This is a genomic window from Microbaculum marinum (assembly GCF_037855135.1).
Classification (GTDB): domain Bacteria; phylum Pseudomonadota; class Alphaproteobacteria; order Rhizobiales; family Tepidamorphaceae; genus Microbaculum; species Microbaculum marinum.
In genome coordinates this window covers 1-56,257 of record NZ_JAZHOF010000007.1, presented here as the reverse complement: position 1 = coordinate 56,257, position 56,257 = coordinate 1, and the positions used below count along the sequence as shown (strand labels likewise).

Genomic DNA, 56,257 nt, shown 5'->3' with positions numbered 1-56,257 from the left:
CGGGACGACAGGGCGTGAATGGTTCGCGCGGCAAGCTCCTTGCCCGAGCCCGGAGCGCCGGAGATCAGCACGCGGCTGTTGGTCGGGGCGATCCGTTCGATCGCGTTGCGCAGATGGTTGGCCGCGCTCGAGTGGCCGACCAGACGGCTGGACTCCCCCGAACGCTGCCTGAGGTCCTTGACCTCGCGGCGCAGCTGCGAGGTTTCGAGCGCGCGGGCCGCGATCAGCACCAGCCGGTCGGCCTTGAACGGCTTCTCGATGTAGTCGTAGGCGCCGCTCTTGATGGCGGACACCGCCGTCTCGATGTTGCCGTGGCCACTGATCATCACGACGGGAAGGTCGGGATGATCGCGCTTGATCACCTCGAGCAGCTCGAGGCCGTCGAGACGGCTGCCCTGCAGCCAGATATCGAGGAACACGAGCGAGGGCCGGCGGGATTCGATTTCCGCGATTGCCGCGTCGCTGTCCGCCGCCGACCGGGCATTGTAGCCTTCGTCCTCGAGAATCCCGGCGACCAGGTCCCGGATGTCGGCCTCATCGTCGACAATCAGTATGTCTTTGGCCATTCACGCCTGCTCCAAACTAATATCAGGACACCTCGACGCCCTCGTCCGCGTCCGCCGGCGCGTCCGCGGCAGTGGCATCGATGACAGTGGCTTTCTGACCCGTGCTCTCGATCGGAAAGGTCAAGCGGATCCACGCCCCTCGCCCGCCTTCCGCGACCGCCGGCGCATCCGCCATTTCGATGCGGCCGCCGTGTTCCTCCATGATCCGGCTGACGATCGCGAGCCCCAGTCCGGTCCCCTTCTCGCGTGTGGTCATGTAAGGTTCCAGCAGCCGGTGACGGTTCTCGTTCGGCAGCCCTATGCCGTTGTCGACCACATCGACCACCGCCCAGCCCTCCGACTCGCGAACGGACACCGAGACGTTGCCGGGCGCCCCAACCTCGTCCTTGTCGACGCCGGAAATCGCCTCCACCGCGTTCTTGATGATGTTCGTCACCGCCTGCGAGATCAGGCGCCGGTCGAAGCGGGCGACGATCGGCGTCTCCGGCAGTTTGATGTCGAACACGATCTCCGGGTTGCCGACACGCATCAGGAACGTCGCCTGCTTGACGATCTCGACGACGTCTGCCGGCTCAATGACCGGTTTCGGCATGCGGGCGAAGGAGGAGAATTCGTCGACCATCCGGCCGATATCGCCGACCTGCCGGATGATCGTGTCGGTGCACTGATCGAAGATCTCGCGGTCGACGGTGATGGCCTTGCCGTACTTGCGCTTGAGACGCTCGGCGGACAGCTGGATCGGCGTGAGCGGGTTCTTGATTTCGTGGGCGATGCGGCGCGCGATGTCGGCCCAGGCGGAGGTCCGCTGCGCCGACACGAGTTCGGTGATGTCGTCCAGCGTCACCACGAACCCGTAATGCCCGCCGACCGAGATTTCGCTGGCGACCCGCACCGCGATGGTGCGCTCGCGTCCGCCGCGATGCACCGAGATCTGGTCCTGGATCAGCCGGGAAGGCTGCTGGCGCGCCTGCTCGATGCAGGGAATGAGCTCCGGGAGTTCCTCGGTCAGGGGTCGGCCCAGGAGCTGGTCCTGCGGCGTGCCGATCAGGACGGCGGCGGACCGGTTGGCAAGCGATACCCGCGCCGCCTCGTCGATCCCCAGAACGCCGGCGGGAACGCCCGCCAGGACGGTTTCGATGAACCGGCGGCGCTCGTCCAGTTCCTCGTTGGCCTGCAGCAGTTCGTCGCGCTGGGAACGGAGCTGCGTGGTCATCTTGTTGAACGTCGCCCCGAGGCTTGCCAGGTCACCCTCCTCGTTGCGTACCGGCACCTGGACGTAAAGATTGCCCTGGGCGACTTGGTCGGCGGCGCCGATCAGCCGGCGGATCGGCGACACGAGGCGGTTGGCGAAGCCGATCCCGACCCACACGGCGCAGAGCAGCAGGATGAAGGCGAAGCCGACATACATCAGGCCGAAGGCCACCTGGACGCCGAACTGGCGGCGCTCGAGGCTGGAGAACTCCGCGACGTTTGCCTGGGCGAGCCTCAGGTAGTTGATGACCAGCGGATCGACCGACCTGGCGACGTACAGATACATGTCGTCGTAGGCCTCGAGCTTCTTGATCGCCCCGACCTGGTTGGAGACGCCCGGCGCGATGACGATCACCTCGCCGCTGCTGGCCTGCTCAACAGCATTCGGCGGCGGCATCAGGAACTCGCGCTCGGTGTCGATGTCGGCGCGCAGCACCACGGACATGTCCTCGCGGATCAGGAACGCGGCGGGAAGCGAGCGGATCGCCGCCTGTGCGGTGAAGAACTGCTCGAAGCGTTCGCTGTCGTCGCTGAACATCGTCTGGGCGCGGTCGACGTCGGTCGCCATAGCCAGGAGGTCGGCCCGGATCACCTGTCCGTGTTCGCGCAGATAGGCGTCGGCCACCGACAGCGACGTCTGCATGATCGCCTGCGTGCGCTCGGAGAACCAAGTGTCCAGACCGCGGCTCAGCGTCAGTCCCGCGATGATCGCGACGATGACCGCCGGCACCACGGCGATCACCGCGAACAGGCTGAGGATGCGCAGGTGGAGCCGCGCGCCCGCGGTGCCGCGGCGCCGGGCCGCCCACAGGCGCCACAGTTCCACGGAGACGATGCCCGCAAGGCCGGCCACGAGAATCAGGTTCACCACCAGGGCAGCCGAGACGACATTCTCGTCCGGCTCGATCGGCGTGAGACCGGTCAGGACTGCGAACGTGGCCGAACCTGCCAGCAACGACAGGGCGACGAGCAGCGAGCCGACGATCCTCAGCGAACGGCTGCGCCGGGTCGCAAGGGCCGGGACAGTCGGCTGTCTGGGCTCCTGTAGTGTCACTGACGAAATTCCATCGAGCCGTGAACCGAGGCAGGCGGCCTCTCGCGAAAATTGCGCCCGCAGCCCCACGCCAACGCGGACGGCAGCGACCGATGCAGATCAAGCACAAATGTTGCAGAAATGAGACAAGTTCAAGGCGCTTCAGCGCCCGCCGCGAATAACCTGAATGTCGAGATCCCGAATTTTCTTGCGCAATGTGTTGCGATTCAGCCCCAGGAGTTCCGCCGCACGGATCTGATTGCCGCGCGTCGCCGCCAGCGCGGCGCCAATAAGCGGCTCCTCCACCTCCCGAAGGATGCGGTGATAAAGGCCCGGCGGCGGCAGATTGTCTCCGAAAACCTTGAAGTAATCCGACATGTGCCGCTCGACGGAGCCGCCCAGCGTCTCCTCCTCCCGCTCAGCATCCGCGGACGGCGACGGTGCATGCTCACCGAGTTCGGCCTCGATGGTGGAATCGGCGATGATTTCCTGTGGATAGAGTGCCGCGAGCCTGCGCACCAGGTTCTCCAGTTCGCGGACGTTGCCGGGCCATCGGTAGCGGCGCAGGCGGTCGAGCGCGGCCTGTTCGATCTGCTTGCTGGGAAGGCCCTCCTTCTCGGCTTGGGCAAAGAAGTGCCGGACGAGATCGGGAATATCCTCCGTGCGCTCGCGCAGCGGCGGCAGCCGGATCGGCACGACGTTGAGCCGGTAGTACAGGTCTTCGCGGAACAGGCCCTGGTTGATGAGCTGCCGGAGATCCTTGTTGGTCGCCGCGACGATGCGGACGTTCGCCTTGATCGGCGTGCGCCCGCCCACCGTCGTGTACTCGCCCTGCTGCAGCACGCGCAGCAGCCGCGTCTGCGCCTCCATCGGCATGTCGCCGATCTCGTCGAGGAACAGCGTGCCGCCTTCCGCCTGCTCGAAACGCCCGGTGTTGCGGGTCTGGGCGCCGGTGAAGGCGCCCTTCTCGTGCCCGAACAGCTCCGCCTCGATCAGGTCGCGCGGGATCGCCGCCATGTTGATCGCCACGAACGGCCCGTTGGCGCGCTTGCCGTAGTCATGCAGCGCCTTGGCGACGAGTTCCTTCCCTGTCCCCGACTCGCCGGCGATCATCACGGTGAGGTCGGTCTGCATGAGGCGGGCGAGCAGGCGGTAGATGTCCTGCATCGCCGGCGAGCGGCCGACCAGCGGAATGTTGTCGCCCTCGTCCTCCGGCAGCCCCTGCGCCGGCTTCGGCTTGGGTTCGGCCAGCGCCCGTCCGACGATCGTCACCAGTTCGTTCAGGTCGAACGGCTTAGGAAGGTACTCATAGGCGCCGCGCTCGGAGGCCTTGACGGCCGTGATGAACGTGTTCTGCGCGCTCATCACGATGATCGGGATCTCGGGGCGAAGCTTCTTGATGCGCGGCAGCAGGTCGAACGCGTTCTCGTCGGGCATCACCACGTCGGTGATGACCAGATCGCCGTCCCCTTGGGCGACCCAGCGCCACAGCGTCGCGGCGTTGCCGGTGACGCGGACATCGTAGCCCACCCGCGACAGCGCCTGGTTCAGCACCGTCCGGATTGCGGCATCGTCGTCGGCCACCAGGATGTTTCCGCTTGGCATGACTGTCAGTCCTCGGTGGTCTGGTCGGTATCCGGATCGAACTTGTACATGGGCATGAGCACCCGGAAGACGGTGCGGCGGGGCTGCGACTGGCACTCGATGACGCCACCGTGGTCGCCGACGATCTTGGCCACCAGTGCCAGGCCGAGCCCGGATCCGGACATCTTGGTCGTCACGAAGGGGTCGAACAGGTGCTGGAGCAGGTCCTCGGGGACGCCGGGACCGTTGTCGCGGACGCAGAACTCCAGCGGCAGGCTGACCTTCTCGGTGTTGCCCGGCACAGAGAGACGGACGCCCGGCCGGAACGCGGTAGTCAGGGCGATCTCGCCGTCCGAGGCATTCGGACCGATCGCCTCGGCGGCGTTCTTGACGAGGTTGAGGAAGACCTGGACGAGCTGGTCGCGGTTGCCGAGCACCGGCGGCAGCGACGGATCGTATTCTTCGACGAAGCGGATATGCCGGGCAAAGCCGTTGACGGCGATCTGCTTCACCCGGTCGAGGACGACGTGGATGTTGACCGGCTCGCGCTCGATCGGCCGCTGGTCGGAGAACACCTCCATGCGGTCGACCAGCTTGACGATCCGGTCGGTCTCCTCGCGGATCAGCCGGGCCAGCGCCCGGTCGCCATCCTCGACGGTGGATTCCAGCAGCTGCGCGGCGCCGCGGATGCCCGACAGCGGGTTCTTGATCTCGTGCGCCAGCATGCTGGCGAGCCCGGTGACGCTGCGCACGGCGGCGCGGTGGGTGAACTGGCGGTCGAACTGTTCGGCGATGGTCCGCTCGTGGATCATCGCAACGACACCGTTTCGCTCCTCGGCGACGGGCGCCACGTAGATGTCCACGAACCGCTCGCCGCCGGTGCGCGGCGTCCCGATCGCGACCCGGTATTCGCTGACCGGCGCGTCGCGTTCCCTGACCTGGGCGAGCAGGTCCAGCAGCGGCGAATCGTGCGGCACCAGGTCGTAGACCGTGAAACGGCGCAGCACTGAGGAGCTTGCCTGGAAGAAGGACTCCGCCGCCGCGTTGGCCGCCGAGATGATGTTGTCGGCGCCGATGGCGATGACCGGGTGCGGCAGGGCGTTGAACACCACCTCCGGCGCCGGGGCTTGGGATCCGGTACGGGCCGACAGGGTACTCAGCAACTCGCCGATCATCACGCGGCATCCATCAGTTCGGCGCCGGCGAACGCGGCCGGCAGCAGTGCTGCGACAATTTCGGGGTCGTCCTCGGTGAGGAGGCGCGCGCGCCAGGCGGAAGGATTGCTGCCGCCGGCGCAGCTGGCCGGGGCATGGTCGAGGTACCATCCCAGGTGCTTGCGCGCGACGCGCACGCCGAGGCCCGTGCCGTAGTGCGACAGGATCTCGTCGTAGTGCCTGGCGACGAGGCCGCCGAGGTCGACTGGCGGCCTCTCGTCGGCCTCCCCGCCCGACTCTAGCGCGGCGGCGATCGCCCCGACGATCCAGGGCCGGCCGCAGGCGCCGCGCCCGATCATCACCGCATCGGCGCCCGACCGCGCCAGCGCGGTCCTTGCCTCCTCGAGGCCCCGGATGTCGCCGTTGACGACGACGGGGACGTCGACCGCATCGACGACGTGGCGCACGGCGTCCCAGTCGACCGGGCCCTTGTAGAAGTCGCACCGGGTCCGGGCGTGAACGGTGACCATCCGCACGCCGAGGCCGACCGCCCGCGTCGCCAGTTCCGGCGCGTTCAGGCTGGCGCGATCCCAGCCAAGCCGCATCTTCAGGGTCACCGGCACGTCGACGGCGGTCACCGTCGCCTCGATCAGCCGGCAGGCATTGTCGAGGTCGCGCATCAGTGCCGAGCCGGACCAGCCGTTGGTGACGCGGCGCGAGGGACAGCCCATGTTGATGTCGACGATGTCGGCTCCGGCATCGACCGCCCGCCGCGCACCCTCGCGCATCCATTTGGCTTCGCAGCCCGCCAGTTGTATGACGTTCGGCGAGACGCCATGCCCGACGGTGCGAAGCACCGCCTCCGGCCTGTCGTGAACGAGTTCCTCGCTCGCCACCATTTCGGAGACGACCAGCGTGGCCCCGAAGTCGTGGACGAGCCGGCGGAACGGTGCGTCGGTGATGCCGGACATCGGCGCAAGTATGGCCCGCCCGGCGAGCAGGTGCCCGCCGACCGTCACCCCTGACCGTGCGCTGCCCATTTCATGTGCGTTGTTCATTCTGCCTGCATTTTAGACAAACCATTTCGCAGTGCAACAAAAACCGGAATTACGATTTTGTCATGATATTCGGGGAAGACAGATCGGATTGCCCGGCGTCGAGGGTGTCGCGGAGTGCCAGATAATATGAAAACCGTGGCGGTGATCGTTGCCGGAGGATTGGGCGTCCGCGCTGCCAACATATCAGGCACGACCGGGGGCAGCGAGCCGAAACAGTTTCGCGTGCTCGCCGGCCGCACGGTCATCGACCGGGCCATCGCGCCTTTCCTCGACCATCCGCGCGTCGACGCGGTGCTGGCGGTCGTCCGGACCGGGTGGGAAGACCGGTTCCGGCAGGCATTCGCCGGCAGCGAGCGCCTGCTCGAGCCCATGCCGGGCGGGGAGACGCGCCAGGCGTCCGTTCGCCGCGGCCTCGAAGCCCTGAGCGTGGCCCCGCCGGACCGCGTCCTGATCCACGATGCGGCACGTCCCTTCGTCGACGCGCAGACGATCGGCCGTGTGCTCGACGCGCTTGACGACCACAGCGCCGCGATCCCGGCTCTGCCGGTGACGGACACGCTGAAGCGGGGTGACAAGTTCGTTGAGGAAACGGTTGACCGAAAAGGACTATACGCGGTCCAGACCCCGCAGGGATTTGCCTTCACGCCGATCCTTGCGGCCCATCGCGCCGCCTGCGAGGTCGACCGGGAGTTCACCGACGATGCGGCGGTCGCCGAATGGGCCGGTCTCGACGTGGCCCTGGTGGCGGGCGACGGGCGCAACCGCAAGCTCACGACTCCGGAGGATTTCGACATGGCCGAACTGCTGCTTGCCGCCGAGGCCGCCCCGCCGCCCGTGGAGACCCGCACCGGAACGGGCTACGACGTGCATCGTTTCGGGCCCGGCGAGGCCGTCGTCCTGTGCGGCGTTCCGGTGCGCCACGACCACGGCCTGCTTGGCCATTCGGACGCCGACGTCGGCCTGCATGCCCTCACCGATGCCTTGCTGGGCGCGATCGCTGACGGCGATATCGGCAGCCATTTCCCGCCGTCCGATCCGCAGTGGAAGGCGGCCGACTCCGCGCTGTTCCTGCGCCATGCGGCCAGCCTGGTGCGCCGGCGCGGCGGCAGGATCGTCAACCTGGACGTGACGCTGATCTGCGAACAGCCGAAGGTCGGCCCGCACCGCGATGCGATGCGCCGGCGGATAGCGGAGTTTCTCGACCTCGACGTCGGCCGGATCGCGGTCAAGGCGACCACGACCGAGGGCCTCGGCTTCACCGGCCGCGGCGAAGGGATTGCCGCCCAGGCGACCGCCTCGGTGGAGTTGCCGCTGGAGCGGTCGCCATGACGCCGGAACACGAGCTGTCGACCCGCGCCGAGGGGCTCCTGGAGCGGATGCGCGCAGCCGGCCTGACGGTCGCCACCGCCGAATCCTGCACCGGCGGCCTCGTCGCCGCCTTCCTGACCGAAATCGCAGGGTCGTCCGACGTGTTCGAACGCGGCTTCGTCACCTACTCCAATGAAGCGAAAGCCGAACTGCTCGGCGTTCCCGCGAAGCTGATAGCGAGCCACGGCGCCGTCAGCGAACCGGTGGCCCGGGCGATGGCGGAGGGCGCCATTCGCAACTCGCCCGCAGACCTTTCCGTCGCCGTCACCGGAATTGCCGGCCCCGGCGGTGGATCTGCCGGCAAGCCGGTCGGCCTCGTGCATTTCGGTGCGGCGCGACGCAGCGGCGCCGTCCTTCACGTCGAGAAGCGCTTCGGCGACATCGGCCGGCGCCAGGTGCGGCTCGCAAGCGTGGCCGTCGCGTTCGACCTGCTCGAGGCCCTGGCCTCGTAGGCGTCTAAGAGGCGGAGGCCCGCGACCGCCTGCCGCCTCCTCCGGCCCGACGGCCGTAGACGACGTCGGCGCGCTTCTCGAAGGCGTCCGCGAAGCGGGAAAAGGCCGCGTCGAACATCGCGCCCATCAGCAACTGCAGGCTGCGGCGGCGGAACTCGTACTCCAGGTAGAAGTCGATCTCGGAGGTCTCTTCGCTCAGCGATTCGAACCGCCAGCGGTTTTCCAGGTGCTTGAAGGGACCGTCGAGATACTCGACCAGGATTTCCAGATTGGCGGGATCCAGCGTCACGCGGCTGGTGAAGGTCTCCCGGAACATTTTGTAGGAGGCGGTCATGTCGGCGACCAGAACCTCCCGCCCGTCCTTCTCCGAGCGGCTGCGAACCTTCAGTGCCTCGCACAGCGGCACGAATTCCGGGTAGCGCTCGACATCGGCGACCAGAGCGAACATGTCCTCGGCGCTGTGCGCTACGGTGCGGCGGGTCTTGAAGGTGCGCATGGGCTCAGGCGCCGAGTCCGAGCTTCTGCCGGCGCGCCGCGCGCAGCGCCTCGAAATCGTCGCCGGCATGGTAGGAGGATCGGGTAAGTGGCGTCGACGCCATCAGCAGGAAACCCTTCGACTTGCCGATCGTCTCGAAGGCCTTGAACTCCTCCGGCGTCACGAAGCGCGCGATCGGATGATGCCTGCGGGTCGGCTGCAAATACTGGCCGATCGTCATGAAGTCGACGTCGGCGCTCCTGAGGTCGTCCATCAGCTGGACAACCTCGTTCCGCTCCTCGCCCAGGCCCACCATGATGCCCGACTTGGTGAAGATCTCCGGGTCGAGCTCCTTCACCTTCTGGAGGATCCGGATCGAATGGAAGTAACGCGCGCCGGGGCGCACCGTGAGGTACAGCGACGGCACCGTCTCGAGGTTGTGGTTGAAGACGTCGGGCCGCGCTTCGACGACGATCTCCAGAGCCCCCTCCTTGCGCAGGAAGTCCGGCGTCAGCACCTCGATCGTCGTTCCCGGCGCCCGGTCGCGGATCGCGCGGATGGTGTCGGCGATGTGCATCGCGCCGCCGTCGGTGAGATCGTCGCGGTCCACCGAAGTGACGACGACGTGCTCGAGCCCGAGGGTGGCGACCGCGTCGGCGACCTTGCCTGGCTCGGCGGCATCGAGGGCCTCGGGCAGGCCGGTGCGCACGTTGCAGAAGGCGCAGGCGCGCGTGCACGTGTCACCCATGATCATGAAGGTCGCGTGCTTCTTCGACCAGCACTCGCCGATGTTCGGGCAGCCGGCCTCCTCGCAGACGGTGACGAGGCCGTTCTGGCGGACCACTTCGGCGGTCTCCCGGTAGACCGGCGACCCGGGAGCCTTGACCCGGATCCAGGCCGGCTTGCGCAGCACCTCCGACTCCGGCCGGCGGGCCTTCTCCGGATGGCGCGGTCGGGCCTTGCGATCGGTGACGTTGTCCAGGACGGTGACCATGCTCAGGGCTTCGCTCAAACTTTCAGGTGCGTCAAGCGCAGCGCGGTGCGCTCGACCTGCAAATAGGCCACCGGCGGCCCGATTTCGAGGCCGTGGCCGCTCTCGTTCCGCTCGCCGGCGTCAGGCCAGAATGCGCGCCACCAGCACCACGATGATGGCGCCGACCGCCGCGACGATCACCTGCTCCAGGAAGCGGTTGCCGAGTTTCAGGTTGATGTCGAACTTCTGCGCCAGAAACCCGCCGACCAGCGATCCGGCAAGCCCGGTCAGGATATAGCGCAGCAATCCGCCGCCGCCGACGATGAAGCTCGCCAGCCACCCGGCGATCAGCCCGATCAGGATCCAGACCAGAATGGCTTTCGTCTGTTCGCTCATGACAGGTCCCGCTTGCCTGGAAGTCTCGACCTAGATGTGTATCGCCCGCCCGTAGGCCGACATCACGCTCTCGTGCATCATCTCCGACAGCGTCGGATGTGGGAAGACCGAGTGGATCAGTTCTTCCTCGGTGGTCTCAAGATTCATCGCGATGACGAATCCCTGGATAAGTTCGGTGACTTCGGCGCCGACCATGTGGGCGCCGAGCAGTTGGCCGGTCTTCGCGTCGAAGATCGTCTTGACGAGGCCGTCGGGCTCGCCGAGCGCGATCGCCTTGCCGTTGCCGATGAAGGGGAACCGGCCGACCTTCACCTCGTGGCCGGCCTCCTTCGCCTTCTTCTCCGTCAATCCGACGGAGGCGACCTGCGGGTTGCAGTAGGTGCAGCCGGGGATCATCAGCTTGTCCATCGGATGCGTGTCGAGGCCGGCGATCGTCTCGACGCAGATCACCCCTTCGTGCTCGGCCTTGTGGGCGAGCATTGGCGGCCCGGCGACGTCGCCGATCGCGTAGATGCCCTCGACGCTGGTGCGGCCGTAGCCGTCGATGACGACCGTTCCCCTGTCGGTCTTCACGCCGAGTTTTTCGAGCCCGAGGTTCTCGATGTTGCCGACCACGCCAACGGCGGAAATGACGCGATCGACCGTCAGGCTCTCGGACTTGCCCTTTTCGTCCTCGATCGTCGCGGTCACCGAATCCGACTTCTTGTCGAGCTTCGTGACCTTCGCCGAGGTCAGGATCCTGATGCCCTGCTTCTCGAAGCGCTTGCGGGCATGTGCGGCGATATCCTCGTCCTCGACCGGCAGGATCTGCGGCAGCACCTCGACGACGGTCACCTCGGCGCCCATCGTTCGGTAGAAGCTGGCAAACTCGATACCGATCGCGCCCGAACCGATCACCAGCAGCGACTTCGGCATCTTTTCCGGCGCCATCGCCTCGAAATAGGTCCAGACCAGCTTCTTGTCCGGCTCCAGCCCGGGCAGCGCCCGCGGCCGGGCGCCGGTCGCGACGATGATGTGCTTGGCCGAGTAGTCGCCGCCGCCCAGCGCCCCCTTCGGCGGCCCCTCGGCAGCCTTCACCGAGACCTTGCCCTTGCCGGCGAGCGTGGCGGTTCCCCAGATCACGTCGACCTTGTTCTTCTTCAGGAGGAACTGCACGCCGTTCGAGAGCTGGGCTGCGACGCCGCGCGAGCGCTTCACGACCGCGGCGGGGTCGTAGGAGACGTTGCTTGCCGACAGCCCGTAGTCGCCGGGGTGCTGCATGTAGTGGTAGATCTCGGCGGAGCGCAGCAGCGCCTTGGTCGGAATGCAGCCCCAGTTCAGGCAGATGCCGCCGAGATACTTGTTCTCGACGACGGCCGTCTTCAGGCCGAGTTGCGCCGAGCGAATCGCGGTGACGTAGCCTCCCGGCCCCGATCCGATGACGATGACGTCGTATGTGTCGGCCATGTTACCTCCGCTACGAATTCAGGTCGGCCGAAGCGGGCCGACTGTAAGGTGAATGCCGGATAGCCGGCCAGCCGGCGGCCGCCGGACCGCACTCGCTTCTGGGCCACGCGTCGCGGCCGGTGACGACCTTCGTTCACACGCTCACTCGCACTCGACCGTCCCCGGCGCCGGGTCGTAGTCGGTTGCCCCGACCATCCCGTCCTTCGGCGGGACCGGCGCCAGCGTGACGAGGACGAAGCAGTTCTGCGACCAGACCTTGTAGGTCAGGTCCTCCATCCACTCGATCCTGTCGATCAGGCCATGGTCGGCCAGCGCCGCGGCGACGTCGCCGTCCTCGGCGACCGCGGCGAACTGGCGGGCGCGGTCGTATTCGGGGGCGAGTGCCGCCGACGCGTTGCACATGGGGATCGTCACGCCGGCCAGCGTGGCGAGGACGATGCCAGTAGAACGGATCGGCACGGTCATTCCTCCGCTTTGCGAGTTACCGGTCGCACCAGCAGGACCCAGTCGCCGTCGACACGGTCTCCCGGCAGGGCGAGTATCCTGCGGCGCGCCCGCTCCCGGTACCCGGACCGGCGATAGAGTTCTGCGGCACGCGCGTTCTTGCTGTCGACGATGATGCTCAGCAGCGTTGCGCCCGTATTGGCGGCAACTTGCTCGGCAATATCGAGCAGCATCGCCCCGTACCCCCGCCCCTGGTGCTCGGGCAGCGTCGCAAGGGCGTTGACGTACCAGCTTCCCGGCGCCTCCGCCTCCAGCTCCACCATCGGCCGGATGAATGGCGGAAATTCCTCCAGGTCGCCGGCCGCAAACGTGTCGGGCTGCCGGTAGCCGAGCAGCATGGAGACGGGCCGTCCGTCCACCTCGACCACGTAAGCATTCCGGTACGAAAACGCACCTTGCTCCCGCTCCGCCCGCCTGCTGCCGACATCCAGGGCCGTCTCGCCGAACTCCGCCGCCTGGCCCCAGAGATAGGAGGGAATGCCCTCGCCCGCGAGATCGATCAGGTACGCCAGAACGAGCGCGTCCGACTTTCTGGCGGGACGGATTTCCGGCAAAGGTGGCCTCCCGGACGGACTCGTCGGCGCTCGCCGGCCTAGACCAGCATCGACATCGGCTTCTCGATGTAGCGCTTGAACGCGTTGATGAGCTGGGCGCCCAGTGCCCCGTCGACGGCGCGATGATCGGTGGACAGCGTGCAGCTCATGATCGTCGCGATCGCCACTGCGTCATCCTTGACCACGGCGCGTTTCTCGCCGGCGCCGACGGCCAGGATCGTCGCATGCGGCGGGTTGATGACGGCCGCGAAATCCTTGATGCCGTACATGCCGAGGTTGGAGACCGCCGAGCTTCCGCCCTGATACTCCTCGGGCTTCAGCCTGCGCTCGCGGGCGCGACCGGCCATGTCCTTCATCTCGTTGGAGATGACCGACAGCGTCTTCTGCTCGGCATTGCGCACGACCGGTGTGATCAGCCCTCCGGGAATGGACACGGCCACGCCGACATCGGACTTGCTGTGCTTCAGCATGCCGCTCTCGGTCCAGGTGACGTTCGCCTCCGGCACCGCCTTCAGCGCCAGCGCCAGCGCCTTGATGACGAAGTCGTTGACCGACAGCTTGTAGGCCGGCTTGCCGTCGAGCTGCGGCGCGGCGGCGTTGAGCTCGCTCCTGAGCTTCAGCAGCGCGTCGAGCTCGACGTCCAGCGTCAGGTAGAAGTGCGGGATCGTCGTCTTGGCCTCGGTCAGCCGCCTGGCGATGACCTTGCGCATGTTGTCGTGCGGCACGACCTCGTAGGTGCCGTCCTCGAACATCGCGCGGATCTTGTCGTCGGACGGCGGCTGCACCGCTGCCGGAGCGGCCGCGGATGCCTGCGCGGCAGGCGCGCCGGACGGTGCCGCCTCGGTCTTCTGCGCCCTGGCGGGCGCGGCTTTCGCCGCACCGCTCTCGGCTGCCTCCTCGATGTCCCGCTTGACGATCCGGCCGTGCGGACCGGAGCCGGAAATCGCCGAAAGCTCCAGCCCCTGCTCCTTGGCAAGCCGCCGGGCCAGCGGCGAGGCGAAGATCCGCTCGCCGTCGGAAGCGTCGCCGTTGGCGCGGGCACTCTCAGTCGCCTCGGCCCCCTCACCCGCCGCGCTGCGCGCGCCGACCTCTCCCCCCTGGGGCGAGGTGGCCGCCGATGCATCGGTTTTCTGGTCAGGGGATTTCGAAACGGCACTGCCCTCCACCTCTCCCTTGGGGGGAGAGGTCGGCGCTTCCTCGGAAGCGCCGGGTGAGGGGGTGCCGGCGCCGGACGTCTTCTCCACGCCTTCCAGCGCGCTCTCGTCCTCGCCCTCTTCGAGCAGCACGGCGATCTTCTGGTTGACCGGCACGTCCTCGGTGCCCTCGGACACCAGGATCCGGCCCATCGTCCCCTCGTCGACCGCCTCGACCTCCATGGTCGCCTTGTCGGTCTCGATCTCCGCGATGATGTCGCCGGGGGCGACGGAATCGCCTTCCTTGACGAGCCATTTGGCAAGCGTGCCGACCTCCATGGTCGGCGACAGCGCGGGCATCAGGATGTCGATGGGCATGACCGATTACCTAGCTTTTCTGTGCCCCCTGCGGGGCATCCGAGACTGCGATGCGCGATGGTGTCCAGTTCGCGCGGCGTCGAGCAATTCGTGACGCGGCGGTTTCATCGTCGTAGAAGACTTCCTGAGGCCGGCGCCCGCTGAACGCCGTGATTCCGACGCCGGCGACGTTCACCAGCGACCGATACCCTTCGTCCGCTTCGATGACCGCGCCGACATAGACCCCGCAGTGCTTGCAGGTCAGGAACTCAGCCGTTCTGGCGCCGAAGGTATATCGGTTCAGGTCGTCCGGACTGCGCACCTGAAACACGGTCTCCCCTTCAGGGTCGGAAACGGCAACCGAACCGTGCCGCCGGCAGAAGCCGCACTGGCAGGCATGTACGCGCAGGTCATCGGGCGGCCTGCTCAGTCGCATCGCCACCCGAACCGCGCCACAATGGCACCGGCCGCTGAGCTCCACTGCCATCTCCTCAATCGGCGTAACTCACCGCCTTCACCGCCTCGATGACCTCCTTGACGGAGGGCAGCGCCAGTTTCTCCAGGTTTGCCGCATACGGCATCGGCACGTCCTTGCCGGTGACCCGAAGGACCGGCGCGTCGAGCCAGTCGAAGGCCTTCTCCATCAGTTCGGCGGCGATCTGGGAGGACACCGAACACTGCGGCCAGGCCTCCTCGACCGTGACGCAGCGGCCGGTCTTCCTGACCGACTTTATGACCGTGTCCATGTCCATCGGCCGGATGGTCCTGAGGTCGATCACCTCCGCGTCGATGCCCTCGCCCTTCAGTTCCTCGGCGGCCTTCAGCGCATAGGTCATGCCGATGCCCCAGGAGACGATCGTCGCGTCCTTGCCGGTCTTGGCGACCTTCGCCTTGCCGATCGGCAGCACGAAGTCGTCGATGCGCGGCACCGGGAAGGTGTGGCCGTAGAGGATCTCGTTCTCCAGGAACACCACCGGGTTGGGATTGCGGATCGCGGCCTTCAGCAGGCCTTTGGCGTCGGCTGCCGTATACGGCTGCACGACGATCAGGCCGGGCACCTGGCCGTACCAGGCGGCGTAGTCCTGGCTGTGCTGGGCGGCGACGCGCGACGCCGCGCCGTTCGGTCCGCGGAACACGATCGAGCAGGTGATCTGGCCGCCGGACATGTAGTGGGTCTTGGCGGCCGAGTTGATGATCTGGTCCATCGCCTGCATGGCGAAGTTGAAGGTCATGAACTCGACGATCGGCTTCAGGCCGGCCATCGCCGCGCCGACGCCAAGACCGGTAAAGCCGTGTTCGGTGATCGGGGTATCGACGACCCGGCGCGGGCCGAACTCGTCGAGCAGCCCCTGCGAGATCTTGTAGGCGCCCTGGTATTCGGCGACTTCCTCGCCCATCAGGAAGACGTTCTCGTCCTTGCGCATCTCCTCGGCCATCGCGTCGCGCAAGGCTTCCCGGACGGTGATCTCGTCGGTCTCGGTGCCGGCGGGAAACTCGGGCTCCTCCTCCGGCTGCATCTTGGGCTGCTGGCCGACGACGCTGGCCGAGCTCTTGGCGTCCGCCTCCGGCGCCTTCTCGGCCTTCTCGACCTTGCGGTCCTCTGCCTTCGGCTTCTCTGCCGTCTCTTCGGCCGCCGGCTCCTGTGCCTGCGGCGCCTCGGCCTCGGCACCGTCGAGCGCGCTTTCGTCCTCGCCCTCCGACAGGATCATCGCGATCGGCGTGTTGACCTTGACGCCCTCGGTGCCCTCGGCGACGAGGATCTTGCCGAGCGTGCCCTCGTCGACCGCCTCGACCTCCATGGTCGCCTTGTCGGTTTCGATCTCGGCGATCACGTCGCCGCTCTCGACCGTGTCGCCCTCCTTCTTCAGCCACTTGGCGAGCGTGCCCTCTTCCATCGTGGGAGAGAGCGCGGGCATGAGTACCTGTACCGGCATCGTCTCGTCCCCTAGCGAAGTACGTCGGTCCAGAGCTCGGAGGCATCCGGCTCGGGATCGGTCTGGGCGAATTCGGCGGCTTCGTTGATGATCGCGCGGACCTCCTTGTCGATCGCCTTCAGGTCGTCCTCGGTCGCCTCGTGGTCGCCGATCAGGCGTGCCTTGACCTGCTCGATCGGGTCGTGCTCCTGGCGCATCTTCTGCACCTCGTCCTTGGTGCGGTACTTGGCGGGATCGGACATCGAGTGGCCGCGATAGCGGTAGGTCAGCATTTCCAGGATGAACGGACCGTTGCCGTCGCGGCACCAGGCGGCCGCCTTCTCGCCGGCAGCGTGGACCGCACGCACGTCCATGCCGTCGACCTGCTCGCCGGGAATGTCGAACGATGCGCCGCGGTGCGACAGGTCGGTTGTCGCGGACGCGCGGCTGACGCTGGTGCCCATGCCGTACTTGTTGTTCTCGATGATGTAGATGATCGGCAGGTGCCAGAGCTTGGCCATGTTGAAGCTCTCGTAGACCTGCCCCTGGTTGGCGGCGCCGTCACCGAAATAGGTGAAGCTGACATTGTCGTTGCCGCGATACTTGTTGGCGAAGGCGAGGCCCGTGCCCAGAGACACCTGTCCGCCGACGATGCCGTGTCCGCCGAAGAATCCCTTCTCGACGGAGAACATGTGCATCGAGCCGCCCTTGCCCTTGGAATAGCCGCCGCGGCGTCCGGTCAGCTCGGCCATGACGCCCTTGGGGTCCATGCCGCAGGCCAGCATGTGGCCGTGGTCGCGGTAGCCGGTGATCACCTGGTCGCCTTCCTTGGCGACCATCTGCATGCCGGTGACGACCGCTTCCTGGCCGATGTAGAGATGGCAGAACCCGCCGATCAGGCCCATCCCGTACATCTGTCCGGCCTTTTCCTCGAAACGCCGGATCAGCAGCATCTCGCGATAGGCCTCGAACTCCTGTTCGGTGGTGAAGTCCGTCGCCGGACTGCCGGCGAGCGACTTCTTCGTGGGTTTTCGACCCTTCGACGAGGCCGATCTGGATTTCGATGGGGATTTCGCCGCCGCGGTGCGGCGGGAGCCGGATTTGGCACTGGACGTCATGCCATCCTCCCTGTGAGCCCGGATTGTTGCTCAACAGGTAGCGCACCCCGCCCCGAAAGGCCAGCACGAACCGCTTTTCCCGGAGGGAAACAATCTCTTGAAAGATTTGAGGAAATTAACTTCGAACCGGAATTCGGTTAAACTCCGATTGTGGAATTTCCAGCGATCTCAGCGCTCCGCGCGCATGATCACGATGTCGTTGGGGTGGGCGACATTGAGGAGAACGCGTGCGCGCTCCTCCAGCATGTCCGGATCGAGGCTCTCCGGCCTCAGCAGCGCGACGTGCTGTTCCAGAATGTCGCGCTCCTTGCGCAGGTCGGCCAGTTCCTTCTCCAGCACCGCGACCTCGGCCTCGCGCTGTTGCGACGCCCAGAATCCACGGGCCCCGTTGAGCCCGTGATAGACGAAATAGCCGATGACGGCGATGCCGATGATCGGGATCAGGATCCCCGCCGTCGAATAGCGGACGGTACGCCGCGCCATGACAAGTTACTCCGCGCCAAGCCGATGCGTATCATCGCCCACAGGCGTTAAGTGCGGATTAACCGTCACGCACCCGGCCGATCGGCCCCGGGTGCCATCGATCAGGGTTGCTATCGGCGAAGCGCGGCCTTCCCGGCATATTTCGCCGTGGGGCCGAGTTCCTCCTCGATCCGCAGGAGCTGGTTGTATTTCGACAGCCGGTCGGAGCGCGCCAGCGAGCCGGTCTTGATCTGTCCGCAATTGGTCGCGACCGCGAGGTCGGCGATGGTCGAGTCCTCGGTCTCGCCGGACCGGTGCGACATCACCGCCCGGTAGCCGGCCCGGTGCGCCATGTCGACGGCGTCGAGCGTCTCGGTCAGCGAGCCGATCTGGTTGACCTTGACCAGGATCGCGTTGCCGACCCCCTTGTCGATGCCGGTGGACAGGCGCTCGGTGTTGGTGACGAACAGGTCGTCGCCGACGAGCTGGCAGCGGTCGCCGATCCTGTCGGTCAGCATCTTCCAGCCGTCCCAGTCATCCTCGCCCATGCCGTCCTCGATCGAGACGATCGGATAGGCGTCGACGAGGCCGGCGAGGTAGTCGACCATCTGCGCCGGGTCGAGGCTCCGGCCCTCGCCTTCCAGTTCGTACTTGCCGTTCTTGAAGAACTCGGTCGAGGCGGCATCGAGGGCAAGCATCACGTCTTCGCCGGGCTTCAGTCCGGCCGCCTCGATCGAGGAGACGATGAAGTCGAGCGCCTCCTGAGCTGATTTCAGTCCCGGCGCGAAGCCACCCTCGTCGCCGACATTGGTGTTGTGGCCGGCCTTCTTGAGGGCGCCCTTCAGCGTGTGGAACACCTCGGCGCCCATCCGGAGCCCCTCCGCGAAGGTGTCGGCGCCGACCGGCATGATCATGAATTCCTGGATGTCGATCGGATTGTCGGCATGGGCGCCGCCGTTGACGATGTTCATCATCGGCACGGGCAGCACGCGGGCGCCGACGCCGCCGACATAGCGGTAGAGCGGAAGGCCGGTCGCGTCGGCCGCGGCTCGCGCCGTCGCGAGCGACACGCCGAGGATCGCGTTGGCGCCGAGGCGGCCCTTGTTGGGAGTCCCGTCGAGCGCGATCATCGTGTGGTCGATGTGGACCTGTTCCTCTGCGTCCATGCCCGACAGCGCATCGAAGATATCTCCGTTGACCGCGTCGACGGCCTGTTGCACGCCCTTGCCGAGGTACCGTCCGCCGCCGTCGCGCAGCTCGACGGCCTCGTGCGCGCCCGTCGACGCACCCGAAGGCACCGCTGCCCTGCCGACGGTCCCGTCCTCCAGGACGACGTCGACCTCGACGGTGGGATTGCCACGGCTGTCGAGAATCTCGCGGCCGATGATGTCGATGATGGCGGTCATGGTGCCCCTTCCGGATTGGCGGATTTCTCCGATGGGCTAATAAAGGAGCCGCTGGCGACAGAAAAGGCCAATCGGCGCATAAAGCCGCAGCATCGGCGCGCCGGCTTGCATTCCGGTCTGCCTTTCGGCAGCTATGCCGGCGGAGATCGCACCATGACCGAAGACATGCAGCTCGGGCGCCCCGTCCCGGTTCCCGCTTCCCCCGACGAGGCCGTGCTCGACCGGGTCCCGAACCCGCATCCCGGCACCGATTACGTCACCCGCTTCACCTGCCCGGAATTCACCTCGCTGTGCCCGGTCACCGGGCAGCCGGACTTCGCCCACATCGTCATCGACTATGTGCCCGGCGACTGGCTGGTCGAATCGAAATCGCTGAAGCTGTTCATGGTGTCGTTCAGGAACCACGCCGCGTTCCACGAGGACTGCACGGTCGGCATCGGCAAGCGCCTCGTCGCGCGGCTGGAACCGCGCTGGCTCAGGATCGGCGGCTACTGGTTTCCGCGCGGCGGCATCCCGATCGACGTCTTCTGGCAGACCGGGAATCCGCCCGAGGGCCTCTGGATACCCGACCAGGGCGTGTCGCCGTACCGCGGACGAGGTTAGGCAAGCGTCGAGAGGACTGCGTCGACTGTCGCAATCGTCGCGAACTCGCCGCTCAGGATCGCCAGTTCCACGTCGTGAACCGTTTGCGCCGGAACGGTCGGCCCGTCGGGCGATCGCCGGTCGTTGGCGAAACAGGCATCTGCGGCAAGTGTGACGCGGAACCCGAGGTTGGCGGCCATGCGCACCGGCGTCGAGACGCAGTGATCCGTCGTCGCCCCGGCGACGATCAGGTGCCGGATCCCGGCGGTTCGCAATGCGGCTTCCAGCCCCGTGCCGATGAATGCGCTGTTGATGGTCTTGGCGAAGACCGGCTCGCCGGCGTCGGGCGCCGCGCAATCCATCACGTCATGGCCGGGCTGGCCGGCCCGCAACGGCGATCCCGGTGTGAGCGAGTCGTGGCGGACGTGGAACACGGGCAGACGGGCATCTCGACAGCCGGCCAGAAGTCTGCCGACGTTGTCCTCCGCATCCGGATTGTTGCGCCGACCCATGTCGGGGCCTGCGAATGCCTTCTGAAGGTCGATCAGTACAAGGGCCGCGTCAGGCATCGATGGACTTGGCCACCCGGTCGAACTGCATCAGCCGCTCGACGAGCGCCGGCAGGTCCTTCATTGCGATCATGTTCGGTCCGTCGGAGGGCGCGTTGTCGGGATCGGGATGCGTCTCGATGAAGACGCCGGCCACTCCGACCGCCACGGCGGCGCGGGCCAGCACCGGCACGAACTCGCGCTGGCCGCCCGATGACGTCCCCTGCCCGCCCGGCTGCTGTACCGAATGGGTCGCATCGAAGATCACCGGCGCGCCGAAGCCGGCCAGGATCGGCAGCGCCCGCATGTCGGTAACGAGCGTGTTGTAGCCGAAGCTCGCGCCGCGCTCGGTGACGAGCACGTTCGGATTGCCGAAGCCCGTCACCTTGTCGACGACATTCTTCATGTCCCATGGCGCCAGGAACTGGCCCTTCTTGACGTTGACGGCCCGGCCGGTCTCGGCGGCGGCCTTCAGCAGGTCGGTCTGACGGCACAGGAAGGCGGGGATCTGCAGGATGTCGACCACCTCTGCGACCCGGGCGCATTGCCAGGTCTCGTGTACGTCGGTGAGCACCGGCAGGCCGGTAGTCTCCCTTATCTCAGCGAAGATCGGCAGCGACGCCTCGAGCCCGATGCCCCTGGCGCCCGCGGCGCTGGTCCGGTTCGCCTTGTCGTAGGAGGACTTGTAGACGAGCCCGATGCCGAGCCTGCCGGCCAGCTCCTTCAGCGCCTGCGCCGTCTCGAGCGCGTGCTGGCGGCCTTCCATCTGGCACGGCCCCGCGATCAGGCAGAGCGGCCTGTCGTTGCCGAAGGTCGCCGACCCGACGCTGACGGTTGAATTGGTACGGGACATGCTGTCTCCCGGGGTTTCCGCCTAGGCCGTCCTATGGCGCGCGGAGGCTGTGTACGTCAATCCGCGGGAAGTCGCGAGACCAGTTGCGCGACGGCCTCGTCCAGCCCGCGGCCGGCCGTATCGATCACCAGGTCGGCGCTCTCCCACGGCTCGTAGCGTCGCGCCAGCACGTCATCCCACGTCGGCAGCCGGAGTCCCGGCACGTCGGGCCGCCGCGTCTCTATGCGGCGGCGATGTTCGTCGGCGTCGGAACAGACGATCTCGACCTCGATGCCGCGAACCCCGGCCCGCTCCGCCACCGCCCGCCACGCCGCCCGGGTGAGCTCGATCGGATTGACGGAATCGGCGATGACCATGCGCCCGATCGCCAGGTTGTCCCCGCTGACACCATAGCCAACCCGGTAGCCGCTATCCGCCATCGACTGCCTGGCCGCCGCGCCGGTGTCGCGTATCGCCTGTTCGATCGTATCGATCCGGATGTGGACGGCGCCGAGGCGCAGCGCCAGTTGCCGGGCGACGGAGGTCTTTCCGGTGCCCGGCAGACCGCCCAGGATGATCAGCACCGCAGGATCGGCACGTCAGCCGCCGACCGGCTCGAACGCGATCGCGGCACCGAATGCCTGCTGGTCCGGAACGACGAGGCGATCGCCGATCGAGAAATGCTCGATGCCGCCGCCTTCCAGCGCCGCGCCCGCCTTCTCCATGTCGCCGACGCCGATCACGTAGCCGGCGAAACGCGGCGTGTCGTACTGCTTGACGTCGATGGCGGTGCCCCAGCTCTCGGCGACCGCGCCCGGTTCGTCTACGCGGATCGCGCCGCGGCCGGTGTCGATCAGGATGCCGGTGTCGGTCTCCTTGACGTCGTCGGTGCCGACGAAGGCCTCGAAGAACGCCCAGTGCGCGTTCGGCTTTTCGGCGACCATCATCACCTCGCGGATCGTACCGGCGGTGTTCGCGTGCTCCCGGTATTCGTCCTTCCAGAACAGGTCAGGAGCGAGATGCTGGCAGGTGAAGAAGGCTTCCCCGGGGATCTCCGGGGCGCTGGTGAAGGTGAGCTTGAAGCCGACGCGGCCGGTCGAGCCGTCCGGCTGTCTCGCGTCGCGGCCGAACTCGAAGGGCCGATAGGTCCGCAGGTTCGCCTCGGCGAAGGCCGCCCGGTCGTCGGCGGCGTCCTCGCTCTCCAGCGCCAGCATGCTGATGCCTTCGTGGCGATCGAGGAAACCGGCATTGAAGCCCGGAAAACTGAATGCGCCGGCTTCCTCTTCCGGAAAGGCTCCGGTGTCTGCAATCGCCAGCAGTTCCAGGAAGCAGCCGTCGAGCTGGACCAGGCTGTTCTTGGTCCCGAACGGGTGCCGCGCCTCCGGCGTCAGCGTGAAGCCGAGCCTCTCGTAGACGGCCCGCGCCTTGTCGAGATCGTGGACGGCGTGGACGAGGTGGTCGAGTCCGCGTGGCATCGGCGCGCGTCGGCCTAGACGAGCCGGCTCTGCACGACGGCCGCCTCGATGAACGAGCTGAACAGCGGGTGCGGCTCGAAGGGACGCGATTTCAGTTCGGGATGGTACTGAACGCCGAGGAACCAGGGATGGTCGGCGAACTCGACCGTCTCCGGCAGGATCCCGTCCGGCGACATGCCGGCGAAGCGCAGGCCGTGCTGCTCGAGCCGGTCGCGATACTCGACGTTGACCTCGTAGCGGTGGCGATGGCGCTCGGAGATCTCCGTCGTTCCGTAGATCTCCGCGATCTTGCTGCCCGGGGTCAGGGTCGCGGGATAGGCGCCGAGCCGCATCGTGCCGCCGAGATCGCCGGCCGCCGCACGCTTCTCCAGCATGTTCCCCTTCAGCCATTCGGTCATCAGTCCGACCACCGGCTCCTGCGTCGGGCCGAATTCGGACGACCCGGCGTCCTCGACCCCGACGAGGTTGCGGGTCGCCTCGATGACGGCCATCTGCATGCCGAAGCAGATGCCGAAATAGGGCACGTCGCGTTCGCGCGCGAAGCCGGCCGCGGCGATCTTGCCTTCCGCGCCGCGCTCCCCGAAGCCGCCGGGGACGAGGATGCCGTTGACCTGCTCCAGGAACGGCGCGGGGTCCTCCCGCTCGAACACCTCCGATTCGATCCAGTCGATGTTGACGCGCACCCGGTTGGCGATGCCGCCGTGCATCAGCGCCTCGTTGAGCGACTTGTAGGCGTCCTTCAGGCCGGTGTACTTGCCGACGATTGCGATCGTCACCTCGCCCTCGGGATTGCGCACCCGCTCGACGATCTCGACCCATTTCGACAGATCCGGCTCGCCGCCGGGCTCGATGCCGAACGCCCTGAGGACCTCGTCGTCGAGGCCTTCCTCGTGATAGGCGAGCGGCACCGCATAGATGGTGTCGACGTCCATCGCCTGGATGACGGCGGTTTCGCGCACGTTGCAGAACAGCGCCAGCTTGCGCCGCTCGTCGTGCGGGACCGGCCGGTCGCAGCGGCACAGCAGGATGTCCGGCTGGATGCCGATCGACCGCAGTTCCTTGACCGAGTGCTGGGTCGGCTTGGTCTTCATCTCGCCGGCGCTCGGGATGAACGGCAGCAGGGTCAGGTGGATGAACACCGCGTCGCCGCGCGGCAGCTCCTGGCCGAGCTGGCGGATCGCCTCGAAGAACGGCAGCCCCTCGATGTCGCCGACCGTGCCGCCGATCTCGACGAGGACGAAGTCGATGCCCTCGTTGCCGCGGCGCACGAACTCCTTGATCGCGTCGGTGACGTGCGGGATGACCTGGATGGTGGCGCCGAGATAGTCGCCGCGCCGCTCCTTGGCGATGATGTCCTGGTAGATCCGGCCGGTGGTGATGTTGTCGTCCTGCGAGCACGGCACGCCGGTGAAGCGCTCGTAGTGTCCAAGATCCAGGTCGGTCTCGGCGCCGTCGTCGGTGACGAACACCTCACCGTGCTGGTAGGGGCTCATGGTCCCGGGATCGACGTTCAGATACGGGTCGAGCTTCTTCAGCCGGACCTTGTATCCGCGCGCCTGGAGGAGCGCGCCGAGTGCCGCAGAAGCGAGACCCTTGCCGAGGGATGAGACCACGCCGCCGGTGATGAAGACGTACCGCGCCATGGGCCCCGACGATACCTCCGTAGCAAACGATTCGGGGAGTCGAAAACGCGACTCCCCGCGACTTTATGGACGGCGAGTTCCGCCGCGGCGACCGCTACTGCGACTGCGGCGCCTGCGGGCCGCTCTGCTCCTGCTCCTCGAGCCGCTGGATCTGGTCGAGGACGTTGCCGCCCGTGCCCTGATCCGACGTCTCGCCGGCCGGCGCTCCGGTCGTCGCGGGTGGGGCGGAGTCGAAGATAGACGGGACGACGCCGCCGCCGCGCGCCAGCAGCGTCAGCGTGATCGAGGTGACGAAGAACAGCGCCGCCAGGATGGTCGTTGCGCGCGTCAGCACGTTGGCGGAGCCCCGGCCGGTCATGAACCCGCCGCCACCGCCGCCGCCGATGCCCAGCGCACCGCCTTCGGATTTCTGCAAAAGCACAGTAGTTACAAGCGCCACGACCACCATGAGGTGGATGACGATGATGACTGTTTCCATCTTCGATCAAACCCAGAATGTCGGGAAGTTGCCGGCCTTTTACACGGCAGCGGCGCGTCGCGCCACCCCTCCCTCTCGCTTCGCCCTGCCTCTTCCTTCGCCTGCCGATCTCAGCGCCCGGCTTCGGTCAGGATGAACGACGTGATTGCCGGTATCACCCCGTCTGCCAGCGGAAGGTCGGGCCGCGAATAGGTCGCCAGGTTCGCCGTCATCTCCGCCGGGGCTTCGCGCAGGATATGGTTCGTCCCCTCCAGGATTGCCAGTTCCGCGGTCTCGTTTGCAGCTGCCAGCCGCCGCGCGTCGGCGACCGGAACCTGCAGGTCCGTGGTCCCGTGCAACACGAGGACGGGGACATCGAGACCCGCGAGTCGCTCTGCGGGGTCGATCGCGAACCAGGAGATCAGGTAGGCCTGCACGCTTTCGCGAAACAGTGCCGCCAGCGCGGCGGGCGGATCGGCCACGGTGCGGCCGACCTCCAGTTCGACGAGGATCCGTTCCGCCTCCGTCCGCAGCGGATCGCCGATGCCCCGTTCGTCGAGTTGCCAGCGGATCAGCTCCGCGGCGGGCCGGCCGGTACCCGACGCCAGCACGACGCCGGCCGTCGGCTCGGTCTCGGCAACCAGTATGGCGTAAAGAGCACCCTCGCTGTGGCCGAGCAGGAACACGTCCGAAAACCGCTCGTCGGCGGCCATCATCCGCGTCCAGGCGCGGGCGTCGTCCAGATAGGTGTCGATCGTCACGCCGGCCTCGGAGTCGAGGGCAGCCGCGCTGGCGCCGACGCCGCGCTTGTCGATGCGCAGGCTGGCGATTCCCGCATCCGCGAGTCCGTCTGCGAGATGGCGATAGACGTCCTGCTCCAGACCGGGCTGATTGCCGTCCCGGTCCGTCGGCCCCGACCCGGGCATTATGAACGCCACCGGTACCGGACCGCCCGTGTCCGGCACCGTCAGCGTGCCGTGCAGCGCGCCCCCGTCCGTCTCGACGACGACCTCCGATCCGCCGAACGCCTGCGCGGGAGGATTGGACATAAGAATTGCGGCCAGCGCCGCCAGTACCCGACCGTTCACGTGAACACCCCCGAACCGCTACACTGGCCGAACCGCTACACTGGCCAATCCGCTATGCTGGATGGTCCACATCTGCCAGCGGGGCCGGCTGCATGGACCGCCTGCTGCACCTATCTGTCGAAGCGCTGGCCGTAGATGTTGAATCCGCCGAAATCCTGACCATCGGATTCCCATGTCACGACGAAGTCGCGGCCCCTGGAGAGGCCCGCGACGGAAGGATAGCGCTGGCGACCGGCGAGGAATGTCGGCGCCTGGAATTCCTTGCCGGCCCGCTTGCCGCTCGCCTTGAAGCGCTGGCCGTAGACGCCTCTCAGGTCGAAGTTCTGATCGTCGACAACGTCCTGATTCTCGGACTCCCAGGTGACCACGTAGTCGCCCTTGGCGAGCGCGGCGACGGCGGGGGCTCCCTGATAGAGCTTCTTGTAGGTGTTGACCGTGGTCTCCTTGCCCTTCGGCCTGCCCCTTGCGTTGTAGCGCCGGGCGGCAACCCCGGTCTCGGAGCCGTCGAGGTTCACGGAATCCCACGCGACCACGAAACCGCCCTTGGCGAGACCCGCGACGGAAGGATCGCTCTGCTCGCCGGCAGTGGTATTGTTGACGCGGAATTCTCCGCCCTTCCGCCGGGCCTTGGCATTGAAGCGCTGACCGAAGATGCCGTAGGCATCCTGGTCGTAGGACGCCCACGTAACGACGAAGCCCCCATCCTTCAGAGCCGCCACCGATGCCAGCCATTGATCGGACCGCGTCGTTCTGTTGACCCTGAACTCCCTGCCTCTCGCCTTGCCCCTGGCGTTGAAGCGCTGGCCGTAGATGCCGTAACCATCGCCGTCCTGCCCGTGGGACTGCCAGATCACCACGAAGCTGCCCTTTGCAAGACCGGCGACGCTCGACTTTTGCTGGTGCCCTCGCTTGCGGGTGTTGACCCGGAACTCCTTGCCGGCAGGCTGGCCGTTCGACTTGAAACGCTGGGCAAACACTTCCGTGAGCTTGTTCGCCTGGTGTTCCGACGTCCACGTCGCCACGAATCCGCCGTCGGCCAGGCCGGCGACGGCGGTGTCGTACTGGTCCTCCTTCACCGTGGCGTTGACCCGGAATTCCGCACTCGCCGGCTTGCCCTTGGAATTGTAGAGCTGGCCGAACACGCCACTCCCGAAACCGTCGTAACCCGAGGTCCACGTCACGACGAAGCGCCCCTTGGACAGTCCCGCGGACGAGGGATTCGTCTGATGCCCGGCCTCCGAGGTGTTCACCTGGAATTCTGGTCCGACCTTCCCGGCCAGTGCCGGCGAAATAAAGCCGAGGGAAGTCGCCACGACAGGAATCGCAACCAGGGTCCGCCACATTGAAATGCTCCCAACTGAAAACTTGTGATCGAAATTATCGACAAACAGTAAGTTGAGCAGATTGTCGGATCAATAGCGGGATCCACCGCTACAGGTTGGAAAACCCGCGCGTCGGGGCAGACTCCGAACTGCAACTATGCTGTTGCGGTCTGCAACTAAGCTTTCAGCGTCCGGTAGGTCATCGCGATCCCCAGGAGATCCTCCGCCTTCAGGCTCGCCCCGCCGACGAGGGCGCCGTCGACATTGTCGACCCCCAGCAGTTCCTCGGCGTTCGACGGCTTCACCGAACCGCCGTAGAGGATGCGGATCCTGCCGCCCTCCTCCGCCCCGAACCGCTCTCTCAGCCTGGTGCGAATGAAACGATGGACCTCCGCGACATCGGTGGCGGTCGGCGTGTTGCCGGTGCCGATCGCCCAGACCGGCTCGTAGGCGACGACGAGGTTGTCGGCCGTCGCGCCGTCCGGAATAGAACCGGCGAGCTGGTTGCCGACACGGTCCAGCGTCTCGCCTTCCTGGCGCTCGTATTCCGTCTCGCCGACGCAGACGATGGCGGTCAGTCCGGCGCGCCAGGCCGCCGACGCCTTCGCGTGGACCTCCTCGTCGCCTTCATTGTGGTTCTGCCGCCTTTCCGAATGCCCGACGATCACCGCCACCGCACCCGAATCCGCCAGCATCTCCGCGGACAGGTCGCCCGTATGGGCGCCGGAAGGTTCCGCATGGCAGTCCTGGGCTCCGACGCTCAGCCGGGAGTCCTGCGACATCTGGGCGAAGGCGAGGACGAGCGTCGCCGGCGGACAGACCATCAGGCCGGTCAGGTCGGCAAGATCCTCGCCATATCCGTCGAGCATGCTCCTGAACTCGGACGCGGACGCCTTCAGCCCATTCATCTTCCAATTTCCGGCAACCAGCGGCCGAACTCCGGGTGTCATTCGTGCACTCCTCGCCTGTCACGAAAAAGTCGGAAACGTGAATAGCAGAGACGGCTGAGGAAAAGAAACCTGTCACGCGCGCGGGGCGAGCCCGAATAGGCCGGACCGCGACAGTTTCGGCGACATGGCGCAGCTTTCCAGCAGTTCGACCGGCAGCGGCGCATCGCCGAACACCGCAAACAGCGCCGGCTGCTCCTCCAGCCCCCACACCGCGCGTTCCTCGCCGGCCTTGTAGTCGTAGCCCGGGCCCAACCGGTAGGTCACCGACAGGCCGTCGGGCTTCGCTTCCTCGCCAAGGTGAGCCGCGAGATGCCGGGTCGCCTTCTCGACGCATAGCCAGCCGGCGCATTCCAGGAACAGCGCGTCCACCGGTTCGGATGCCGTGAAGCGTTCGGCGACCGCCGTCTCGAGACCCGGGCCGAGCGTCAGTACGAACACGACCACCTCGGTCGCATTGCCGAGCAGCCGTTCGAACGCGACGCACGAGAACCGGTGCCCGCCCTCGATCTCGAGGGTGCCGCCGGAGACGGACCGGATCGCCCGCCTGAGGTATCGCGCCTCAGGGCGTGCGATGTCGGCGATGTCGGCGGCCGCGCGTTCGGCGATCTTGCGGATCCGCGGTCGGATGCGGGCAGGATCGCGATACCCCTGGACCCGCAGGATTCGCTCGGCGTCGACGGCGAAACCGTCCATCCGCCACGCCCGCACGCTCACCCCTGGAGGCCAGCAAGGGCTGCGGCGCGGATCTCGTCGTAGCGCGTCTCGATCTCCGCGGCGAGCGACTGCGCTGCCTCGGCGGCGCTGCCCTCGCGCTCGGCCGGCCTGCTCTTGCGCCAGGCTTCGAGATATTCGTCTGTCCCGGCAAGCCCGCGGCGCATCGCCACCATGTCGATCAGTTCCTGGAACCGGTCGCTGAGCTGGATCTTGTGCGTGCCCGACGCGTCACGCGCCTCGACGAGAGAGGGGATGTCCTGCCAACTCAAAACGCTGCATCTCGCCACGACTGTTCGCCTCCAGAAGGTAGCGATCCCGACGGCTCGCCCATTCGGCCCGATTTTGGGACCGCAAACGCCCCGGCGATGTCTCAGTTGCGTCGCACTTTGGCCAACTACGCCCCCGTAAAATCCGTTACCGGATCGACATACGGCCAACTTGCCGGACAGGCTTTCGTACCGCTGCACATGGACCACGCCGAATCTATCGAGGAACCTGCCGGTCGCAGCGTTCCGTTATGGCTTTTTCTGCTTTGCATGCTCGTCGTGATCCTCTGTGCCGTGCTGTTCGGCTGGATCGTCAAGACCGCCCTCCAGGGATACCGCGAGCCTGGCCCGACCGCGAAACTGGCCCTCGCCGTGGCCGGAGCCCCCTCCGAGGTCGAGGCGGTCCTGTCCGACTTGTGGCAATACGCGAACGGGTCGTACGAGGACAACGCGCTGCGGACCCCGCGCCAGGACCGCGACTTCTCGGGCTTCCGCCCGATTTCGGGTTCGGAGGCGTTCGGCATCGAAGGGCTGATGATCGGCCAGGTGTCGAACAGTGCCCGGTACGGCTGGCGCATCGTCCTGGGGGCGTTCTCCATGAATGGCCGGGTGGAGAATGCAGCCCTTGTCCTGTCTCCCGACATGGCGATTGAACGGGTCTGGGTACTCGACGAACCCTCCACGGTCGGACTGATCCCGGCCCAGCCCGCCTATCGCAAGTTCATTCACGGCTTCCAGTATCTGAGCGACGGATCCTTCATCTTCACCCTCGACGGAGGGGTTTCGCTGCAGCGGTTCGACGCCTGCGGAAAGCGGATGTGGGCGTCCCCTGGCTACTACAGCCACTCGGTCAACCTGGCCGACGATGAACAGTCGGTCTGGACGGTCGGCACCGACGAGATCGTGCAGATCGCCGTCGCCGACGGCGCGGTCATCCGCACCATCGGGATGCAGGAGATCGTCGACGCGAACCCGGAGATCGACGTGTTCCAGATCCGCCGCCTCGCCGACAACGACCTTGGTGGAAACTCGCGGAACACCGACGGCAACTGGCTTCCCGATCCCCACCACATCAACGATGTCGAGCCCCTGCCCGCCCGGCTGGCCGACAGCTATCGGGAACTGGGCTTCGCTGCCGGCGATCTCCTGATGAGCGCGCGCTCGTCCAATCTCGTCTTCGTGCTCGATCCGCAGACCCTGAGGGTCAAGTGGTGGCGGATCGGCGCCACCCAGCGCCAGCACGATCCGGACTGGGAGGAGGACGGAACGTTCTCGATCTTCAACAACCGGATGAGCCGGGACTACAGCGAGATCGTCAAGCTCGATCCGCGAACGATGCAGCGGCAGGTTCTCGTCGACGGCCGCAACCTCGACTTCTACTCGCGCATTCGCGGCAAGCACCAGGTGCTCCCCGACGGCAACGTCATCGTGACCAGCGCCCAGCAGGGCCGCGCCTTCGAGATCACTCCGGAGGGCGAGATGGCCTTCGAGATCGTCAATTTCCGGCCTGGTGACGAGGCGGTGAACTACGTGCTTTCGGAAGTCCTCTGGCTTCCGCCCGACCGACTGGACCCCACTCAAACGGAGACTGCGCCATGTTCAGATTGATCGTGCCTGCCCTGCTGACCCTTATGTCGCTCACCTCCGTCGCGCACGCCTATATCGGCCCCGGCGCGGGTGCGGGAACCATCGCCGTGGTCCTCGGCGTGCTGGCCTCCATCGCGATGGCCTTCGCCGCGATCGTCTGGTACCCGATCAAGCGGCTCGTCAGGAAGCGCAAGGTCGCCTCCGCGGACCCTCGGTGACCGGCGGCCGATGATCGCCGACATCGCCGCGCTGGTGGTGGTGTGCGCCATCGCCGTCGAGTGCATCGTGCGGCTTCCGTTCATTGCGCTGGTCAGGGCCGTGGTCGACGCCAGCGGCAAGGCGCTGCGCGTCGTCCGCTCGCGGCGAATCTCGGACCACTGGAAAGAGAAGGTCATGCTCGCCTATTCCGGCGAGACGCTGGCCGCCACGCTGAAGCTGCTCGTCCTGCTGGTGCTGGTCGGCGCGGCGCTGGTCGCCGTTTCGCTCGGCGTCGACCGGATCACCGGCAACTTCCTCGAATTCATCGCAAGCCCGCTCGGCATTGCCGGGTCGCTCGTCGCCGCCGGCGCCTACGCGAAAGCGCGAACCCTTGTCGCTCCCCGCATCGCCCGCCTTTAGGTCGAACTATTCGGCCCTCGACCGGCTGCTGCATCGGCTCGCCCTGAACGTCGCGCCGGTCGCCGAACTCAGCTTCGACATCGATCAGGCGGCCTACGGGCGGAAGAAGCCGGACTTCGGGGTGGAGACGAAGCGCCACGTGTTCGTTTCCGGCCTCGCCCGCGCCGGCACGACCGTCCTCATGCGGCGCTTCCACGAAACCGGCGCGTTCCGCTCGCTGACCTACCGCGACATGCCCTTCGTGCTCGCCCCGAACATGTGGAAGTCCATGTCGGCCGCCTCCCGCAGTCCGGCCGTGTCGGGCGAGCGCGCCCACGACGATCGCCTGCAGGTCGACGTCGACAGCCCGGAGAGCCTCGACGAGGTGTTCTGGCGGATCTTCACCGGCGACGACTACATCCGGGACGGCTGCCTCGTCCCCTACATGCCGGACGACGAGGCGGTCGCCCGCTTCCGGCGCTACGTCGCCGCCATCCTGCCCGCGGACCGGCCGGACAGCCGCTACCTGTCGAAGAACAACAACAACGTCCTGCGGCTCGACGGGATCCGCAAGGCCTTCCCGGAGGCCCTCATTCTCGTTCCCTTCCGCGATCCCGTGCAGCAGGCGGCGTCCCTGCGCGCCCAGCACGCCCGGTTCATCGGGCTGCAGCGCGACGATCGCTTCGTGCGCTCCTACATGACCTGGCTCGGCCATCACGAGTTCGGCAGCGATCACAGGCCGTTCCATCTCCGCGAAGGCGACAGGGAGCGTCTGGCGGCGCATTCGCCGGACACGCTCGACTACTGGCTGGTGAATTGGACCAACGTCTATGGCTGCCTCCTGGAGTCGGCCCCCGGATCGGCCGTCTTCGTCTGCTACGAGGACCTGTGCCGCGACCCGGCGGTCTGGGCATTGCTCCGTACCCAAGCTGCCCTCGACGAAGACCCCGTCCACATGCAGCCCTTCGAACTCGCCGCCCGCGAGGTCGCGCTGCCACGTACCGGCGCCATCGAGGATGCCGCGCGGCAGGTCTATGCGCGCCTTCGCGAGCGATCCGGCGCCGTTGCGTCCGGCCGGTTGAAACCGGACCGCATTCCCGCGTAAACCTCCCCCCGCAAAGCCGGTCGTCGTCGTTCCCGCGGGCGCTTGCCGCAGCGGCCGGGGATTCCTAATATGCGCGCCCCGAGCAGCCGGCGCCGCGCAGCGATCCGGCTCCATTCCGATCGAGCCGATCGAACAACTGGATTAGTGTCGTCATGTTGGATGCCCTGCGTAAGAGCGCGAGCGGAATAGTTGCCAAGATCCTTATCGGCCTGCTGGTCCTCAGCTTCGCCGTGTGGGGCGTCGCCGACATCTTCACCGGATATCGCGGCGACGACGTCGCCGAGGTCGGCGAGACGCCGATCACCATCCAGGAGTATCAGGCGGCGCTGCAGCGCGAGATCCAGCAGACCTCCCGGCAGGTCGGCACCTACCTGACAATGGACCAGGCCCGCGCCATCGGCCTCGACCAGCGCGTGCTCGGGCGGATGATGGCGGAAGCCGCGCTCGACGACGAGGCGCGCGCCCGCGGCCTCGGAGTCTCCGACGCGGTCGTCGCCGAGAGCATTCGCCAGGACCCCGCCTTCCAGACGCCGGGCGGCCAGTTCGACCGCACCTATTTCGAGCAGGTCCTGCGCTCCACCGGCTACAACGAGGCCTATTTCGTCGCCCAGCAGCGCAAGACCCTGATGCGCCAGATGATCGCCGAGGCCGTCGGCGGCGGCATCGAGCCGCCCCTGGTGCTCGAGAAGGCCGTCGACCGCTACCGCAACGAGACGCGCTCGGCGGAATACCTGGTCATCACGCCGGCCATGGTGGACGCGGTCGCCGAGCCGACGGAGGAAGAGCTCCGCGCCTATTTCAACGACAACAAGTCGGAGTTCCGCGCGCCGGAATACCGCAAGGTCGCGATGCTCGCGGTGAACCCGGCCGACCTGGCGGAGTCGCTTGAGATCGCAGAGGACGATCTGCGGGCCTCCTTCGATGCCGATCCGGACCGGTTCGGCACGCCCGAGCGCCGTGCCATCGAACGCATCACCTTCGACACGATCGACGCCGCCGGACAGGCCCGCCGGGAGATCGAGGACGGCAGCACCTTCGAGGAGGTCGCCGAAGCCCGCGGCTTGTCCGAGGACGACCGCAAGCTCGGCACGCTGACGCAGGACGGCATCCTCGATCCGGCGATCGCCGAGGCCGCCTTCGACCTCGACATCGGCGAGGTCAGCGATCCCGTCCAGGGCAGCTTCGGCCCGGTCCTGGTCCGGGTCACGGAAATCGTTCCCGGCGTCACCAGGACGTTCGAGGACGTCCGCGAGCAGATCCGCTCGGAGATGGCGCTGCGCAACGCCCATGACGCCGTCCTCGACACCTACGACGCGGTGGAGGACGACCGCGCCGGCGGCATGACGCTGTCCGAGATCGGCCAGAAGCAGGGCCTGACCTACCGCGAGATCGAGGGCATCGACCGCGACGGCCGGGGCATGGACGGCAAGCGTATCCGCAATCTGCCCGACGCGCCGCGCCTGACCACGGAGATCTTCTCCACGGACATCGGCATCGAGGCCGATCCCCTGCAGACGGCCGACGACGGCTGGGTCTGGTTCGACGTGCTCGACATCGTCCCGGGCCGCGACAAGACCTTCGAGGAAGCCCGCGAGGACGTCGCCAAGGCCTGGACCGGCGAGCAGACCCGCGATGCGGTCGCCGCAAAGGCGAAGGAGGTCGCCGACCAGATTCGCGCCGGCACCACCTTCTTCGAAATGGCCGAGGAGCTCGGCACCACCTCCGGCCTGGCCGGTCCGCTGAAGCGGTCGGGCTCCGACAGCGATTTCGGCGCCTCGGCCGTGCAGCTGATGTTCACCACGCCGGAGGGCGAGGTCGCCACCACCATCGCCGGCGATTCCGGCAACCGCCGCCTCGTCTTCAAAGTCACCGAGATCGACGTGCCGGAGTTCCGCCCCGAACAGGCTGAAGCCTACGCCGACGAGCTGACCAACGGCATCTCCAACGACATTCTCGGCCAGTACCTGACCCAGCTCGAGAACCGCATCGGATCCACCGTCAATCAGCAGGCGCTTCGCATGGCGCTCGGCGAAAGCGAGATCCAGTGACGCACGCAGCCCCCTTCCGCAAGCGGAGACCGCCGCTGATCCGGCGGGCGGCGCCGTCATGGGGCTGATCGAGCCGGCATTCGACGCCTTCGAGGAACGGTATCGGCTCGGCGCGCCGCAGGTGGTCTGGACCCGGCTGGTCGCCGACCTGGAAACGCCGGTCTCGGCGATGCTCAAGGTCGCCGGGTCGCGGCCGAACAGCTTTCTGCTCGAATCCGTCGAGGGCGGGGCCGTGCGCGGGCGCTATTCCATCATCGGAATGGCCCCCGACCTGGTTTTCCGCGCCTTCGGCAATGCAGCGGAGATCAATGCCTCGCCCGACAGCGACCCGGACGGGTTCGCCCCCTGCCCCGAGCCGACGCTGGCGGCGCTGCGCCGTCTGATCAACGAGGCCCGCGTCGATCTGCCGGAGGGCCTGCCGCCGATGTCGGCCGGCGTGTTCGGCTACATGGGCTACGACACCGTCCGGCTGATGGAGGAACTCGCCGAGCCGAACCCCGACCCGTTCGGCCTGCCCGACGCGATGTTCATCCGGCCGACCGTCATCATGGTCTTCGACACCGTCAAGGACGAGGTCACCGTCGTCACGCCGGTGCGCCCGTCCGCCGCGCTGAGCGCCAAGGCCGCCCACTCGCGCGCCATCGACCGGATCGCCGAAGTTATCGAGGCCCTCGACCGGCCTGTCGAGAAGGCGCCGATGGCCGATGCCGACGACATCATCGGACGCGCCCCGGTCTCCAACACGACACCGGCCGAATACAAGGAAATGGTTGCGCAGGCGAAGGAGTACATCGCCGCCGGCGACGTCTTCCAGGTGGTGCTGAGCCAGCGCTTCGAGGCGCCGTTCTCGCTGCCGCCGTTTGCGCTCTACCGGGCGCTGCGCCGGGTCAATCCGGCGCCGTTCCTCTACTTCCTGAACTTCCGGGACTTCGCCGTCGTCGGGTCCAGCCCGGAAATCCTGGTCAGGCTGCGCGACGATACGGTCACGATCCGGCCGATTGCCGGCACCCGGCCGCGCGGCGCGACGCCGGGCGAGGACAAGGCCTATGCCGACGAACTGCTGGCCGATCCGAAGGAGCGCGCCGAGCACCTGATGCTGCTCGACCTCGGCCGCAACGACGTCGGCCGTGTCGCGAAGATCGGCACGGTCAGCGTCACCGACCGCTTCTTCCTGGAATTCTACAGCCAGGTCATGCACATCGTTTCGAACGTCGAGGGCCGGATCGACCCTTCGCGGGACTCGATCGACGCTCTGATCGCCGGCTTCCCGGCCGGCACAGTCTCGGGTGCCCCGAAGGTGCGGGCGATGCAGATCATCGACGAACTGGAGAAGGAGAAGCGCGGCATCTATGCAGGCTGCGTCGGCTACTTCTCCGCCGACGGCGACATGGATACCTGCATCGTGCTAAGGACCGCCATCGTCAGGGACGGCACCATGTACGTTCAGGCTGGCGCCGGCATCGTCGCGGATTCGGTTCCCGAGAACGAGCAGCGCGAGTGCATCAACAAGGCACGCGCGCTGTTCCGGGCCGCCGACGAGGCCGTCCGCTTCGCCTCCGCGGCGACCCGCGGGCAGTAGCAACCGGCAATAGGAGTTGGGCTGAGGCTTGGCGATGTTCGTGCTGATCGACAACTACGACAGCTTCACCTGGAACCTCGTCCACTACCTGGGCGAGCTCGGTACGCGGGTGCGCGTCCATCGCAACGACAGGATCTCCGCCGAAGCGGTGCTCGCGATGGATCCCACCGGCATCGTGCTGTCGCCCGGCCCCTGCACGCCGAACGAGGCCGGCATCTGCCTCGATCTGATCGCGCGGGCCGCCGGCGCCGTGCCGATCCTCGGCGTCTGCCTCGGCCATCAGGCGATCTGCCAGGCCTATGGCGGCGAGATCGTCCGCGCGCCGGTGCTCATGCACGGCAAGCTGAGCCAGATCAGCCACACCGGCCAGGGCGTATTCCAGGGCATCGACGGTCCGTTCGAGGCGACACGCTATCACTCCCTGATCGCCCGCCGCGACAGCCTGCCGGCCGACCTCTCGGTGACCGCCGAGACCGCCGACGGGACCGTCATGGGCGTCATGCATTCCAGCCATCCCGTCCATGGCGTCCAGTTCCATCCCGAAAGCATCGCGTCCGAGCACGGACACCTCATCCTGCGCAATTTCCTGGAAGCCGCCGGCGAGTGGCGACGCCGCGCCGCCTGAGCGCCGAAGCCTCTTCGCAGCGCTTGCAACCACCGCCGCTTTGCGGCACGACAGGTCCGCACGGGAACAGCCAATGTCGAAAAACAGCCTCAAGGATTTCATCGGACTGGTGGCGGGCGGTGCGCCGCTGAGCCGCGCCGACGCAACGCGCGCCTTCGACATCATCATGTCGGGCGAGGCGACTCCCTCGCAGATCGGCGGGTTCCTCATGGCGCTGCGGGTGCGCGGCGAGACGGTCGACGAGATCGCCGGCGCCGTCACCACCATGCGCGCCAAGATGCTGCCGGTGCGCGCCCCCGCCGACGCCATCGACATCGTCGGCACCGGCGGCGACAATTCCGGCACCTACAACGTCTCGACCGGCTCGGCGATCGTGGTGGCGGCCTGCGGCGTTCCGGTCGCGAAGCACGGCAACCGCGCGCTCTCCTCTAAATCGGGCGCCGCCGACGTGCTCGCCGCTCTCGGCGTCAACATCGACCTCGGCCCCGACGGGATCGCCGACTGCATCCGCCGGGCCGGCGTCGGCTTCATGTTCGCTCCCGCCCACCATGCGGCGATGAAGCATGTCGGCCCGAGCCGCGTCGAGCTCGGCACCCGAACGATCTTCAACATCCTCGGCCCGCTCTCCAATCCGGCGGGCACGAAGCGGCAGCTCATCGGCGTCTTCTCGCGCGACTGGATCGTGCCGATGGCCGAGGTTCTGTCGGCGCTTGGCTCCGATCGTGTTTGGGTGATGCACGGTTCGGACGGGCTCGACGAGATCACCACCACCGGGCCGACATACGTCGCCGAGCTGAAGGACGGTGAGGTCACCACCTTCGAGATCTCGCCCGAGGACGTCGGTCTGCCGCTCGCACGGCTCGAGGACCTCAAGGGCGGCGACGCGGCGACCAACGCGGCCGCGATGCGTGCGATGCTTGGCGGCGAGCACGGGCCGTTCCGCGATATCGTCCTGTTCAACTCCGCCGCCGCCCTGCTCGTCGCAGGGCGCGCATCGACGCTCGCAGACGGCGCGCGGATCGCCGCGGAGGCCCTCGATACCGGCGCCGCCCTGAAGTGTCTGGAAACTCTCGTGGCAACCTCGAACGGCTGAGCGATGGCCGACGTCCTGAAGAAGATCGAGGCCTACAAGCGCGACGAGATCGCAGCCGCCAAGGCCTCGCGTCCGCGCCCGGAGGTGCAGGCGGCGGCGCGCGACGCATCGCCCGTCCGCGGCTTCCGCGATGCCCTCGACCGCCGGATCGCGAATGGCGAGACGGCGCTTATCGCCGAGATCAAGAAGGCAAGCCCCTCCAAGGGCCTGATCCGCGCCGACTTCGACCCGCCCGCCCTCGCCCGCGCCTACGAGGCCGGCGGCGCCGCCTGTCTCTCGGTGCTGACCGACACCCCGTCCTTCATGGGTCATCCGGACTACCTGGTGGCCGCACGCCAGGCCGTCGGCCTTCCCGCGTTGCGGAAGGACTTCCTGTTCGACCCCTATCAGGTCGACGAGGCCCGGGCGCTCGGCGCCGACTGCATCCTGATCATCATGGCAGCCGTCGGCGACGACGAGGCCGCTGCCCTGGAGGACGCGGCCGAAGGCTGGAACATGGACGTGCTGGTCGAGGTACACGACCGCGCCGAGCTCGACCGCGCCCTGAAGATGCGCTCCACGCTCATCGGCATAAACAACAGAAACCTCAGGACGTTCGAGACGAGCCTTGAGACGTCAATCGAATTGTCCGCACATGTCCCCGCGGGCTATACGCTGGTTGGCGAGAGCGGCATCTTCACGTCATCCGACGTGGCACGCCTCGCCACGGCAGGGATGCGCGCCATCCTCGTCGGCGAGAGCCTGATGCGGCAGGACGACGTCACGGCGGCGACGCGTTCGCTGCTGGCCCGGACGGGCGATGCCGGCACCGGCGCCGCGGCCGCGGCCGAATAGGATGGCGATGACAGCGGACGGCAAGACTCTCACCCATCTCGACGAGACCGGTGCCGCGAGCATGGTCGACGTGTCGGACAAGGACGCGACCACCCGTGAGGCGACCGCCGAAGGCTGGGTGCGGATGCAGCCGGAAACCCTCGACCTGATCGTCCGCGGCGAGGCGAAGAAGGGCGACGTGCTGGGCACCGCCCGCATCGCCGGCATCATGGCCGCCAAGCGGACCCACGACCTCATTCCGCTGTGCCATCCCCTGGCGCTCTCCAGGGTCACCGTCGACCTCGAGCCGCTCGCCGGCAAGGCCGCGGTGCGGGTCACCGCCACCGCCAAGGTCACCGGCCGCACCGGCGTCGAGATGGAGGCGCTGACCGCCGTCAGCGTCGCCTGCCTGACCGTCTACGACATGGTGAAGGCGGTCGACCGTGGCATCGAGATCACCGGCATTCGCCTGACCGCCAAGTCGGGAGGCCGGTCCGGCGACTGGCGCTCGGAGCCGCGTCCGTAGATGGCGATGCTGTCGGTCGAAGAAGCCCTGGCTCGCGTCCTCGACGGCGCGACGGCCCTTCCCGCCGAATCCGTCGCGCTCAAGGATGCGCTCGACCGGACGCTGGCCGACGACATCGCCTCCAGGCGCACCCAGCCGCCCTGGGATACGTCCGCGATGGACGGCTATGCGGTCCGCGCCGGCGATGTCGAGACGGTTCCGGTCGAGCTGCGGGTCGTGGGATCCGCCCCCGCCGGTCACTCCTTCAACGGCAGGGTCGGACTCAACGAGGCCGTACGCATCTTTACCGGCGCGCCGCTACCGGACGGCACGGATACGGTCGTCATCCAGGAGGACACCGAACGCGAGGGCGACGTCGTCAGGGTCCTCGAATCCTCCGGCGTCGGCCGTTACGTGCGCAAGCGGGGCCTGGATTTTCGCCGCGGCGACGTCCTGCTGAACGCCGGCAGCCGGCTGGGGCCCCGCCATATCGCGCTCGCCGCCGCGATGAACCACGCCGTCCTTCCGGTCAGATGCCGTCCGCGGGTGGCGGTCCTTGCGACCGGCGACGAACTCGTCCCGCCCGGCAAGGACCCCGGTCCCGACAGCATCATCGCCTCGAACGGCTACGGGATGGCAGGCCTCGTGCGTCGGGCCGGCGGTACGCCGATCGATCTCGGCATTGCGCGCGACACCCGCAACTCCCTGTCGACGGCCTTCACCGAGGCGGTCGAGTCGCGGGCCGACGTGCTCGTGACCCTGGGCGGCGCCTCCGTCGGCGAGCACGACATCGTCCAGGACGTCCTGCAGGCGCACGGTCTGGAGCTCGGCTTCTGGAAGATCGCCATGCGTCCGGGCAAGCCGCTGATCTTCGGGCGCCTGGGCAACATGCGGGTGCTCGGCATGCCGGGCAACCCGGTGTCCTCGATGGTCTGCGGCCGCCTCTTCATGGTGCCGCTGATCCATGCCCTGCTCGGCCGCAGGGATCCGCAGACCGGCGAGACCGTGGCCAGGCTCGGCGGCGACGTCGGCGCCAACGACCAGCGCCAGGACTACCTGCGCGCCCGGCTGTCGCGCGACGAGGCCGGCGGCCTGGTCGCCACGCCGTTCGCCCGTCAGGACAGCTCCATGCTGGCCACGCTGGTCAGGGCGGACGCCTTCGTCATCCGTCCGCCGCACGCCCCGCCCGCGCAGGCGGGCGACCCCTGCCGCGTGCTGATAATGGACTTCTGAAGCGCCGCGATCGCGCCTAGCGGATGTGCGACAGCACGTTGAGCAGCTTGCCGGTCGGATCGGTGATGAAGAATCTCCGCACGCCCCAGGGTTCGTCGGTAAGCTCGTGGACGACGGCGCAGCCCATGCCGACGGCGCGGCGGTAGACCTCGTCGACGTCGTCGACCTCGATCGACAGGTCCGGCACCGGCGCCCCCGACCCGCCCTCGCTCATGACGCTCATCTGGGAGGTCATCGTCTCTCCCGAGGTCAGGGTCACGATCCAGCCGAGATCCATCGCCACGTCGAGATCGAAGAGATCCGAATAGAAGCTCCGGACCTCGGCAACGCCCTCGGCCGCAATGTTGGCAACGATGCGCCGGACGGTCACGACGCCAATTCCTGGCTCAGGACCCACAGGTGGCCGAACGGATCGCGCAGCCGACCCTCGCGTTTTCCGTAAGGCCTGTCCGCGATTGGAACGACGGCTTCGGCCCCGCCCGCGATCATCTGCCCGGCCGTCTCGTCGCAGTCGCCGAGCTCGAGCTGGATCAGGACCGCTGAGCCGCCGAGCGTCATGGGCGACAGCCACCCCCAGTCGGGCATTTCCTCGCTGAGCGCCAGCGGCTGCCCGTTCAGCGCCAGCTGCGCATACCCTACGAGCCCGTCCGGTTCGGCGTGCCGTTCGACGAGGTCGGCGCCGATTGCGGACCGGTAATATTCGATGGCTGCGTCGGCGTTCCGGACGATCAGCCTGGGAAACGCCACCCTCGGAACGGTGTTGGCTGACATCACCATATCTCCTTTGCGCGATAGCTGGGCGATTGTGCCGCCGATCCTAAGGCGGTCGATCGAGGCCGTATTGAACGAAAGCTAAAGCACGTGCCCCATGTAGGGCCTCTCGCTGGCCCGCAGCCGCCCGGGCGGCACCGACGCAAAGCGCAACACCTCGCGCGTCATGTGCGCCTGGTCAGAATAATCCGCCGCGGATGCCAGGTCCGCGAGCGAAGCGAACTCGTCCAGACCGGCGATGGCCGCGCGGAATCGCTCGATCCCGAGATACCGTTTCGGCGTCAGACCGGCGGTTCGGAGAAACAGCCGGCGGAAGACGTGCACCGGCATGCCGAGTTGCTCCGCCACCTCCCCGACGCCTGCTCCGCTCCTCATGAGCTCAAGGCCGAGGCCGACCCGCCTGACGTCGGCGACGTCCCCGCACCGCCTTGCGACCTCGTCTTCGAGCAGGTCGAGCCGGGCATCGTGCGTGGGAAGCGACCTTAGTCGGTCGGTGAGCGTGGCGGCGTCGATGTCCCAGAACTGCGAGAGCGGCACGACTTTGTCCGCGGTTTTGTGCAGGTCGGCGAACAGGGCACCGGCACCGCCCGGACGGAAGCTGATCCCGCACGCCGACCTCTGGGGCCACCGCGAGACCCGCCGCGGAACGGTCGAGGGCCCCTGCAGCACGCAATGCGCGCCTGCTTCGCGCCCGGTGCCGTCGCCGCAGTCCAGCTCGATGGGGGTCTCCGACAGGCTGAAGATGAGCTGCGCCCGCCCGGACGGCAGTATCGTCTCCTGCCCGTCCGCGGCCGCGTCGCAGACGCACCAGAGCCGGTCCGCGACAAGTTGCGCGGCTTGGGTTCTGGGGTCTCGGGCAGTCAGCATCGAAGGCTCCCGGCTGGCGGATCTTGCACCGGCCCGAGTCTACACGCCGCGTCGCGATCGCCAACCGCCCCGTCACCAACCGCCGGCCAGCCTGCCGGGTCCTACAGCAGCCGGTCCAGATAAACCTGGTAGCTCTGCGGCTTCGGCTTGTCCTTGTCTTCCTCGCGTTCGTAGCGGATCGAGCTCTGTCCCTTCAGCTCCGCCGGCAGGATCATGACGCGGGCGAATGCGGTCGGTTCGGTCTCCGATGCCGCCGCGAAGACCGGCGCCGGGCCGCTCTCGTACCAGGCCTGCAGCGGCTCGTAGTGGTGGCTGGCGCCGTCGGTGTCGATGCGGATTGATCCCGACAGCAGAACGCGCGTGCCGGGGCCGCGGTGGGTGTGCAGGTAGGCGACCCCGCCCGGCGGGAACGCGACCCGGTCGCAGCGCAGCAGGTAGATGACGTTCGGATCGATATCGAGCGCCGACGACAGCAGCAGCTTGGCGGTCACGCCCTCGCGCTCGCTTGCCTCGACGGGATCGGGTAGCGCCGACAGGTCCCAGCGGATCACCGTCGCCCCGTCGCGCGACAGCAGTTCGGTGTCCTCGCCGAGGAACGCCGCGCTGTTGGCGGCCAGCGAGGCGCTCATCAGCGAGCCGTCGCAGCGCACCGCGCCGTCGACCACGTACAGCGCCTTGGCGTTGCCGCGCGGCAGCATCATCCGGCCGCCCTTCTCGAATGTCTCCAGCGAGGCGATCAGGTGAAGTTTCGACATGATGGACCGGCTTCCGGCTTCAGTGGAAATAGGCGCCGCCGTCGACGACGAGTGTCTGGCCGGTAATAAAGGCAGAGTCGGGCCCGACAAGGAAGGCGGCGGCGCCGACGATGTCCTCCGGCACCTGGTCGCGCGGGATGGTGCGCGCCTTCAGCGACACCTCCTGCAGCTTCTCCATCTGCACCGGGTTGGCCTTGACGCCCTCCGACAGGGTGAAGCCGGGCGCCACGGCGTTGACCAGCACGTTGGCGCCGCCCAGTTCCTTGGCCAGCGCCTTGGTCATGGCGACGATCGCGCCCTTGCTGGTGACGTAGTGCAGCAGGTACGGCACGCCCTTGAACGGCGTCCCCGAGGCGACGTTGAGGATCCGCCCGCCGCCGCGCTCGCGCATCGCCTTGACCGCCTCGCGGGCGCACAGGAACGAGCCGAGCACGTTGACGTCCATCACCCGCTTCCACTCCTCCACCGAGATGTCGTCGAAGGGGCCGGGCACCAGCGTCGAGTAGATGCCGGCATTGTTGACCAGGATGTCGACGCCGCCGAAGGCGTCCTTCGCAGCGCGTACCATCGCCTTCACGTCGGTCTCGTAGGCGACGTTGCAGCGCACCGCGATCGCGCCGCGCCCGATCGCCCGGGCCGCGTCCTCGTGGCCCTTCAGGTCGGCGACGACGACGCTCGCGCCTTCCTCGGCCAGCCTTCCGGCGATCGCCCGGCCGATGCCCATGGCGCCGCCCGTGACGATCGCCACCTTGTTCTTCAGTTTCATGGCGCTGCCTCCCAGAGAGCCGGCCGGAAGGCCGGAGATAGGTCCTATTTCAGCGGCGAGAACGATGTCGGGATCAGGATCCGGTTCTCCTGCCGCTCGATGAAGTCGCCGGCCTTCGCCAGGTAGGCCTGCCAGTCGGGATCGGCGACCAGTTCGGCGCGCCTGCGGTCGCGCTCGGCGAGATCCTCGTAGGCCCACATGTGCACGACCGTGTGCAGCGGCCCGATCTCGGTGGTGAAGTAGCCGACCATGCGCGGCAGGATGCGCGTCTGGACCGGCAGGCCGTACTTCTCGTACGTCTCCAGGTACGGCTTCAGCTTGCCGATCCTGATCGTGTAGATGCGTTCTTCGACGATCATTACTGAACACCCCCGATGCAGCGGTACTTGATTTCCAAGAACTCCTCGATCCCGTACTTGGAGCCCTCGCGGCCGATGCCGCTTTCCTTGATGCCGCCGAACGGGGCGATCTCGGTCGATATGAACCCGGTATTGGTCGCCACGATGCCGCTCTCCAGCCGGTCCCCGACGCGCCAGGTGCGGGCGAGGTCGCGGGTGAAGAAATAGGACGCAAGTCCGTACGGCGTGTCGTTGGCGATGGCGATCGCCTCGTCCTCGGTATCGAACCTGATCAGGCCGGCGACCGGCCCGAACGTCTCCTCGCAGCTCATCGCCATGCCCGGGTCGACGCCGGTCAGCACGGTCGGCTCGTAGAAGGTGTGGCCGAGCCGGTGCCGCCGCCCGCCGACGGCGACCCTGGCGCCGCGGAACTGCGCGTCGGAGACGTGCCGCTCGACCTTCTCGACCGCGGCGCGCTCGATCAGCGGCCCCTGCCTGACGTCGGGGTCGAGGCCGTTGCCGACCTTCAGCCCCTCGGCGACGGCGACGAGCCGGTCGCGGATGTCGTTGTAGATGCCCGACTGGACGAGGATGCGGTTCGCCGAGATGCAGGTCTGGCCGGTGTTGCGCCACTTGCACATCATCAGCGCCTCCATCACCACCTCCGGGTCGGCGTCGTCGAAGACGATGAACGGCGCGTTGCCGCCGAGTTCCAGCGAAAGCTTCTTGAGCTGGTCGGCGCACTGTTTCATCAACAGCTTGCCGACCGCCGTGGAGCCGGTGAAGCCGAGCTTGCGGACGATCGGGTTCGAGGTCATTTCCAGGCCGATCTGCGGCGCGTCGTGCTCGGAGCCGGTCACCACGTTGAAGACGCCTGGCGGCACGCCGGCCTCCTCGGCGAGCACGCAGATCGCCAGCGCCGACAGCGGCGTCTGCTCGGCCGGCTTCAGCACCATCGTGCAGCCGGCGGCAAGAGCCGGCGCCGCCTTGCGCGTCGGCATCGCCGAGGGGAAGTTCCACGGCGTGATGCCGGCCGTCACCCCGACCGCCTCCTTGGTGACGAGGATGCGGTTGTCGGTCCGGAACGGCGGGATGATGTCGCCGTAGGCGCGCTTGCCTTCCTCGGCGAACCACTCGAAGAAGCTCGCCGCGTAGGCGACCTCGCCGCGCGACTCGGCGATCGGCTTTCCCTGCTCCAGCGTCAGCAGCCTGGCCAGCGCCTCCTGGTTCTCCATCATCAGGTCGGCCCAGCGCCTGAGGATCCTGGCCCGCGCCGCCGCCGTCATGCCGCGCCACCCCGGCAGCGCCCGGCCGGCCGCCTCGATCGCCTTCGCCGCATCCGCGCGGCCCATGCGCGGCACCTCGGCGAGCGTCTTTCCGTCGGCCGGATTGGTGACCGCGAAGCGCTGCCCCGACGCCGCCGGGATCCACGCCCCGTCCACATAGGCATCGCTGCGCAGCAGGCGTGCGACTGTCTCGTCGATTGCGGCAACAGGAGCATTCATCGGACGGACTCCCCGGCCCTGGACCATCGGCATCGGCTGCGCCGGACCCTAGTCCGCCGCGCCGCCCGGCGCTTGTCCGAATGTCTGATTTTGGGATGCGCTCGCGGCCTTAGGCACCCACACCGGCAGCCGTCCAGCTGGGTCAGGCCCGGGATCTTTGTTGTGCTTGGGAGCGGCCCTGCCAAACGACAGGCCTACGCCCCGGACCCCGATCCGGAGCCCAGCGCAGAGGTCGCCACACAACAAGTCAACCGCGCTTCCCCGCCGCAACCGCCCGGCTGGGTCCCGGGACATAGTCGGTGCTGTGGGCAGGTTTCCCACACCACGACAAGCCTACGCCCCGGACCTGATCCGGGGCCCAGCGCGGCGATTGCGATTGGCTCAGACATTCAATCGCTCAGCCAAGTCTTGCCATTTCTGGATTGTCGGTTTCGATCAACTCAAGCTTCCACTGGCGGCGCCAGCGCTTCAGTTGTCGTTCGCGCACCCGCGCATCATCCAGATGCTCAACGCGCTCCGCGTGTACCAGCCGCTTGACGCCATGGCGCCGGGTAAAGGCGTCCGCCGTCCCCTCCCGGTGCTGCCAGATCCGACGTCCGAGGTATTCCGTCATGCCGACATACAGCGTGCCGTTGCGCTTGCTCGCGAGGATGTAGACCCAGTAGCCACCGTCCATAAGAAAAGCAGGCGCTGAACTGGATCCTCAGACATTCAATCGCTCAGCTAAGTCTTGCCATTCTGGATTGTCGGTTTCGATCAACTCAAGCTTCCACTGGCGGCGCCAGCGCTTCAGTTGCCGTTCGCGCACCCGCGCATCATCCAGATGCTCGAAGCGCTCTGTGTGTACGAGCAGCTTGACGCAGTGGCGCCGGGTGAAGCTTTCGGCCGTTCCCTGCCGATGCTGCCAGATCCGACGTCCGAGGTTTTCCGTCATGCCGATATACAGCGTGCCGTTGCGCTTGCTCGCGAGAATGTAGACCCAGTAGCCACCGGCCATAAGAAAAACAGGCGCTGAACTGGATCCCGGGTCAAGCCCGGGATGTAAGCTGCGGGTTGAATTGACGACATCACCACACGACAGGCCGACGCCCCGGACTAGATCCGGGGCTCAGTGCGGCGGCTGCCGGAGGCGCCTCGCTGGCCTCATTCCACCGCTCACCCACGCAAGCGGAACTCCAGGACAACGACCCGGCCCACCAGCCCCGCCGCTCTCGCGGAAGCGGCCGCCCCCCTCACGCCGCCTTGTCGCCGGACTCCAGCTTCTCGAAGATCATGTGCGGGAACACCGGCGCCTCGTGGAAGTGGCCGGCGCCGAGGGGCTTGAGCGCGTCCTCGATGCCGGAGCTCACGGTAGCCGGCACCGCGATCGTGGCGGCCTCGCCGACGCCCTTGACGCCGAGCGGGTTGAACTGACGACCTCACCACACGACAGGCCGATGCCCCGGACTTGATCCGGGGCCCAGCGCGGCGGCTGCCGGAGGCGCATCGCTGGCCTCATTCCACCACTCACCCACGCAAGCGGAACTCCAGGACAACGACCCGGCGAAGCTGCCGCTCTCGCGGAAGTGGCCGCCCCCCTCACGCCGCCTTCTCGCCCGCCTCCAGCTTCTCGAAGATCATGTGCGGGAACACCGGCGCCTCGTGGAAGTGGCCGGCGCCGAGGGGATTGAGCGCGTCCTCGATGCCCGAAATCACGGTTGCCGGCACGGCGATCGTGGCGGCCTCGCCGACGCCCTTGACGCCGAGCGGGTTGAACTGACGACCTCACCACACGACAGGCCGACGCCGCGGACTTGATCCGGGGCCCAGCGCGGCGGCTGCCGGAGGCGCATCGCTGGCCTCATTCCACTGCTCACCCACGCAAGCGGAACTACAGGACAACGACCCGGCGAAGCTGCCGCTCTCGCGGAAGCGGCCGCCCCCCTCACGCCGCCTTGTCGCCCGCCTCCAGCTTCTCGAAGATCATGTGCGGGAACACCGGCGCCTCGTGGAAGTGGCCGGCGCCGAGGGGCTTGAGCGCGTCCTCGATGCCCGAAATCACGGTTGCCGGCACGGCGATCGTGCCGGCCTCGCCGACGCCCTTGACGCCGAGCGGGTTGAGCGGGCTCGGCGTCTCCATGTGGACGATGTCGACCTTCGGCATCTCGGTCGCGTAGGGCATCAGGAAGTCCATGAAGCCGGCGTTCCGCGGGTTGCCGTCCTCGTCGTAGATGATCTTCTCGTACAGCGCCCCGCCGAGGCCCTGGGCCATGCCGCCCACCACCTGGCCCTCGACCACGGTCGGGTTGATCATGTTGCCGCAGTCGTGCACGCAGACATACTTCCTGATCGCAACCGAGCACAGGTCCGCGTCGACCTCGACCAGCGCCGCGTGGCAGCCGTAGGCCCAGGTCGAATAGGGCGGCGAATAGTAGTCGGTCGCCTCGATGCCCGGCGCCTTGCCCTCGGCCAGCGGCGGGCCGTCGTGCTTCGAGGCCGGCGCGAACTGGGTGGCGCTCTGGGCCGCCTTGTTGAAGGCGTAGCGCAGCGGATTGGTCGCGGTCGCGACCTCGGCCAGCGTCACCGCCCGGTCGGAGCCGGCGATCTTCGCCTTGCCGTCCTCCAGCTCGATGTCGTCCTTGGAGGCCTCCAGCATGTTGGCGGCCGCCTCGATCACCATCTCGCGGGCCTTCGCCGCCGCCTTGTGGATGGCGTTGCCGCTGACCACCGCGGCGCGGCTGGCGAAGGTCGCCACGCCCCAGTCGAACGCGCCGGTGTCGCCCTCCACGACGATCACGTCCTTCGGGTCGACGCCGAGCTGGTCGGCGGCGATCTGCGCGAACACCGTCTCGTGGCTCTGCCCCTGCCCGGCGAGCCCGGTGTTGACGTAGACCTTGCCGGTGATCGGATGGATGCGCACGTGGCCGCCCTCGTAGGGGCCGAGCCCGGTGCCCTCGACGTAGAAGCCGAGGCCGAGGCCGAGATGCTTGCCGCGCGACCTTGCCTCCGCCTTCAACTCGTCGAGCCGGTCGAGGCCGATCGCCTCGGCGCACTTCTTCAGTGCTTCCGGGTAGTCGCCGCTGTCGTAGCAGACCGCCAGGCCGTCGGCGAACAGCAGGCCTTCGCGCTTCCAGGGAAACTGGTCGGGCTGGATGAAATTGCGGCGGCGCACCTCGAAGCGGTCGAGGCCGAGCTCCTCGGCGAGCTTGTCCATCGCCCGCTCGATGGCGAAGCACGATTGCGGGCGTCCGCAGCCGCGATACGGGGTGACCGGCACGGTCGGGGTGTAGATCGCCTTGAACTCGACCTCGATGTTGGGGATCCGGTAGGGACCGGCGATCGAGGTGGAGGCGACCTGGGCGATGGCGATGCCGTAGGGGATGAAGGCGCCGGTGTCGTGCAGGAAGCTGTCGCGCAGGCCGATCACCTCGCCGTCCCGTGTGGCCGCCAGTTCGATCGTGTGGACCTGGGTGCGTTCCTGGGTCGAGCCGACGAAGTTCTCGGTGCGGTCCTCGATCCACTTGACCGGGCGGTCGAGCCCGATCGAGGCCATCGGCACCAGCACCTCCTCGGGGTAGAAGAACAGCACCTTCTGGCCGAAGCCGCCGCCGACGTCAGGCGCGATGACGCGCACCCGGTCCTCGTCGATGTCGAACAGCGAGGCGAGCCCGCCGCGCACCGAGATCGGCGCCTGCGTGCCGTCCCAGACCGTCAGCTGTCCGGTGATCCGGTCCCAGCGGGCGCAGACCGCGCGGCCCTCCATCGGCGCGGCGCAGCTGCGCTCGACGCGCACGGTGATCTTGGTGACGTGGTCGGCCCGCGCGAAGGCGGATGCGGCATCGCCGGAGTTCTGGACGAAGTGCGCCGCCACGTTGCCCTCGACATCCGGATGGACGAGGTGGGCTCCCTCGCCGGCTGCCGCCTCCAGCTCGACGGTGACCGGCAGCGGCTCGTAGTCGATCTCGATCAGCCGCACCGCGTCCTCGGCCGTGTAGCGGTCGACGGCGACCACCATCGCCACCGTCTGGCCGACATAATGGACGTCGTCGCGCGCCAGCGGCCGCTGCGTGCGCGCGCCGATCAGGCTCTGGTGCGGGATCAGCAGCGGCAGGTCCTGGTCGAGGTGGCCGATGTCCTCGCAGGTATAGACCGCCAGCACGCCCGGATGGGCCCGCGCCGCATCGGCGTCGATCGAGGCGATCCTGGCCCGCGCGAAAGGGCTGCGCGCGAAGGCGGCATGCGCCACGTCGGGCAGGTCGATGTCGTCGATGAAGTGGCCCCGGCCGGTCAGCAGCCGGTCATCGATGTTGCGCTGGACGGCGGCGCCGAAGGTGCGGGTGGCCATGACGAAATCTCCTCCCCTGAATTCAGGTCAATGTGGGCTGCCAACTGTCCTCCCCTCCCCCCCTGTGGGGAGGGGTCGGGGGTGGGGGTAACATCGGGACCGGCCTCGACGGCCGGGGCCGATGTTCGCAATCCCTCGCAGAGACGCCCGGCCGACCCGTCGAGGGTCGCCCGTTCGCCCCCCCACCCCGACCCTCCCCCACACGGGGGGAGGGAGCCGAGGCTCGCCGGAGCATCAGCGAATGATGTTCGGTACTGGAAGACGTTCTGCCTTTGCTGCCGACCGGGGATAGAGCAGCGATGCCGGGTCCGCCCCCTCCCCCCTTGTGGGGGAGGGTCGGGGTGGGGGTCGCGACCGAAGCGGGCTCGATGCCCGCTTCGGGGGCCCTCCGCTCAGCACGGATAAACGCCAATGTCGCCCCCTCAGCCCGCCTGCATCAGCTCGTGCGCGCGGCGGACCGCCGCGACGATGTTCTGGTAGCCGGTGCAGCGGCACAGGTTGCCGCTCAGCGCGGTGCGGATGCCGTCCTCGCTCAGGTCCGGCTCGCGGTTCTTGTCGAGATAGTCGGTCACCACCATCAGGAAGCCCGGCGTGCAGTAGCCGCACTGCAGGCCGTGGCATTCCTTGAAGGCCTGCTGGACGGGTCCCAGCGCGCCCTCTTCGCCGAGCGACTCCACCGTGTGGACCTCGGCGCCGTCGGCCTGCACGGCAAGCGTCAGGCAGGAGCGCGCCGTCTCGCCGTCGAGGCGGACGGTGCAGCAGCCGCAGACGCCGTGCTCGCAGCCGACATGGGTGCCGGTCAGGCGCAGCTCGTGGCGCAGGAAGTCCGACAAGAGCATGCGCGGGCTGACCGTCTTCTCGTGGGTGGTGCCGTTGACGGTCACCGTGATCGGCACGCCGCCGTCGCCGTCGGCCAGCCGGGCTCCCATCCGGTCGGGTTGGTTCGGCATCAGGCTCTCCCCTGCCCTGCGTTTCCGGCAGCCCGCGAGACCGCCGTGGCGACCGCCCGGACGATCAGCGTGCGCGCCACCTTGCGGCGGTAGCGTCCGCCGGCGCCGTCATCCTCGTTGGTCACCGCGCCGTCGACATGCGCGGCCGCCGCCCGGACCGCCGCCTCCGACAGGTCGGTGCCGACCAGCGCCGCCTCGACATCCGGCAGCCGCACCGGCTTCTCGGCGATGCCGCAGGCCGAAATCGACGCCGCCGCGCAGCCGCCGCCGGCGTCCGGCGTGATCACCGCGCAGATCCCGGCGACCGCGTAGTCGCCATGCCGGCGGGTCATCTCCACGAACGCGTAGCCGGCCCCGTCCGGCAGTGCCGGAAACAGGGCTTCGGTAATGATTTCATCCGGCTGCAGCGTCGTCGTCATGTGGAACATGAACAAGTCGGACGCCGCCACGGTCCGTTGGCCGCCGGTACCCTGCACCGTCACGGATCCGCCCAGGCAGACCAGCGCGGCGGGCAGTTCGGCCGCCGCATCGGCGTGCGCCAGGCTGCCGCAGATCGTGCCGCGGTTGCGGATCGGGATATGCGCGACGTTGCCCATCACCTCGCGCAGCAGCGGATTGGCGGCGAAGGCCTCGTCGCTCAGCTCGAGCTGCCGGTGCCGCACCATCGCGCCGACGCGGACGGCCCCGTCCGCCACCGAGATCCCGCCCAGCCCCGGCACCCGGTTGATGTCTATGACGGCATCGGGCTGGGCGACCCGGTAGTTGAGCATCGGGATCAGGCTCTGGCCGCCGGCCAGCACGACCGTGTCGTCGTGGGCGGCGCGCGCAGCCACCGCCTCCTCGACGGATCTCGCCGCGACGTACTCGAAGCGTGCCGGCTTCATGTCTCGATCTCCGCCGCGTACCAGCCCTCGTCGGGATCCTTGAATCCCTCCGGCCTGTCGATGCCTCTGGTGCGGGCCACCTCCTCGAAGAACGGCCCCCTGTCGAACATCGGCAGGCGCCGGCGATCCTTGCGCATTTGGCTGCGCAGCGAAACCGTTTTCGCCTCGTCGACGAGGAACAGCAGCCCCTTCCTGCGCAGCACCACGCCGTAGTCGTCCCGGGCGCTCTTGCGCGACACCAGCCCGCACTGCACGTCGTAGGCGACCGCGTCGGGCTCGCGCGCCAGCGGATCGCCCCAGCCGCCGCCACCGGTGGTGACGATGCGCACCACGGCGCCGGGCGGCACCTCGATGTTGTCGGCCATGCCGTCGACGTCCTCGACGCGCCCGTCGGTATGGGTCACCTGCACCTGGTACTGCCCGCCGTAGCGGCCGCCGTTGACGCCGTAGGGATGCAGCATCGCCCGGTCGGCGTTGGAGATCAGCTTGGTGGGGGTCAGCGACCGGATGTGCTTGTCGTAGCCGAAGCCGCCGCGGCGGTAGCCGGGACCGCCGGAATCGGTCGCGAGCCCGAGCTTCTCGACGCGGATCGGATAGCGTGTCTCGGAGAACTCCGCCGGCAGGTTGCGCGAGTTCGGCACGATGTGGACGACGTCGGAGCCGTCCGCCCACGGCCGCCCCGGCCCGCCGCCGCCGAGCACCTCGCGAAACAGGAAGAAGTCGTCGGCGTTCCGGCCGCCGTGCAGCCCCCAGATGCGGATCGTCTCGTGGTCGGCCGGCAGCCGCCCGCCGGTCGCCTTCGACAGGCAGGCGGCGAACAGGCCGAGCGAGCGCAGCATCAGGAAGAAGCGCATCCCCGACGGCCGTCCGTAGGTCGGCGACATCATCGAGCCCTTCTCGGGCAGCTTGACGTTGATGACCTGCAGCGCGCCCTCGTTGATGTCGATCTCGGCGGCGCGCTCCGGCGATTCGGCCAGCGACCGCAGCACCGGGCCCATCCACTTGCGCAGGAACCGGCCCTCCGAATAGTCGAGCGGCCAGTTGATCGGCCCCTTCGTCTCCGGATCGGTGCCGGTGAAGTCGAGCAGGATCTGGTCCTTCGTCTTGGTCATGGTCAGCCGCATCGCGTGCAGCCGCGGCGCGTCGACGCCGTCGTTCTCGATGAAGTCCTCCCACTGGTAGACGCCGTCGGCGATCTTCGGGAGGATCTCGGTGCGCAGCACGTCGGCGCAGTTGTTCAGGATCGCCTCGAAGGCTGCCTCCAGCGTCTCGACCCCGTAGCGCTCGGCAAGGTCGAGTATCCGCTTCTGGCCGAGCCGTGCCGCCCCGATCTCCGCGTCGATGTCGCCGATCAGGTGCTCGGCGAGCCGCGAGTTGCGCCCGACGATCCGGTAGACGCCCTCGTTCAGCACGCCCTTGTCGTAGAGCTTGACCGGCGGGATCGCGAGCCCTTCCGACCACTGGTCGGTGGCGTGCACCGGCAGGCTGCCCGGCACCGAGCCGCCGACGTCGTCGTGGTGGCCGAACACCTGGGAGAAGCCGATCAGCCGGTCGCCGTGGAAGATCGGGATCGTCGAGCACAGGTCCGGCACGTGGCCGATGCCGCCCGACGAATTGTAGGGATCGTTCCAGAAGAACACGTCGCCCGGGTGGATGTTGTCGGCGCCGAAATACTCGAACACCGGCTCCACCAGCGCCGAATAGGAGCGCCCGGTCAGCTTGCGGCCCTTGGCGTCGAACAGCGCCACCCGGTAGTCGTGCTGGTCGCGGATCATCGGCGAGCGGGAGGTGCGTTCCACCGCCGCCTCGATCTCCAGCTCGGCGGACCGGATCGTGCCGTAGATCACCTCGAGCTCGACGGGATCGAGCCTGCGGCGTGTTTCGACCTCGGATTTGGATAGGGCCGTCATGCCTCGCGCTCCAGATGCAGGATACCGTAGTCGTCGCTCCTGACCGACCAGCCCGGCGGCACCACGACGGTCGATCCGTATTCCTCGCTGATCAGCGGCCCGGCGATCGTCTGCCCGGCCACCAGCCCGGCGCGGTCGTAGAGCGGGCAGTCGACCCAGCCGGTCTTGCGCCAGAACACCCGCCGCGCGCCCTTCGGCGCCGCGCTCTTCGAGCCGCCCGCGACCTTCTGCGGCTTGGGCCTGTGCACGCGGCCGACCGCCTGCACACGCAGGTTGACGATCTCGACGTCCTGGCGGCCCTCGTAGGAGAAGCCGAAGGTGCGCTCGTGCACCTCGTGGAAGTCCGCCCAGACCTTCCCGATCGCTTCCCCGCCCGTCATCCCGACCGGCAGGATCACCGGCACTTCATGTCCCTCGCCCACGTATCGCACGTCGGCGGAGCGCTGCAGGGCGATGTTGTCCGGCGCGACGCCCTCGTCGGCGATCTCCGCCTTGCCGGCCGCTTCGAGCGCCTGCCATACGGACTCGATTTCCTTCGGGTCCGCCGCCGACTGCTGGCGCACCAGCGTCTGCACGTAGTCGCGCTTGATGTCGGAGACGTGCAGCCCGAACGCCGACAGGTTGCCGGGATTGGGCGGCGAGATCGCCTTGCCGATCTCCAGGAAGTCGGCGACGTCTGTGGCGAACATGCCGCCCGCCCCGCCAAACGCCAGCAGCACGTAGTCGCGCGGATCGCGGCCCCGCGTCACCGTCACCTGACGGATGCCGTGCACCTGGTTGACGGTGGCGATCTCGAAGACGCCGGCAGCGACCTCCTCCGCCGTCATGCCGAAGCGTTTGCCGAGGTCGTCGAACGCCGCCTGGGACGCCGCCTTGTCCAAGGTGATCAGCCCGCCTGCGAGCGTCTCGGGAATACGGCCCAGGACAAGGGCCGCGTCGGTGACTGTGGGCTGGGTGCCGCCACGGCCATAGCAGATCGGGCCAGGTTCCGCGCCGGCAGAGCGCGGTCCGACCTTCAGGTTGTCGTACTGGTCGACCCAGGCGAGCGAACCGCCGCCCGTGCCCACCGTCGCGATGTCGAGCATCGGCGTCTTCACCGGATAGTGCTCGACCATCGAATAGCTGGTCATCTGCGGGGCCAGCTTCTCGATCAGCGCGACGTCGGTGGAGGTGCCGCCGACGTCGAGCGTCAGGATATCCTCGTGCCCGGCCAGTTCGGCGACGTGCATCGCCCCCAGAACGCCTGCCGCCGGCCCGGACAGCAGCATCGTCACGGGCCGTCCGCCCGCCGTGGCGTGGGTTACGACGCCGCCGTTCGACTGCATGATCAGGAACGGGGTGTCGCCGGCCTTGGCGCGGATCTCGTCGGCGGCGTGCTGCAGGTAGGTCTTGCAGTACGGCTTCACCAGCACGTCGATCAGCGTCGTCATCGCCCGCTCGTATTCGCGATATTCGGGCAGCACGACCGAGGAGAGGGAAACGAACAGATCCGGATACTTCGCCGCGATCAGCTCTGCGACGCGCTGCTCGTGCGCATCGTTTGCGTAGGAATGCAGGAAGCAGACGGCGAGGCACTTGACGCCGAGTTCGACCAGCTCGTCTGCGGCCTGCAGGGCGGCCGCCTCGTCGAGGGCCTCCGCCTCCGACCCGTCATGCAGCATCCGCCCGGGCACCTCGCGCACCAGGTGCAGCGGCACCAGTCGCGGCGGCTTCACCCAGAAGAACGAGTTGCCGTAGCCGTCGGGCACCGACTGGCGGGCGATCTCGATGATGTGGCGGAAGCCCTTGGTGACCAGCAGGCCGAGCCCGTCGAACTTGTGCTCGAGCACCGCATTGGTCGCCACGGTCGACCCGTGCAGCACGACCGAGACGTCGGCCTCGCTGCTGCTGGCGGCCTCGGCGATCGCCCTGACGCCGTTCAGCAGTCCAACGCTCGGATCGCTCGGTGTCGATGGCGTCTTGACCACCCACTGCGTTCCGGACGCCTCGTCGATCCCGACGACGTCGGTGAATGTTCCGCCCGTGTCGATGGCAACCCTGAGCCCCATCAATAAGTCTCCCCGACCACTCAATATGGACGCTATGCTCACATAGCGGATATCATCTCCATTTTTTGGATATGATCAACCGCTTTCTAAGACGCGCCATACCGGCCGTGGATAACCGCCGCGGGCACACCGGATCAGGTCCGGGGTGTACGCTTGTCGTATGGCGAAGCACTGCCCACAGCACTGATTACGTCCCGGCCCCGCGCCGGGACCCAGCGTAAAGCCAGGCGAAGCCGCCGCTCTTCCTGCATATGGCCGCGCCACGCCCCCAGGCCCCGTGGTGAGGGCGGGCAAAGCCCATGTCTCGAACCACGAGGGCGTGCCGCACCGGTCACCCGCAGCCGAAAATAACGCCTTCGACCGCTCGTCACGCTGGCCCCCGGCTCAAGGCCGGGGCGTACGCCTGTCGTATGGCGAAGCACCTGCCCAAATCACGGAATACGTCCCGGCCCCCGCGCCCAGACCCAGCGTAAAGCCAGGCGAAGCCGCCGCCCTTCCTACGTATCCCCACGCCGCATCCCAAGCCCTAATAGTGAGGAGCGGTCAAAGCCCGCGTCTCGAACCATGAGGGCGGGCCGCACCAGATCACCCGCAGCCGAAAATTGCGCCTTCGGCCGCTCGTCACGCTGGACCCCGGCTCAAGGCCGGGGTGTACGTTGCGGTCTGGAGCGCAGGCCCCTCGGATGCGAAAGGTTGTCCATTACCCCGCAGCGTACGTCCCGGCCCCCGCGCCGGGACCCAGCGCGAAGACCCGGCGAAGCCGCCGCTCTTCCTGCGTATCTCCACGCCCCACCCCAAGCCCTCATGGTGAGCGACTGTCTTGTTGGTCAAGCTGTCTGCCATGGTTTCTGGTCCCTGAGGATGGCGTTGAGGA

The 56,257-nt window shown here is 67.7% G+C and carries 57 protein-coding genes (1 of these 57 cut by a window edge); 14 read left to right on the top strand and 43 right to left on the bottom strand.

Annotated features, from left to right (window positions below):
- The 5 genes from ntrX to dusB all read right to left on the bottom strand — a co-directional run.
- Positions 1-566, bottom strand: partial view of a nitrogen assimilation response regulator NtrX gene (gene ntrX / locus V3328_RS17005; RefSeq protein ID WP_340330897.1) — the start only. The gene continues 799 nt to the left of window position 1, outside the view; the window shows 566 of its 1,365 coding nt (coding positions 1-566); it begins with the start codon at positions 564-566; the stop codon falls past the left edge of the window.
- A 22-nt stretch (positions 567-588) separates the two neighbouring features.
- Complete coding sequence (locus tag V3328_RS17000; RefSeq protein WP_340330896.1) at positions 589-2,871, bottom strand: sensor histidine kinase NtrY-like; 2,283 nt, start codon at positions 2,869-2,871, stop codon at positions 589-591.
- 141 nt (positions 2,872-3,012) lie between these two features.
- A complete protein-coding gene (gene ntrC / locus V3328_RS16995) occupies positions 3,013-4,455 on the bottom strand; it encodes a nitrogen regulation protein NR(I) (RefSeq protein WP_340330895.1) in 1,443 nt (480 codons plus the stop codon).
- A gap of 5 nt (positions 4,456-4,460) precedes the next feature.
- A complete protein-coding gene (locus V3328_RS16990; protein ID WP_340330894.1) occupies positions 4,461-5,609 on the bottom strand; it encodes a two-component system sensor histidine kinase NtrB in 1,149 nt (382 codons plus the stop codon).
- Positions 5,609-6,646, bottom strand: coding sequence for a tRNA dihydrouridine synthase DusB (gene dusB, locus V3328_RS16985; RefSeq protein WP_340330893.1), 1,038 nt, complete (start codon positions 6,644-6,646; stop codon positions 5,609-5,611). Before dusB ends, V3328_RS16990 begins: the two co-directional genes overlap by 1 nt.
- A 126-nt stretch (positions 6,647-6,772) precedes the next feature.
- Between dusB and V3328_RS16980 the strand changes: the two genes are divergently transcribed.
- Together V3328_RS16980 and V3328_RS16975 are read left to right on the top strand one after the other, a co-directional pair.
- On the top strand, positions 6,773-7,975 hold the full coding sequence (locus V3328_RS16980) for a bifunctional 2-C-methyl-D-erythritol 4-phosphate cytidylyltransferase/2-C-methyl-D-erythritol 2,4-cyclodiphosphate synthase (protein WP_340330892.1): 1,203 nt from the start codon (positions 6,773-6,775) through the stop codon (positions 7,973-7,975).
- Entirely contained in the window at positions 7,972-8,466 is a 495-nt protein-coding gene (locus V3328_RS16975) for a CinA family protein (RefSeq protein ID WP_340330891.1), read from the top strand. Before V3328_RS16980 ends, V3328_RS16975 begins: the two co-directional genes overlap by 4 nt.
- Positions 8,467-8,470: 4 nt before the next feature.
- On the opposite strand, the gene V3328_RS16970 is transcribed toward V3328_RS16975, so the two are convergent.
- From V3328_RS16970 to eno, 12 genes are all read right to left on the bottom strand, one after another.
- On the bottom strand, positions 8,471-8,962 hold the full coding sequence (locus V3328_RS16970) for a type II toxin-antitoxin system RatA family toxin (RefSeq protein ID WP_340330890.1): 492 nt from the start codon (positions 8,960-8,962) through the stop codon (positions 8,471-8,473).
- Positions 8,963-8,966: 4 nt separating this feature from the next.
- Positions 8,967-9,935 (bottom strand): lipoyl synthase, encoded by a 969-nt coding sequence (gene lipA / locus V3328_RS16965; RefSeq protein ID WP_340330889.1) that lies wholly within the window; start codon positions 9,933-9,935, stop codon positions 8,967-8,969.
- A 120-nt stretch (positions 9,936-10,055) separates the two neighbouring features.
- Positions 10,056-10,310, bottom strand: coding sequence for a GlsB/YeaQ/YmgE family stress response membrane protein (locus V3328_RS16960; RefSeq protein ID WP_340330888.1), 255 nt, complete (start codon positions 10,308-10,310; stop codon positions 10,056-10,058).
- A 30-nt stretch (positions 10,311-10,340) separates the two neighbouring features.
- Positions 10,341-11,756, bottom strand: coding sequence for a dihydrolipoyl dehydrogenase (gene lpdA / locus V3328_RS16955; RefSeq protein WP_340330887.1), 1,416 nt, complete (start codon positions 11,754-11,756; stop codon positions 10,341-10,343).
- A 141-nt stretch (positions 11,757-11,897) separates the two neighbouring features.
- Positions 11,898-12,221, bottom strand: coding sequence for a hypothetical protein (locus V3328_RS16950; protein WP_340330886.1), 324 nt, complete (start codon positions 12,219-12,221; stop codon positions 11,898-11,900).
- A complete protein-coding gene (locus V3328_RS16945; RefSeq protein ID WP_340330885.1) occupies positions 12,218-12,814 on the bottom strand; it encodes a GNAT family N-acetyltransferase in 597 nt (198 codons plus the stop codon). The genes V3328_RS16950 and V3328_RS16945 overlap by 4 nt, the downstream gene beginning before the upstream one ends.
- Before the next feature lie 38 nt (positions 12,815-12,852).
- Positions 12,853-14,325 carry a pyruvate dehydrogenase complex dihydrolipoamide acetyltransferase gene (locus V3328_RS16940; RefSeq protein ID WP_340330884.1) on the bottom strand — a complete coding sequence of 491 codons (1,473 nt, stop codon included), beginning with the start codon at positions 14,323-14,325 and terminating at the stop codon, positions 12,853-12,855.
- Between the two features lie 10 nt (positions 14,326-14,335).
- Entirely contained in the window at positions 14,336-14,785 is a 450-nt protein-coding gene (locus tag V3328_RS16935; protein ID WP_340330883.1) for a GFA family protein, read from the bottom strand.
- 10 nt (positions 14,786-14,795) lie between these two features.
- Positions 14,796-16,238 carry a pyruvate dehydrogenase complex E1 component subunit beta gene (locus tag V3328_RS16930; RefSeq protein WP_340330882.1) on the bottom strand — a complete coding sequence of 481 codons (1,443 nt, stop codon included), beginning with the start codon at positions 16,236-16,238 and terminating at the stop codon, positions 14,796-14,798.
- Positions 16,239-16,249: 11 nt separating this feature from the next.
- Positions 16,250-17,335: a pyruvate dehydrogenase (acetyl-transferring) E1 component subunit alpha gene (gene pdhA / locus V3328_RS16925; protein WP_340330881.1), complete on the bottom strand. Its 1,086-nt coding sequence runs from the start codon at positions 17,333-17,335 to the stop codon at positions 16,250-16,252.
- Positions 17,336-17,503: 168 nt separating this feature from the next.
- A complete protein-coding gene (locus tag V3328_RS16920; RefSeq protein WP_340330880.1) occupies positions 17,504-17,818 on the bottom strand; it encodes an FtsB family cell division protein in 315 nt (104 codons plus the stop codon).
- Between the two features lie 110 nt (positions 17,819-17,928).
- Positions 17,929-19,203, bottom strand: a complete 1,275-nt coding sequence (gene eno / locus V3328_RS16915; protein WP_340330879.1) for a phosphopyruvate hydratase — start codon at positions 19,201-19,203, stop codon at positions 17,929-17,931.
- 153 nt (positions 19,204-19,356) lie between these two features.
- On the opposite strand from eno, the gene queF reads away from it, so the two are divergent.
- Positions 19,357-19,806, top strand: a complete 450-nt coding sequence (gene queF / locus V3328_RS16910) for a preQ(1) synthase (RefSeq protein ID WP_340330878.1) — start codon at positions 19,357-19,359, stop codon at positions 19,804-19,806.
- On the opposite strand, the gene V3328_RS16905 is transcribed toward queF, so the two are convergent.
- The 11 genes from V3328_RS16905 to V3328_RS16855 all read right to left on the bottom strand — a co-directional run bounded on the left by V3328_RS16905 (position 19,803) and on the right by V3328_RS16855 (position 29,083).
- A complete protein-coding gene (locus V3328_RS16905; RefSeq protein WP_340330877.1) occupies positions 19,803-20,354 on the bottom strand; it encodes a cysteine hydrolase family protein in 552 nt (183 codons plus the stop codon). The two genes, queF and V3328_RS16905, sit on opposite strands and share 4 nt — an antisense overlap.
- Positions 20,347-21,186: a 3-deoxy-8-phosphooctulonate synthase gene (gene kdsA / locus V3328_RS16900; protein WP_340330876.1), complete on the bottom strand. Its 840-nt coding sequence runs from the start codon at positions 21,184-21,186 to the stop codon at positions 20,347-20,349. The genes V3328_RS16905 and kdsA overlap by 8 nt, the downstream gene beginning before the upstream one ends.
- Positions 21,187-21,242: 56 nt before the next feature.
- A complete protein-coding gene (locus V3328_RS16895) occupies positions 21,243-21,749 on the bottom strand; it encodes a P-loop nucleotide/nucleoside kinase family protein (RefSeq protein ID WP_340330874.1) in 507 nt (168 codons plus the stop codon).
- Between the two features lie 15 nt (positions 21,750-21,764).
- Positions 21,765-22,640 carry a VOC family protein gene (locus V3328_RS16890; protein ID WP_340330873.1) on the bottom strand — a complete coding sequence of 292 codons (876 nt, stop codon included), beginning with the start codon at positions 22,638-22,640 and terminating at the stop codon, positions 21,765-21,767.
- Between the two features lie 14 nt (positions 22,641-22,654).
- Positions 22,655-24,283, bottom strand: a complete 1,629-nt coding sequence (locus tag V3328_RS16885) for a CTP synthase (protein ID WP_340330872.1) — start codon at positions 24,281-24,283, stop codon at positions 22,655-22,657.
- A gap of 94 nt (positions 24,284-24,377) precedes the next feature.
- On the bottom strand, positions 24,378-24,761 hold the full coding sequence (gene secG / locus V3328_RS16880; protein ID WP_340330871.1) for a preprotein translocase subunit SecG: 384 nt from the start codon (positions 24,759-24,761) through the stop codon (positions 24,378-24,380).
- A 110-nt stretch (positions 24,762-24,871) separates the two neighbouring features.
- Positions 24,872-25,828, bottom strand: a complete 957-nt coding sequence (locus tag V3328_RS16875) for an alpha/beta hydrolase (RefSeq protein WP_340330870.1) — start codon at positions 25,826-25,828, stop codon at positions 24,872-24,874.
- Positions 25,829-25,938: 110 nt separating this feature from the next.
- A complete protein-coding gene (locus V3328_RS16870; protein ID WP_340330869.1) occupies positions 25,939-27,171 on the bottom strand; it encodes a hypothetical protein in 1,233 nt (410 codons plus the stop codon).
- Between the two features lie 155 nt (positions 27,172-27,326).
- The gene (gene tpiA, locus V3328_RS16865) at positions 27,327-28,100 is read right to left on the bottom strand and encodes a triose-phosphate isomerase (RefSeq protein WP_340330868.1); all 774 of its coding nucleotides are present in this window, start codon (positions 28,098-28,100) and stop codon (positions 27,327-27,329) included.
- Between the two features lie 72 nt (positions 28,101-28,172).
- Positions 28,173-28,793 (bottom strand): hypothetical protein, encoded by a 621-nt coding sequence (locus V3328_RS16860; protein ID WP_340330867.1) that lies wholly within the window; start codon positions 28,791-28,793, stop codon positions 28,173-28,175.
- Positions 28,794-28,810: 17 nt separating this feature from the next.
- Positions 28,811-29,083 carry a virulence factor gene (locus V3328_RS16855; RefSeq protein ID WP_340330866.1) on the bottom strand — a complete coding sequence of 91 codons (273 nt, stop codon included), beginning with the start codon at positions 29,081-29,083 and terminating at the stop codon, positions 28,811-28,813.
- A gap of 276 nt (positions 29,084-29,359) precedes the next feature.
- Between V3328_RS16855 and V3328_RS16850 the strand changes: the two genes are divergently transcribed.
- From V3328_RS16850 to V3328_RS16800, 11 genes are all read left to right on the top strand, one after another.
- On the top strand, positions 29,360-30,688 hold the full coding sequence (locus V3328_RS16850; RefSeq protein WP_340330865.1) for an arylsulfotransferase family protein: 1,329 nt from the start codon (positions 29,360-29,362) through the stop codon (positions 30,686-30,688).
- Entirely contained in the window at positions 30,676-30,885 is a 210-nt protein-coding gene (locus V3328_RS16845; protein ID WP_340330864.1) for a hypothetical protein, read from the top strand. Before V3328_RS16850 ends, V3328_RS16845 begins: the two co-directional genes overlap by 13 nt.
- A 10-nt stretch (positions 30,886-30,895) precedes the next feature.
- Entirely contained in the window at positions 30,896-31,285 is a 390-nt protein-coding gene (locus tag V3328_RS16840) for a hypothetical protein (protein ID WP_340330863.1), read from the top strand.
- Positions 31,257-32,369, top strand: a complete 1,113-nt coding sequence (locus tag V3328_RS16835) for a sulfotransferase (RefSeq protein ID WP_340330862.1) — start codon at positions 31,257-31,259, stop codon at positions 32,367-32,369. The genes V3328_RS16840 and V3328_RS16835 overlap by 29 nt, the downstream gene beginning before the upstream one ends.
- Positions 32,370-32,521: 152 nt before the next feature.
- Positions 32,522-34,417, top strand: a complete 1,896-nt coding sequence (locus V3328_RS16830; protein ID WP_340330861.1) for a peptidylprolyl isomerase — start codon at positions 32,522-32,524, stop codon at positions 34,415-34,417.
- Positions 34,418-34,475: 58 nt separating this feature from the next.
- Positions 34,476-35,996 (top strand): anthranilate synthase component I, encoded by a 1,521-nt coding sequence (gene trpE, locus V3328_RS16825; RefSeq protein ID WP_340330860.1) that lies wholly within the window; start codon positions 34,476-34,478, stop codon positions 35,994-35,996.
- Between the two features lie 34 nt (positions 35,997-36,030).
- Positions 36,031-36,621 carry an anthranilate synthase component II gene (locus tag V3328_RS16820; RefSeq protein ID WP_340331181.1) on the top strand — a complete coding sequence of 197 codons (591 nt, stop codon included), beginning with the start codon at positions 36,031-36,033 and terminating at the stop codon, positions 36,619-36,621.
- Positions 36,622-36,694: 73 nt separating this feature from the next.
- On the top strand, positions 36,695-37,714 hold the full coding sequence (trpD, locus tag V3328_RS16815; RefSeq protein ID WP_340330859.1) for an anthranilate phosphoribosyltransferase: 1,020 nt from the start codon (positions 36,695-36,697) through the stop codon (positions 37,712-37,714).
- 3 nt (positions 37,715-37,717) lie between these two features.
- Positions 37,718-38,548, top strand: a complete 831-nt coding sequence (gene trpC / locus V3328_RS16810; RefSeq protein WP_340330858.1) for an indole-3-glycerol phosphate synthase TrpC — start codon at positions 37,718-37,720, stop codon at positions 38,546-38,548.
- 1 nt (position 38,549) lies between these two features.
- Entirely contained in the window at positions 38,550-39,053 is a 504-nt protein-coding gene (gene moaC, locus V3328_RS16805) for a cyclic pyranopterin monophosphate synthase MoaC (RefSeq protein ID WP_340330857.1), read from the top strand.
- Entirely contained in the window at positions 39,054-40,265 is a 1,212-nt protein-coding gene (locus V3328_RS16800) for a molybdopterin molybdotransferase MoeA (RefSeq protein WP_340330856.1), read from the top strand. It begins immediately after the preceding gene.
- 16 nt (positions 40,266-40,281) lie between these two features.
- On the opposite strand, the gene V3328_RS16795 is transcribed toward V3328_RS16800, so the two are convergent.
- The 15 genes from V3328_RS16795 to V3328_RS16725 form a co-directional block, all read right to left on the bottom strand.
- On the bottom strand, positions 40,282-40,635 hold the full coding sequence (locus V3328_RS16795) for a VOC family protein (protein WP_340330855.1): 354 nt from the start codon (positions 40,633-40,635) through the stop codon (positions 40,282-40,284).
- Positions 40,632-41,036, bottom strand: a complete 405-nt coding sequence (locus tag V3328_RS16790) for a VOC family protein (protein WP_340330854.1) — start codon at positions 41,034-41,036, stop codon at positions 40,632-40,634. The genes V3328_RS16795 and V3328_RS16790 overlap by 4 nt, the downstream gene beginning before the upstream one ends.
- An 81-nt stretch (positions 41,037-41,117) precedes the next feature.
- Positions 41,118-41,903: a helix-turn-helix domain-containing protein gene (locus tag V3328_RS16785; RefSeq protein WP_340330853.1), complete on the bottom strand. Its 786-nt coding sequence runs from the start codon at positions 41,901-41,903 to the stop codon at positions 41,118-41,120.
- A 101-nt stretch (positions 41,904-42,004) separates the two neighbouring features.
- Positions 42,005-42,658: a cupin domain-containing protein gene (locus V3328_RS16780; RefSeq protein WP_340330852.1), complete on the bottom strand. Its 654-nt coding sequence runs from the start codon at positions 42,656-42,658 to the stop codon at positions 42,005-42,007.
- A gap of 19 nt (positions 42,659-42,677) precedes the next feature.
- The gene (locus tag V3328_RS16775) at positions 42,678-43,424 is read right to left on the bottom strand and encodes an SDR family NAD(P)-dependent oxidoreductase (RefSeq protein WP_340330851.1); all 747 of its coding nucleotides are present in this window, start codon (positions 43,422-43,424) and stop codon (positions 42,678-42,680) included.
- Positions 43,425-43,468: 44 nt separating this feature from the next.
- A complete protein-coding gene (locus V3328_RS16770; RefSeq protein ID WP_340330850.1) occupies positions 43,469-43,783 on the bottom strand; it encodes an NIPSNAP family protein in 315 nt (104 codons plus the stop codon).
- On the bottom strand, positions 43,783-45,267 hold the full coding sequence (locus V3328_RS16765; RefSeq protein ID WP_340330849.1) for an NAD-dependent succinate-semialdehyde dehydrogenase: 1,485 nt from the start codon (positions 45,265-45,267) through the stop codon (positions 43,783-43,785). The genes V3328_RS16770 and V3328_RS16765 overlap by 1 nt, the downstream gene beginning before the upstream one ends.
- Positions 45,268-45,664: 397 nt before the next feature.
- The gene (locus V3328_RS16760; protein WP_340330848.1) at positions 45,665-45,943 is read right to left on the bottom strand and encodes a GIY-YIG nuclease family protein; all 279 of its coding nucleotides are present in this window, start codon (positions 45,941-45,943) and stop codon (positions 45,665-45,667) included.
- A 27-nt stretch (positions 45,944-45,970) separates the two neighbouring features.
- A complete protein-coding gene (locus tag V3328_RS16755) occupies positions 45,971-46,264 on the bottom strand; it encodes a GIY-YIG nuclease family protein (RefSeq protein ID WP_340330847.1) in 294 nt (97 codons plus the stop codon).
- 581 nt (positions 46,265-46,845) lie between these two features.
- Positions 46,846-46,974: a hypothetical protein gene (locus V3328_RS16750; RefSeq protein WP_340330846.1), complete on the bottom strand. Its 129-nt coding sequence runs from the start codon at positions 46,972-46,974 to the stop codon at positions 46,846-46,848.
- 217 nt (positions 46,975-47,191) lie between these two features.
- Positions 47,192-49,591 carry an aerobic carbon-monoxide dehydrogenase large subunit gene (cutA, locus tag V3328_RS16745; RefSeq protein WP_340330845.1) on the bottom strand — a complete coding sequence of 800 codons (2,400 nt, stop codon included), beginning with the start codon at positions 49,589-49,591 and terminating at the stop codon, positions 47,192-47,194.
- A 422-nt stretch (positions 49,592-50,013) separates the two neighbouring features.
- The gene (locus tag V3328_RS16740; protein WP_340330844.1) at positions 50,014-50,541 is read right to left on the bottom strand and encodes a (2Fe-2S)-binding protein; all 528 of its coding nucleotides are present in this window, start codon (positions 50,539-50,541) and stop codon (positions 50,014-50,016) included.
- Positions 50,541-51,425: an FAD binding domain-containing protein gene (locus V3328_RS16735; RefSeq protein ID WP_340330843.1), complete on the bottom strand. Its 885-nt coding sequence runs from the start codon at positions 51,423-51,425 to the stop codon at positions 50,541-50,543. Before V3328_RS16735 ends, V3328_RS16740 begins: the two co-directional genes overlap by 1 nt.
- Complete coding sequence (locus V3328_RS16730) at positions 51,422-53,335, bottom strand: hydantoinase B/oxoprolinase family protein (protein WP_340330842.1); 1,914 nt, start codon at positions 53,333-53,335, stop codon at positions 51,422-51,424. Before V3328_RS16730 ends, V3328_RS16735 begins: the two co-directional genes overlap by 4 nt.
- Complete coding sequence (locus tag V3328_RS16725; RefSeq protein WP_340330841.1) at positions 53,332-55,383, bottom strand: hydantoinase/oxoprolinase family protein; 2,052 nt, start codon at positions 55,381-55,383, stop codon at positions 53,332-53,334. Before V3328_RS16725 ends, V3328_RS16730 begins: the two co-directional genes overlap by 4 nt.
- Positions 55,384-56,257: the final 874 nt, after the last annotated feature.

Bases quoted from the DNA above. Each gene is read 5' to 3' on its own strand.
- V3328_RS16830 (WP_340330861.1), top strand. From the start codon at position 32,522: ATGTTGGATGCCCTGCGTAAGAGCGCGAGCGGAATAGTTGCCAAGATC.
- trpE (WP_340330860.1), top strand. From the start codon at position 34,476: ATGGGGCTGATCGAGCCGGCATTCGACGCCTTCGAGGAACGGTATCGG.
- pdhA (WP_340330881.1), bottom strand. From the start codon at position 17,335: ATGACGTCCAGTGCCAAATCCGGCTCCCGCCGCACCGCGGCGGCGAAA.
- V3328_RS16975 (WP_340330891.1), top strand. From the start codon at position 7,972: ATGACGCCGGAACACGAGCTGTCGACCCGCGCCGAGGGGCTCCTGGAG.
- V3328_RS16845 (WP_340330864.1), top strand. From the start codon at position 30,676: ATGTTCAGATTGATCGTGCCTGCCCTGCTGACCCTTATGTCGCTCACC.
- V3328_RS16765 (WP_340330849.1), bottom strand. From the start codon at position 45,267: ATGAATGCTCCTGTTGCCGCAATCGACGAGACAGTCGCACGCCTGCTG.
- V3328_RS16890 (WP_340330873.1), bottom strand. From the start codon at position 22,640: ATGCCACGCGGACTCGACCACCTCGTCCACGCCGTCCACGATCTCGAC.
- V3328_RS16770 (WP_340330850.1), bottom strand. From the start codon at position 43,783: ATGATCGTCGAAGAACGCATCTACACGATCAGGATCGGCAAGCTGAAG.
- ntrC (WP_340330895.1), bottom strand. From the start codon at position 4,455: ATGCCAAGCGGAAACATCCTGGTGGCCGACGACGATGCCGCAATCCGG.
- V3328_RS16940 (WP_340330884.1), bottom strand. From the start codon at position 14,325: ATGCCCATCGACATCCTGATGCCCGCGCTGTCGCCGACCATGGAGGTC.
- V3328_RS16905 (WP_340330877.1), bottom strand. From the start codon at position 20,354: ATGCCTGACGCGGCCCTTGTACTGATCGACCTTCAGAAGGCATTCGCA.
- trpC (WP_340330858.1), top strand. From the start codon at position 37,718: ATGGCCGACGTCCTGAAGAAGATCGAGGCCTACAAGCGCGACGAGATC.
- V3328_RS16980 (WP_340330892.1), top strand. From the start codon at position 6,773: ATGAAAACCGTGGCGGTGATCGTTGCCGGAGGATTGGGCGTCCGCGCT.
- V3328_RS16800 (WP_340330856.1), top strand. From the start codon at position 39,054: ATGGCGATGCTGTCGGTCGAAGAAGCCCTGGCTCGCGTCCTCGACGGC.
- V3328_RS16740 (WP_340330844.1), bottom strand. From the start codon at position 50,541: ATGCCGAACCAACCCGACCGGATGGGAGCCCGGCTGGCCGACGGCGAC.
- V3328_RS16755 (WP_340330847.1), bottom strand. From the start codon at position 46,264: ATGGCCGGTGGCTACTGGGTCTACATTCTCGCGAGCAAGCGCAACGGC.
- lipA (WP_340330889.1), bottom strand. From the start codon at position 9,935: ATGGTCACCGTCCTGGACAACGTCACCGATCGCAAGGCCCGACCGCGC.
- lpdA (WP_340330887.1), bottom strand. From the start codon at position 11,756: ATGGCCGACACATACGACGTCATCGTCATCGGATCGGGGCCGGGAGGC.
- secG (WP_340330871.1), bottom strand. From the start codon at position 24,761: ATGGAAACAGTCATCATCGTCATCCACCTCATGGTGGTCGTGGCGCTT.
- V3328_RS16780 (WP_340330852.1), bottom strand. From the start codon at position 42,658: ATGTCGAAACTTCACCTGATCGCCTCGCTGGAGACATTCGAGAAGGGC.
- cutA (WP_340330845.1), bottom strand. From the start codon at position 49,591: ATGGCCACCCGCACCTTCGGCGCCGCCGTCCAGCGCAACATCGATGAC.
- V3328_RS16775 (WP_340330851.1), bottom strand. From the start codon at position 43,424: ATGAAACTGAAGAACAAGGTGGCGATCGTCACGGGCGGCGCCATGGGC.
- tpiA (WP_340330868.1), bottom strand. From the start codon at position 28,100: ATGACACCCGGAGTTCGGCCGCTGGTTGCCGGAAATTGGAAGATGAAT.
- V3328_RS16920 (WP_340330880.1), bottom strand. From the start codon at position 17,818: ATGGCGCGGCGTACCGTCCGCTATTCGACGGCGGGGATCCTGATCCCG.
- V3328_RS16820 (WP_340331181.1), top strand. From the start codon at position 36,031: ATGTTCGTGCTGATCGACAACTACGACAGCTTCACCTGGAACCTCGTC.
- V3328_RS16725 (WP_340330841.1), bottom strand. From the start codon at position 55,383: ATGGGGCTCAGGGTTGCCATCGACACGGGCGGAACATTCACCGACGTC.
- V3328_RS16860 (WP_340330867.1), bottom strand. From the start codon at position 28,793: ATGGACGGTTTCGCCGTCGACGCCGAGCGAATCCTGCGGGTCCAGGGG.
- V3328_RS16960 (WP_340330888.1), bottom strand. From the start codon at position 10,310: ATGAGCGAACAGACGAAAGCCATTCTGGTCTGGATCCTGATCGGGCTG.
- V3328_RS16735 (WP_340330843.1), bottom strand. From the start codon at position 51,425: ATGAAGCCGGCACGCTTCGAGTACGTCGCGGCGAGATCCGTCGAGGAG.
- moaC (WP_340330857.1), top strand. From the start codon at position 38,550: ATGGCGATGACAGCGGACGGCAAGACTCTCACCCATCTCGACGAGACC.
- V3328_RS16790 (WP_340330854.1), bottom strand. From the start codon at position 41,036: ATGTCAGCCAACACCGTTCCGAGGGTGGCGTTTCCCAGGCTGATCGTC.
- V3328_RS16870 (WP_340330869.1), bottom strand. From the start codon at position 27,171: ATGTGGCGGACCCTGGTTGCGATTCCTGTCGTGGCGACTTCCCTCGGC.
- kdsA (WP_340330876.1), bottom strand. From the start codon at position 21,186: ATGTCCCGTACCAATTCAACCGTCAGCGTCGGGTCGGCGACCTTCGGC.
- V3328_RS16785 (WP_340330853.1), bottom strand. From the start codon at position 41,903: ATGCTGACTGCCCGAGACCCCAGAACCCAAGCCGCGCAACTTGTCGCG.
- V3328_RS16730 (WP_340330842.1), bottom strand. From the start codon at position 53,335: ATGACGGCCCTATCCAAATCCGAGGTCGAAACACGCCGCAGGCTCGAT.
- V3328_RS16930 (WP_340330882.1), bottom strand. From the start codon at position 16,238: ATGCCGGTACAGGTACTCATGCCCGCGCTCTCTCCCACGATGGAAGAG.
- V3328_RS16950 (WP_340330886.1), bottom strand. From the start codon at position 12,221: ATGACCGTGCCGATCCGTTCTACTGGCATCGTCCTCGCCACGCTGGCC.
- dusB (WP_340330893.1), bottom strand. From the start codon at position 6,646: ATGAACAACGCACATGAAATGGGCAGCGCACGGTCAGGGGTGACGGTC.
- queF (WP_340330878.1), top strand. From the start codon at position 19,357: ATGACCGAAGACATGCAGCTCGGGCGCCCCGTCCCGGTTCCCGCTTCC.
- V3328_RS16885 (WP_340330872.1), bottom strand. From the start codon at position 24,283: ATGGCGCGGTACGTCTTCATCACCGGCGGCGTGGTCTCATCCCTCGGC.
- V3328_RS16990 (WP_340330894.1), bottom strand. From the start codon at position 5,609: ATGATCGGCGAGTTGCTGAGTACCCTGTCGGCCCGTACCGGATCCCAA.
- trpD (WP_340330859.1), top strand. From the start codon at position 36,695: ATGTCGAAAAACAGCCTCAAGGATTTCATCGGACTGGTGGCGGGCGGT.
- V3328_RS16840 (WP_340330863.1), top strand. From the start codon at position 30,896: ATGATCGCCGACATCGCCGCGCTGGTGGTGGTGTGCGCCATCGCCGTC.
- V3328_RS16760 (WP_340330848.1), bottom strand. From the start codon at position 45,943: ATGGACGGTGGCTACTGGGTCTACATCCTCGCGAGCAAGCGCAACGGC.
- eno (WP_340330879.1), bottom strand. From the start codon at position 19,203: ATGACCGCCATCATCGACATCATCGGCCGCGAGATTCTCGACAGCCGT.
- V3328_RS16970 (WP_340330890.1), bottom strand. From the start codon at position 8,962: ATGCGCACCTTCAAGACCCGCCGCACCGTAGCGCACAGCGCCGAGGAC.